47 protein-coding genes and 1 pseudogene (2 of these 48 cut by a window edge) are annotated in these 57,671 nt (G+C 57.6%); 28 read left to right on the forward strand and 20 right to left on the reverse strand.

All coding sequences use genetic code 11. The features are described from left to right. The 5 genes in view from ACIQYF_RS04510 to ACIQYF_RS04530 are tightly spaced (at most 32 nt apart) and all read right to left on the reverse strand, a layout consistent with a single transcriptional unit that may run on beyond the window. Positions 1–1,135: the 5' portion of a long-chain-acyl-CoA synthetase gene (locus tag ACIQYF_RS04510; protein WP_402857283.1), read on the reverse strand. It extends 728 nt beyond the left edge of the window; 1,135 of the gene's 1,863 nt are visible here — the first part of the coding sequence; the start codon lies at positions 1,133–1,135; its stop codon lies off the left edge, out of view. Then, on the reverse strand, positions 1,132–2,205 hold the full coding sequence (locus ACIQYF_RS04515) for an alkene reductase (RefSeq protein ID WP_402857285.1): 1,074 nt from the start codon (positions 2,203–2,205) through the stop codon (positions 1,132–1,134). The genes ACIQYF_RS04510 and ACIQYF_RS04515 overlap by 4 nt, the downstream gene beginning before the upstream one ends. 9 nt (positions 2,206–2,214) lie before the next feature. Continuing rightward, positions 2,215–2,844, reverse strand: coding sequence for a nuclear transport factor 2 family protein (locus ACIQYF_RS04520; protein ID WP_402857287.1), 630 nt, complete (start codon positions 2,842–2,844; stop codon positions 2,215–2,217). 10 nt (positions 2,845–2,854) lie between these two features. Next, a complete protein-coding gene (locus tag ACIQYF_RS04525) occupies positions 2,855–3,625 on the reverse strand; it encodes an SDR family NAD(P)-dependent oxidoreductase (protein ID WP_402857289.1) in 771 nt (256 codons plus the stop codon). A 32-nt stretch (positions 3,626–3,657) separates the two neighbouring features. Next, the gene (locus tag ACIQYF_RS04530) at positions 3,658–4,392 is read right to left on the reverse strand and encodes an SDR family NAD(P)-dependent oxidoreductase (protein ID WP_402857291.1); all 735 of its coding nucleotides are present in this window, start codon (positions 4,390–4,392) and stop codon (positions 3,658–3,660) included. A 317-nt stretch (positions 4,393–4,709) separates the two neighbouring features. On the opposite strand from ACIQYF_RS04530, the gene ACIQYF_RS04535 reads away from it, so the two are divergent. The 3 genes from ACIQYF_RS04535 to ACIQYF_RS04545 all read left to right on the forward strand — a co-directional run bounded on the left by ACIQYF_RS04535 (position 4,710) and on the right by ACIQYF_RS04545 (position 9,133). Beyond that, the gene (locus tag ACIQYF_RS04535) at positions 4,710–6,041 is read left to right on the forward strand and encodes a spinster family MFS transporter (RefSeq protein ID WP_402857293.1); all 1,332 of its coding nucleotides are present in this window, start codon (positions 4,710–4,712) and stop codon (positions 6,039–6,041) included. A gap of 17 nt (positions 6,042–6,058) precedes the next feature. Further along, positions 6,059–6,886: an alpha/beta fold hydrolase gene (locus tag ACIQYF_RS04540; RefSeq protein WP_402857295.1), complete on the forward strand. Its 828-nt coding sequence runs from the start codon at positions 6,059–6,061 to the stop codon at positions 6,884–6,886. A gap of 117 nt (positions 6,887–7,003) precedes the next feature. Further along, on the forward strand, positions 7,004–9,133 hold the full coding sequence (locus tag ACIQYF_RS04545) for an FAD-dependent oxidoreductase (protein ID WP_402857297.1): 2,130 nt from the start codon (positions 7,004–7,006) through the stop codon (positions 9,131–9,133). A 162-nt stretch (positions 9,134–9,295) separates the two neighbouring features. Here the strand turns inward: ACIQYF_RS04545 and ACIQYF_RS04550 are convergent, their stop codons facing one another. After that, positions 9,296–10,171 (reverse strand): LysR family transcriptional regulator, encoded by an 876-nt coding sequence (locus ACIQYF_RS04550; protein ID WP_402857299.1) that lies wholly within the window; start codon positions 10,169–10,171, stop codon positions 9,296–9,298. A gap of 200 nt (positions 10,172–10,371) precedes the next feature. On the opposite strand from ACIQYF_RS04550, the gene ACIQYF_RS04555 reads away from it, so the two are divergent. The 3 genes from ACIQYF_RS04555 (at position 10,372) to ACIQYF_RS04565 (ending at position 13,113) form a co-directional block, all read left to right on the forward strand. Next, on the forward strand, positions 10,372–11,145 hold the full coding sequence (locus ACIQYF_RS04555) for an SDR family NAD(P)-dependent oxidoreductase (protein WP_402857301.1): 774 nt from the start codon (positions 10,372–10,374) through the stop codon (positions 11,143–11,145). Positions 11,146–11,332: 187 nt separating this feature from the next. Beyond that, on the forward strand, positions 11,333–11,773 hold the full coding sequence (locus ACIQYF_RS04560) for a pseudoazurin (RefSeq protein WP_402857303.1): 441 nt from the start codon (positions 11,333–11,335) through the stop codon (positions 11,771–11,773). Beyond that, positions 11,770–13,113 carry an OprD family porin gene (locus ACIQYF_RS04565; protein WP_402857306.1) on the forward strand — a complete coding sequence of 448 codons (1,344 nt, stop codon included), beginning with the start codon at positions 11,770–11,772 and terminating at the stop codon, positions 13,111–13,113. Before ACIQYF_RS04560 ends, ACIQYF_RS04565 begins: the two co-directional genes overlap by 4 nt. On the opposite strand, the gene ACIQYF_RS04570 is transcribed toward ACIQYF_RS04565, so the two are convergent. Together ACIQYF_RS04570 and ACIQYF_RS04575 are read right to left on the reverse strand one after the other, a co-directional pair. Next, on the reverse strand, positions 13,114–13,584 hold the full coding sequence (locus ACIQYF_RS04570; RefSeq protein WP_402857308.1) for a copper chaperone PCu(A)C: 471 nt from the start codon (positions 13,582–13,584) through the stop codon (positions 13,114–13,116). A gap of 29 nt (positions 13,585–13,613) precedes the next feature. Continuing rightward, a complete protein-coding gene (locus tag ACIQYF_RS04575; protein ID WP_402857310.1) occupies positions 13,614–14,219 on the reverse strand; it encodes an SCO family protein in 606 nt (201 codons plus the stop codon). A gap of 507 nt (positions 14,220–14,726) precedes the next feature. Between ACIQYF_RS04575 and arnT the strand changes: the two genes are divergently transcribed. After that, on the forward strand, positions 14,727–16,418 hold the full coding sequence (arnT, locus tag ACIQYF_RS04580) for a lipid IV(A) 4-amino-4-deoxy-L-arabinosyltransferase (protein WP_402857312.1): 1,692 nt from the start codon (positions 14,727–14,729) through the stop codon (positions 16,416–16,418). After that, positions 16,415–17,947, forward strand: a complete 1,533-nt coding sequence (locus tag ACIQYF_RS04585; protein ID WP_402857314.1) for an ArnT family glycosyltransferase — start codon at positions 16,415–16,417, stop codon at positions 17,945–17,947. The genes arnT and ACIQYF_RS04585 overlap by 4 nt, the downstream gene beginning before the upstream one ends. A gap of 77 nt (positions 17,948–18,024) precedes the next feature. Here ACIQYF_RS04585 and pssA read toward each other — a convergent pair whose 3' ends face one another. The 3 genes from pssA to ACIQYF_RS04600 form a co-directional block, all read right to left on the reverse strand. After that, positions 18,025–19,368, reverse strand: a complete 1,344-nt coding sequence (gene pssA / locus ACIQYF_RS04590) for a CDP-diacylglycerol--serine O-phosphatidyltransferase (RefSeq protein ID WP_402857316.1) — start codon at positions 19,366–19,368, stop codon at positions 18,025–18,027. A 491-nt stretch (positions 19,369–19,859) separates the two neighbouring features. After that, positions 19,860–20,999 (reverse strand): glycerate kinase, encoded by a 1,140-nt coding sequence (locus ACIQYF_RS04595; RefSeq protein WP_402857318.1) that lies wholly within the window; start codon positions 20,997–20,999, stop codon positions 19,860–19,862. Between the two features lie 116 nt (positions 21,000–21,115). Beyond that, positions 21,116–22,213 carry a sugar diacid recognition domain-containing protein gene (locus tag ACIQYF_RS04600; RefSeq protein WP_402857320.1) on the reverse strand — a complete coding sequence of 366 codons (1,098 nt, stop codon included), beginning with the start codon at positions 22,211–22,213 and terminating at the stop codon, positions 21,116–21,118. Between the two features lie 158 nt (positions 22,214–22,371). Between ACIQYF_RS04600 and ACIQYF_RS04605 the strand changes: the two genes are divergently transcribed. The 3 genes from ACIQYF_RS04605 to rarD (ACIQYF_RS04615) all read left to right on the forward strand — a co-directional run bounded on the left by ACIQYF_RS04605 (position 22,372) and on the right by rarD (ACIQYF_RS04615) (position 25,844). Beyond that, positions 22,372–23,685, forward strand: a complete 1,314-nt coding sequence (locus ACIQYF_RS04605; protein ID WP_402857322.1) for an MFS transporter — start codon at positions 22,372–22,374, stop codon at positions 23,683–23,685. 164 nt (positions 23,686–23,849) lie between these two features. Continuing rightward, on the forward strand, positions 23,850–24,734 hold the full coding sequence (rarD, locus tag ACIQYF_RS04610; protein ID WP_402857324.1) for an EamA family transporter RarD: 885 nt from the start codon (positions 23,850–23,852) through the stop codon (positions 24,732–24,734). Positions 24,735–24,962: 228 nt separating this feature from the next. After that, on the forward strand, positions 24,963–25,844 hold the full coding sequence (gene rarD, locus ACIQYF_RS04615) for an EamA family transporter RarD (RefSeq protein WP_402857326.1): 882 nt from the start codon (positions 24,963–24,965) through the stop codon (positions 25,842–25,844). Between the two features lie 36 nt (positions 25,845–25,880). On the opposite strand, the gene ACIQYF_RS04620 is transcribed toward rarD (ACIQYF_RS04615), so the two are convergent. Together ACIQYF_RS04620 and ACIQYF_RS04625 are read right to left on the reverse strand one after the other, a co-directional pair. Beyond that, the gene (locus ACIQYF_RS04620; RefSeq protein ID WP_402857328.1) at positions 25,881–27,176 is read right to left on the reverse strand and encodes an ATP-binding protein; all 1,296 of its coding nucleotides are present in this window, start codon (positions 27,174–27,176) and stop codon (positions 25,881–25,883) included. A gap of 3 nt (positions 27,177–27,179) precedes the next feature. Continuing rightward, positions 27,180–27,881, reverse strand: a complete 702-nt coding sequence (locus ACIQYF_RS04625; protein ID WP_402857330.1) for a response regulator — start codon at positions 27,879–27,881, stop codon at positions 27,180–27,182. A 127-nt stretch (positions 27,882–28,008) separates the two neighbouring features. Here ACIQYF_RS04625 and ACIQYF_RS04630 point away from each other — a divergent pair, with 127 nt between their 5' ends. From ACIQYF_RS04630 to ACIQYF_RS04640, 3 genes are read left to right on the forward strand one after another with little or no spacing between them, the layout of a single operon-like run. Further along, the gene (locus tag ACIQYF_RS04630) at positions 28,009–29,214 is read left to right on the forward strand and encodes an efflux RND transporter periplasmic adaptor subunit (RefSeq protein ID WP_402857332.1); all 1,206 of its coding nucleotides are present in this window, start codon (positions 28,009–28,011) and stop codon (positions 29,212–29,214) included. Between the two features lie 2 nt (positions 29,215–29,216). After that, positions 29,217–32,318 carry a multidrug efflux RND transporter permease subunit gene (locus tag ACIQYF_RS04635; protein ID WP_402857334.1) on the forward strand — a complete coding sequence of 1,034 codons (3,102 nt, stop codon included), beginning with the start codon at positions 29,217–29,219 and terminating at the stop codon, positions 32,316–32,318. Between the two features lie 56 nt (positions 32,319–32,374). Beyond that, positions 32,375–33,013, forward strand: coding sequence for a DUF1345 domain-containing protein (locus tag ACIQYF_RS04640; RefSeq protein ID WP_402857336.1), 639 nt, complete (start codon positions 32,375–32,377; stop codon positions 33,011–33,013). A gap of 48 nt (positions 33,014–33,061) precedes the next feature. Here the strand turns inward: ACIQYF_RS04640 and hppD are convergent, their stop codons facing one another. Further along, positions 33,062–34,138 carry a 4-hydroxyphenylpyruvate dioxygenase gene (gene hppD, locus ACIQYF_RS04645; RefSeq protein WP_402857338.1) on the reverse strand — a complete coding sequence of 359 codons (1,077 nt, stop codon included), beginning with the start codon at positions 34,136–34,138 and terminating at the stop codon, positions 33,062–33,064. A gap of 334 nt (positions 34,139–34,472) precedes the next feature. Here hppD and ACIQYF_RS04650 point away from each other — a divergent pair, with 334 nt between their 5' ends. The 3 genes from ACIQYF_RS04650 (at position 34,473) to gloA (ending at position 37,566) form a co-directional block, all read left to right on the forward strand. Continuing rightward, the gene (locus tag ACIQYF_RS04650) at positions 34,473–36,023 is read left to right on the forward strand and encodes an EAL domain-containing protein (RefSeq protein WP_402857340.1); all 1,551 of its coding nucleotides are present in this window, start codon (positions 34,473–34,475) and stop codon (positions 36,021–36,023) included. Positions 36,024–36,241: 218 nt separating this feature from the next. Continuing rightward, entirely contained in the window at positions 36,242–36,601 is a 360-nt protein-coding gene (locus ACIQYF_RS04655; protein ID WP_402857342.1) for a histone-like nucleoid-structuring protein, MvaT/MvaU family, read from the forward strand. 443 nt (positions 36,602–37,044) lie between these two features. Further along, the gene (gloA, locus tag ACIQYF_RS04660; protein WP_402857344.1) at positions 37,045–37,566 is read left to right on the forward strand and encodes a lactoylglutathione lyase; all 522 of its coding nucleotides are present in this window, start codon (positions 37,045–37,047) and stop codon (positions 37,564–37,566) included. A gap of 55 nt (positions 37,567–37,621) precedes the next feature. On the opposite strand, the gene ahpF is transcribed toward gloA, so the two are convergent. The 3 genes from ahpF to ACIQYF_RS04675 form a co-directional block, all read right to left on the reverse strand. After that, entirely contained in the window at positions 37,622–39,184 is a 1,563-nt protein-coding gene (ahpF, locus tag ACIQYF_RS04665) for an alkyl hydroperoxide reductase subunit F (protein ID WP_402857346.1), read from the reverse strand. Positions 39,185–39,312: 128 nt separating this feature from the next. After that, positions 39,313–39,876, reverse strand: coding sequence for an alkyl hydroperoxide reductase subunit C (gene ahpC, locus ACIQYF_RS04670; protein ID WP_322241564.1), 564 nt, complete (start codon positions 39,874–39,876; stop codon positions 39,313–39,315). A gap of 172 nt (positions 39,877–40,048) precedes the next feature. Further along, positions 40,049–40,987, reverse strand: coding sequence for a site-specific integrase (locus ACIQYF_RS04675; RefSeq protein ID WP_402857349.1), 939 nt, complete (start codon positions 40,985–40,987; stop codon positions 40,049–40,051). A 178-nt stretch (positions 40,988–41,165) separates the two neighbouring features. On the opposite strand from ACIQYF_RS04675, the gene ACIQYF_RS04680 reads away from it, so the two are divergent. Then, on the forward strand, positions 41,166–42,167 hold the full coding sequence (locus ACIQYF_RS04680; RefSeq protein WP_402857351.1) for a DNA-binding protein: 1,002 nt from the start codon (positions 41,166–41,168) through the stop codon (positions 42,165–42,167). A gap of 195 nt (positions 42,168–42,362) precedes the next feature. Next, positions 42,363–43,652, forward strand: a complete 1,290-nt coding sequence (locus ACIQYF_RS04685; RefSeq protein ID WP_402857353.1) for a glycosyltransferase — start codon at positions 42,363–42,365, stop codon at positions 43,650–43,652. On the opposite strand, the gene ACIQYF_RS04690 is transcribed toward ACIQYF_RS04685, so the two are convergent. After that, on the reverse strand, positions 43,610–45,637 hold the full coding sequence (locus ACIQYF_RS04690) for an acyltransferase family protein (protein WP_402857355.1): 2,028 nt from the start codon (positions 45,635–45,637) through the stop codon (positions 43,610–43,612). The two genes, ACIQYF_RS04685 and ACIQYF_RS04690, sit on opposite strands and share 43 nt — an antisense overlap. A gap of 122 nt (positions 45,638–45,759) precedes the next feature. Beyond that, positions 45,760–46,512: a precorrin-6A synthase (deacetylating) gene (cobF, locus tag ACIQYF_RS04695; protein ID WP_402857357.1), complete on the reverse strand. Its 753-nt coding sequence runs from the start codon at positions 46,510–46,512 to the stop codon at positions 45,760–45,762. Positions 46,513–46,612: 100 nt separating this feature from the next. On the opposite strand from cobF, the gene ACIQYF_RS04700 reads away from it, so the two are divergent. The 8 genes from ACIQYF_RS04700 to ACIQYF_RS04735 all read left to right on the forward strand — a co-directional run bounded on the left by ACIQYF_RS04700 (position 46,613) and on the right by ACIQYF_RS04735 (position 55,949). Beyond that, positions 46,613–47,548, forward strand: a complete 936-nt coding sequence (locus ACIQYF_RS04700) for an AraC family transcriptional regulator (protein ID WP_402857359.1) — start codon at positions 46,613–46,615, stop codon at positions 47,546–47,548. 141 nt (positions 47,549–47,689) lie between these two features. Beyond that, on the forward strand, positions 47,690–49,000 hold the full coding sequence (locus ACIQYF_RS04705; protein WP_402857361.1) for an ABC transporter substrate-binding protein: 1,311 nt from the start codon (positions 47,690–47,692) through the stop codon (positions 48,998–49,000). A gap of 75 nt (positions 49,001–49,075) precedes the next feature. After that, positions 49,076–50,002, forward strand: a complete 927-nt coding sequence (locus ACIQYF_RS04710) for a carbohydrate ABC transporter permease (protein WP_402857363.1) — start codon at positions 49,076–49,078, stop codon at positions 50,000–50,002. Positions 50,003–50,009: 7 nt separating this feature from the next. Further along, on the forward strand, positions 50,010–50,843 hold the full coding sequence (locus ACIQYF_RS04715; protein ID WP_402857365.1) for a carbohydrate ABC transporter permease: 834 nt from the start codon (positions 50,010–50,012) through the stop codon (positions 50,841–50,843). A gap of 22 nt (positions 50,844–50,865) precedes the next feature. After that, positions 50,866–51,969 carry an ABC transporter ATP-binding protein gene (locus ACIQYF_RS04720; RefSeq protein WP_402857367.1) on the forward strand — a complete coding sequence of 368 codons (1,104 nt, stop codon included), beginning with the start codon at positions 50,866–50,868 and terminating at the stop codon, positions 51,967–51,969. 29 nt (positions 51,970–51,998) lie between these two features. Next, positions 51,999–53,501 carry a mannitol dehydrogenase family protein gene (locus ACIQYF_RS04725; RefSeq protein ID WP_402857369.1) on the forward strand — a complete coding sequence of 501 codons (1,503 nt, stop codon included), beginning with the start codon at positions 51,999–52,001 and terminating at the stop codon, positions 53,499–53,501. A 7-nt stretch (positions 53,502–53,508) separates the two neighbouring features. Further along, complete coding sequence (gene xylB / locus ACIQYF_RS04730) at positions 53,509–55,002, forward strand: xylulokinase (RefSeq protein WP_402857371.1); 1,494 nt, start codon at positions 53,509–53,511, stop codon at positions 55,000–55,002. A gap of 5 nt (positions 55,003–55,007) precedes the next feature. After that, on the forward strand, positions 55,008–55,949 hold the full coding sequence (locus ACIQYF_RS04735) for a carbohydrate kinase (RefSeq protein WP_402857373.1): 942 nt from the start codon (positions 55,008–55,010) through the stop codon (positions 55,947–55,949). Positions 55,950–56,039: 90 nt separating this feature from the next. Here ACIQYF_RS04735 and ACIQYF_RS04740 read toward each other — a convergent pair whose 3' ends face one another. Further along, positions 56,040–57,341, reverse strand: a complete 1,302-nt coding sequence (locus tag ACIQYF_RS04740) for an OprD family porin (protein WP_402857375.1) — start codon at positions 57,339–57,341, stop codon at positions 56,040–56,042. A 242-nt stretch (positions 57,342–57,583) separates the two neighbouring features. Here ACIQYF_RS04740 and ACIQYF_RS04745 point away from each other — a divergent pair. Beyond that, positions 57,584–57,671: pseudogene (locus tag ACIQYF_RS04745) on the forward strand (ATP-binding protein) (its annotated part continues 1,220 nt past the right edge of the window); the annotation flags it as partial.

A 57,671-nucleotide genomic window follows, 5' to 3' on the forward strand; every position in this document is an offset into this window, starting at 1 on the left:
GCACTCGGCCACACGAGCCGATGTAGTTGTCGACGTTGATCAGGTTGGCATTGGATTCCGTAGAGCCCCAGCCTTCAAATACTTGCACCGGGCCAAAGCGGTCCAGCCAGCGCTGCCAAGATTCCGCCGTCAGGCCCGCGCCGAGCATGTAGCGCAAGCTGTGTTCACGCTCACCGGCCACCACCGGCTGGTTGAGCAGGTAGCGGCAGATTTCGCCGATGTACTGAAACGCCGTGATGTTATGACGGCGGATGTCATTCCAGAACTCACGCACGCTGAACTTGCGGCGCACCACAATACTGGCACCGACGCGCAAAGCGGTGGACGTTACCGAAGTCGCCGCCGCACCGTGGTACAGCGGCAGGCAGCAATAAAACACGTCTTCGCAGGTGGCGCCCAAGGTGACTTCCATCACGTCACCCGATGACATCCAGCGCATGTGGCTGTAGCGCGCTGCTTTTGGCAGGCCAGTGGTGCCCGAGGTAAAAATCAGCAGCGTAGTGGTTTCTGCAGTAATCCCGGCCCGCACTTCCCGTGGGAAAGCCGTGTCCGGTACGCGGGCAATATGCGCTTCAAGAGTCTGATCGACGCTGGGCGGCAGCGTTGCGCAGAACGGGTTTTCCGGGTCTTCGATCAGCCACAGCGGTACATCGGGCAGCCCTTCAGTGGCTAGCAGATTGGCCAGGCACTCCTCACCCACCACAATCGCCTTGGCAGCGGTGCAGACCAGGGCATGCGTCAGCGGCTTGCCACTGACCTGCGTATTGATAAACGCCACCACGGCGCCGAGTTTGACCAGGCCGAACCAGCTAAAGAAAAACTGCGGACGGTTTTCCATGGCAATGGCGCACACGTCGCCGGGCCGCAGGCCTTTGTCGTAAAACACCTGGGCCATGCGATTGGCCTGGCGATCGACTTGGGCGTAACTGAACGACTGACCGCCATAAATCAAAAAGCTGCGCTCGGCATGCGCCACAGCCTGGGCTTCCAGGCGGTCTGCCAAGGTGTAAAGATCGCCAGGCTTGATCTGCGCACTGGCGGTCGAACGCAAGTTCAGCAGCGCCTGGGTATGCTCGCGCGGAACCGGTTGTTGCTTGCCGAGCGTATCAGTGCTGATTTGCGACATATCGTTCATGCGTTCACCGCCTCGCACAGCGGGTAATCGCTGTAGCCTTCAGGGCCTGGGGAATACAGGGTTTTACGGTCAAATCGGGCCAGCGGCAGGCCGTGGCGCAAGCGCTCGACCAGGTCAGGGTTGGCAATAAAGTGCCGCGCAAATGACACCGCATCGCCCTGCCCGGCTTGCAGCGCCGCTTCAGCACTGGCGCCGTCAAAGCCGTCATTCAAAATCAGCCCGCTGCTGCAATGGCGCTGCGCCAGGGCGAAGGCATCCAGTTCGGGCAAAGGCGAACGCATGATGTGCACGTACGCCAGGTTCAACGGTTCGGCAGCGCGGCACAACGCTTCGGCGGTTGCCAGTGGATCGGCGTCGCTGATGTCATTGAACGGGTTGCCCGGACACAGGCGCAGGCCAACCCGCCCGGCACCAATGGCTGAGGCCATTGCAGCCAGCACTTGTGCCGGGAAGCGCACGCGGTTTTCAACGCTACCACCGTAGGCGTCGTCGCGCAGGTTGCTGCCCGAGGCCATGAACTGCATCGGCAGATAGCCGCTGGTGCAGTGCAACTCAACCCCGTCAAAGCCTGCTTGGCGGGCGTTCAACGCAGCTTGTCGATACTCCTCAATCACCGAGGCAATGTCCTGTAACGACAGTGCTTGCGGCTCGTCGGTGTCGACCATGCCCGCAGTATCGGTATACAGCTGGGTGCGTGCCCGCAGCGCCGACGGCGCGACGGTCGCGGCGCCCGCAGGTTTGTTGTGCACGCTGGCCGCACGGCCTACATGCATCAGTTGCAGCACGATCAGCCCGCCCTCGGCGTGCACCGCATCGGTCACGGTTTTCCAGGCAGCAATTTGTTCGGCGTTGTAAATCGCCGGGGTGCGGCAATAGCCCAGACCGCTGGCCGAGGGCGCGGTGCCTTCGGCGACGATCAAGCCTGCCGAGGCTCGCTGGCGGTAGTACTCGACCATTTGCGGGGTGGGCACGCCGTGTTGATCAGCGCGGCTGCGGGTCATCGGTGCCATGACAATCCGATTGGCCAGTTGCAGATCACCCAGGCGCAGAGGTTCAAACAAAATGCTCATAGTGGCTCCTCAGCGCACGCGGATCTTGGGCGCACCGGCGCCACGGCGCAGGGTGGCCAGAAAGTGCTCAACCGGGGCGGCTGCCGCCACCTGCGGTAGCTGGTCCTTGTCCGGACGATTGGCCCAGAACTCGGTCCAGGACGGGAACAGGTCGTGGAAGGTGCCGGCATAGGGTTCGCGCCCTGGCCAACGCATCTTTTGGGTGCCGATCGGCGGTTTGTTGAGGTCACTGGCGTACCAGTAGCACGGCAAGCGGCGTCGGAAATACCAACGACCCTGCATGCGCTCGTAGTCATCCCAATAGAGCATTTGCATGGTCACCCACTCAGGGCCGGTCTCGTGCTCGTTCTTGGAATACACCACGCCAATTGCATGGTCAGGATCAGTGAACTCGATCAGGTGCTGGCCCAAGTGATGCGAGGTGCCATGGAACTGGTCACGCAGGGTGTCATCGACCCAAGCCTTGAGGTGCGCTCGCCCTGTTTTTTCGCGCCCGACACGAATGTCTTCGGCAAACAGATTGACGTGAGCATCAAGGTCGCGCATGTCCAGCGACAGTGAGTATTTGCCCGCCAACTGACGGATTTCTTCAATCGACTCAAGCCGGTCAAGACGGGCAAGCAAGGCGTTCTGTTCCATAAAGGGGTCCTTATTCCAAAACCGTGTACAGCTCGCTGCTGCGCCCGCCATCGACGGGCAAGCTGGCGCCGGTGATGTACGAGGCTTCATCGCTGGCCAGAAATAGAATGGCGTTGGCCACTTCCACCGGTTGGCCAACGCGTTTGAGCGGGATCAGTTTTTCCGTGTTTGTGCGGGTCTTGTCATCGGTCAACATGCCCGCCGTGGCCGGGGTCTCGACCACGCCCGGAATCACTACGTTGCAGCGAATGTTGTGGCTCGCACCTTCACTGGCCGCAGCCCGGCTGAAGTTGATGACTGCCGCCTTGGCCGCGGAATACCCGGCCATCCACGGCGTGCCGAACAACCCGCAGATAGAGGCGATATTGATGATCGAGCCGCCCTGAGCGCGCATCAGGCCCATGGCCGTGCGCGTGCCCCAGAAGGTGCCGTCCACTGTGGTCGTAAAGTTGGAATGCCAGTCGGCAGTTGAAGTGGTGTCAATCGCTCCCCAGCTGTAGGCCATGGCGTTATTGACCAAAATATCCAGCCGTCCATTGCGCTCTGCCGTCGCATTAATGGCCCCGACATAGGCCGCTTCGTTGCTGACATCAGCCACCGCGCATTCAGCGCGGCCACCGGCATCACGTATCTGCGCGGCGACCGCCTCTAGCGGCTCAATGCGGCGACCGCAGAGCACCACCAGCGCGCCCTCCTCGGCAAATCGCAGCGCTGTCGCCGCGCCGATACCTGAACCGGCGCCACTGATAAAGGCCACTTTTCCTTGTAAACGAGTACCCATGACTGCTTGCTCCCGTATCGAATGCCCAACGATTAGATAAATGCCATGCCGCCATTGACCGCGAGGTTTTGCCCGGTGATAAACGCCGCGTCATCACTGGCCAAAAAGGCGGCCACGCGTGCGATTTCATCGGTCTCAGCCATGCGACCTAGCGGGATAGCCTTGAGCATGCTTTGCATCCAGTCATCGGGGATGTCTGCCATCATCGGGGTGTTGGTCGGGCCGGGAACGATGGTGTTGACGCGAATGCTATTTGCCGCCAATTCGCGAGCCATGCTGCGGGTCAGCCCCATGACGCCAGCCTTGGCTGCGCAGTAGTGGCTTGGGCCTTCGCCGGTCAGGGCCGAAGTGCTGGAGATGTTGATAATCACGCCAGGCGTTGCAGCCTTGAGCATCAGCTTCACGGCTTCGCGGCTGCAATAAAACGGGCCGGTCAGGTTGACCCCGATCACCCGCTGCCAATTGGCATCCGGGGTCTCGGCAAAGGCGTCGATGGAGCCGATGCCTGCGTTGTTGATCAGAATGTCAAAGCGCCCGAAACGTGCTTGCACTGCAGCCATCGCAGTGGCGACCGAGTCACTGTCTGCCACGTTGCAAGTCACGGCCAGTGCTTTGTCGCCCAGGCCTTCAATCGTTTGCCGAGCCGCTTCCAGATTGATGTCTGCTGCCACCACCAACGCGCCTTGTTCGGCAAAGTGACGCACGATAGCGCGTCCCATGCCTTGGCCTGCACCCGTTACAAATGCCACTTTATTCAGCAACTTCATCGTTCTCTCCCGTCTGCCAGATTTCCGCCAGAGCGCAGCACAAGGCGGCTGACGGCGGTATATGGGAGCAATCATTGACCGCAGGAAAAAGCTGAACATCGTCCGATGAGACTAAGCGTTGCTCACCAGGCGGGTCAGGGCCTGTTCGATACAACAGTCACCGAAGGGTTGATCAAGGAAGGGCCTGGGTGGGCACCTATCGGGCTGCCATACGAGGGGGGTGGCGACAAACCAACGGCTGGTCTAAATGGACGATGCCGCTCTCCCTCAAGCTATGGACTATCACGCTCACTAGAACAAAACCGGGAGAACCCGTCGTGTCCATACCTGTGCGCCCTACCTGGCGAACCCATTACGCATTAGCCGTACTGGTCGCCATCTACGTCTTCAACTACATCGACCGGCTGCTGATGGCGATTCTGATTGAGCCGGTCAAGGCTGAGTTCGGGATTTCCGACACGGGCATAGGCTTGTTGTCGGGGGTGACCTTTGCCGTGTTTTATACGGTGTTTGGCTTCCCGCTGGGGCGCCTCTCCGACCGTATCGGGCGCAAGCCGGTGATTGCCTTGAGTTGCATCGCCTGGAGTGTGATGACCATGTTCTGCGGGCTTGCCGCCAGCTTTACGATGCTGGTGATCGCTCGTATCGGGGTGGCCATCGGCGAAGCGGGTGGCACGGCGCCGTCCATGGCGATGGTCTCTGACCTTTATCCGCCAGAACGCCGCTCCACCGCCTTGTCGGTGCTGATGTTGGGCTCAAGCCTGGGGGCGATTTTCGGCCTCGGGCTCGGCGGCTGGATCGGCCAGCATTACGGCTGGCGGTTCGCGTTTCTGGTCATTGGCGCACCGGGAATCCTCCTTGGCTTGTTGTTGATGTTCACCGTGCGTGTCGCCAGGCCCGCTGCGCTGGTTAAATCCAGTGACGTGGCGCAAGTGCATTGGGCGGTGACCGTGCGTGAACTGTTCCAGACCCCTTCATTTCTATGGCTTGTGCTCACCGGTGGTTCAGCTGCCATCGCCGGTTACGCTATCGGTACCTGGAGCCCGAGCTTTCTCATTCGCTCCCACGGCCTGAGCTTGCAAGATGCAGGTTTGCTGGCAGGTGTGGCAGGCGGGCTCGGTGCCACCTTCGGCACCCTCACCTGCGGCATTTTGTGTGACCGTCTGGCGCGTCGTGACAAAGGCTGGCAAATCGGTGTGCCCTTGCTCGGCACCTTGATCAGCATTCCGTTTGGTCTGGCTTACTTTCTGTGGCCAACCGGCATCGCGTTCAACGCTGGCAGCACCCCCGTGCCCACCGCCTTTTTGTTTTATGTGGGCTTCAGCTTCTTTGGCACCTGGTGGGCGACACCGTGCCTGGGCGCCATTTCGCATCTGTTCCCTGCCACTCGACTGGCACAGGCGACGGCGATTTTTGTGATGGCCATGACCTTGCTCGGCGTAGGTGTGGGCCCGCTGTTGATCGGCATGCTCAGTGATGGTTTCGCCCATCGCCTGGGCACCGAGGGCCTGCGCTATGCCTTGGCCTCCTGCATTTCGCTGCTGGTGCTGGCTTCGATATTCCTGGCCATGGCGCTGCCGCGCTACCGCAATCATCTGAACAACATAACCCCTGCCCCGGCCGCCGTGACGAAAGCGGTTACCGCCTGATTTTTGGAGATTAAGTGATGAGTGAACAAGACCTGCCACTGCCTATCGGCCATTTTGTGACACTGGATAACGGCCTGCGCCTGCACTTTTTGGATGAGGGCAGCGGCCCAGTGGTGCTGTGGCTGCACGGCAGCGGCCCGGGAGCCAGTGGCTACAGCAACTTTAAAGGTAACTACCCGCAATTTGTCGCCGCAGGCTTTCGCAATCTGGTGGTGGATTTACCGGGTTTCGGTCGCTCCGACAAACCTGAAGACGTGCAGTACGACCTCGATTTCTTTGTCAGCGCCATGTCCGGCTTTCTCAAGGCAGTCGGTGTCAAGCGCGCCACCCTGCTCGGTAACTCGCTGGGCGGTGCAATTGCCTTGGGTCTGGCGCTGGCCGAGCCTGAGCGGGTGGATAAGCTGATTTTGATGGCGCCTGGTGGCGTCGAAGAGCGTGAAACCTACTTCAAGATGATCGGCATTCAACGCATGGTTGAGTTGTTCAACGCAGGCCCGCTGGGCATTGAAGAAATGCGTCGGATCATGAGCCTGCAACTGTTCGACATCTCTCAGTTGGAAGACGGCCTGCTGGCCGAGCGCGTAGCCGTGGCCGTGCACCAGCCGCGCAATCTGTTCAGCACCATGATGGTGCCGAACATGACCGAGCGTCTTGAAGAAATCCAGGTGCCGATCCTCGGGTTCTGGGGCACCAACGATAACTTCAACCCAGCCAGCGGCGCGCTCAAGGTACTGGACCACGCGCCCAATGCGCGCTTCATCATGCTCAACCGCTGCGGTCACTGGGTACAGGTTGAGCACCGCGAGTTGTTCAACAAGGCGTGCCTGGAGTTTCTGAAAAGCTGACCTTCGCGTAGGCGCGGGTGCAGGTGTCGATCATTTTTAACCGTTAAAAGATCGCAGCCTGCACCCGCGGCCACACGTATTTCTACCTTCCTAATACCCGCTCGGGCTGAAATAACAATGACAAAATTCCCTCAGTTGCTGGCACCCGGACGCATCGGCTCAATCGCGTTGCGCAATCGGATCATCATGGCGCCCATGGGTTCCAACTTCGCAGAAGCCGATGGGCACTGCGGCGAACGCATCCAGGCCTATTACGAAGCCCGCGCCCGTGGCGGCGCCGGGCTGCTGATCATGGGGGTGTGTTCGGTGGCCTTTCCGGCCGGAACCGCAGAACCCTTTCAGGTCGGTGTGTCCAGTGATGACTTTCTCCCTGGCTTGAGTCGCCTTGCCGAACGCGTCCATCAGCACGGCGCGAAAATCGCCATGCAGTTGCAGCATGCGGGCAAGACCGCTGTACGCGACATGGCCGAAGGTCGGCAACTGTGGGTGCCCTCGGTGCCACCCGCACTGCAAAACGATATGATGGCCGCCCTGACCCCCGAAGAACTGTCCAACTTCATCAGTTCAATGAAACGCCGGGCCGAAGGCTCGCCGATCCGGGTGATGGACAGCGCCGACATTGCGCAAATGATCGACTGGTTCGCCTGCGCGGCTGACCGCGCCAAACGTGCAGGTTTCGATGGCGTGGAGTTGCATGCTGCACACGGCTACATCATTGCCGGGTTCCTGTCAGGGTATTACAACCAGCGCGACGACCAATACGGCGGCTCGCTGGAAAATCGCGCCCGACTGTTGCTGGAAATCATTGCAGCCGTTCGGGCCAAAGTGGGCCGTGAGTTCGGTGTATGGCTGCGCCTGGATGCCGAAGAACTTCATACCCCCGGCGGGATCAATCTGGAAGACGCCAAAACCGTTGCGCGCATGGCCGAAGCGGCCGGCGTGGACGCTGTCAGCGTATCCGCCACGGCGCGTATCACCAGTGGCGTGGTCTTTACCGAAGCACCGTTGGTGCACCAGCCCGATGGTTTTCTGGAGTGGACGGCAGCCCTCAAACGCAGCGTAAACATACCGGTGATTGCGGTTGGGCGCATCGAACCCGAGAGCGGTGAAGCCGCCTTGAAGCGTAGAGACTGCGACTTCATTGCCATGGCGCGCAAGCTGCTGGCCGACCCCGAGTTGCCAAATAAATTGCTCGCCAATCAGGAAAACACCATTCGTCCGTGCATTTACTGCTATGTGTGCGTGAGCCAGATCTTCGTTAACGAGCGGGTCAAGTGTGCGGTCAACCCCATGACCGGGCATGAGTTTGAATACGTCATCAGCCCGGCCGCTGCGCCCAAACACATCGCGGTGATCGGTGCCGGCCCTGCGGGCATGGAAGCCGCTCGCGTTGCCGACTTGCGCGGGCATCGTGTGACCTTGCTGGAGCGCAGCGACCGTTTGGGAGGTACGTTGTTCTTTGCCGGCCTGGCCTACGCCGCAAACGCTCGACTGCTGGAAAACCTGCGTGTGCAAGTGCAGCAGTCAGCCATCGACATCCGCTTGAATACCGAGGCCAGCCCGGCCCTGCTACGGGATCTGGGAGCCGATCAAGTGTTGGTCGCCGTCGGTGCGCAACGTGCGGCTCCGGCGATCCCCGGTGCCGACCAGGACCACGTGTGGAGTGGCGATGAACTGCGGCGCTTGATGACAGGTGACCGTGCTGACGAAATCGCCAAGCGCAAATTGTCTTTTACCCAACGCACTCTGATGAAAGCCGGGAGTCTTGCGGGCGTCACTGACAGCAGTGAAGCCTTGCAAAAGTTGTCACGGGTGTGGATGCCGCTGGGCAAACGCGTGACCATTATCGGTGGCGGTTTGGTGGGGCTGGAGCTGGCCGAGTTTCTGATCGCCCGCGGGCGTCAGGTCTGCGTGCTGGAAAGTGGCACACATTTGGGCCGCGAGCTGGCCATCGTCCGGCGTTGGCGCGTGCTGCATGAAATCCGCGTACACGGTGGCGAGTTGATTACCGGGGCAAGCGTGACAGCCATTGAGGGCAATCGCGTGCGCTATCAACGGGCTGACGGGACTCTGGGCGACAGCCTGGCGGACTCGGTGGTGTTGGCCATTGGCGCACAACCGGACACCACATTGCTGGATGAACTGACGGCGGCAGGCTTGCCAGCCAGCAGCATTGGTGACTGCCACAGCATCGGTTACATCGAAGGTGCAATTAGCGCCGGGCACAAGGCCGGACGCGAAGCCTGATCACAAGCCTCTCTAAACCCAAATGCGCGGCTGTATGATGTGCCGAGCATTTGGCTGCCTGACAGTATGTTGATCGTGCCGGCGGGGGCGTGACTGTGACCCCGCCGGAGCGAGCTTCTGATCTTTTGAACGATCACGAGCGTTTCCTCCTGCAAGGGCCGGTCAAAGCATTTCGTTGATCACGTTGAACACTGTCAGTTTGACTGCACTGTCCAGATCCACCCACGCCAGCCCGGTAGTGGCTCTGTACTCGCCCAACTCCAACGGTTTGGACACCACATTGGCAGGCAATGCCTGGCCTGCGTTGGCCGGTAATAAACCGATGCCCAGCCCGGCTGAAACCAGTGCCAGCATGGTGGTGAATTCTCCCAGTTCCGAGCCGATTTGCAGTTGCACACCGTGGCTGCGCAGCGATTGCATCAATTCGTCATAGAAACCGGGGGCATAGCGTCTGGCGAGGACAAACACCGGCACTTGGGCCAGCGCACTCACGGGCACGCTGTCACACAGCGCCAGCGGATGATCGCTGGGGAGCGCCAGCACAAAGGTCTCCTGCAACACTTCGCGGATCTGGAGGCCGGGGATCACCGCAGGTAAGCGCATAAGGCCAAAGTCGAGCTGACCATTTTTCAAGGCGGTGACCTGATCCGGCCCCGGAATGTCCTTGAGCTCCAACTCAATACGCGCAAAGCGCGCGTGCAGCGTGCGAATCAGTGTGGGCAGCAGCTGTGGCAGCACTGATGAGACAAAGCCCAAGCGCACCCGGCCTATTTCCCCTCGTCCGCAGGCTTTGGCGATATCGGCTGCATGGGCGGCTTGATGCAAGGTGGCACGCGCTTCTGGCAAGAAGACAGCGCCGACTTGCGTGAGCATCACTGAATGCCGATTGCGTTCGAACAGGCGCACGCCCAGCTCTTCTTCAAGCAGCTTGATTTGCATGCTCAAGGCCGGCTGCACAATGGACAGGCGTTGCGCGGCTCGACCGAAGTGCAGCTCTTCGGCCAGGGTCACAAACGATCTTAAGTGTTTGATTTCCAAAATATTGTCCTGCGCAATAAACACATAAAAGGCTGGTAATCAAAGTGCTTGATCACGAGATCATCAATGACGATTGGACGCTGCCGACTGCGTAGGATGAAGTCGCTGAAACCAGCCATCCCTCTGTAGGAGTGAGCCCGCTCGCTGCTACTGGAATGCAGGAAAGCCTAAATAATAAATGGCCGTTTGTGGAGCAAAGCATGTCATTCAATATCAGCAACTTTCAGCTTGATGGCCGACGGGCCTTGATTACCGGTTCAGGTCGAGGCATCGGGCTGGAGTTGGCCCGCGGTTTGGGCGCTGCCGGCGCTACTGTGGTGATCAATGATCGCAATATCGAAAAAGCCCGGGCCGTTGCCGGCCACTTGCGCGATGAGGGGATCAAGGCTGAGTTCGCAGCGTTTGATGTCACCGATCGTGAACAGCTGTTCGCGACAATCAACACCTTTGAGGCTGATACCGGGGCCATTGATATTCTGATCAACAACGCGGGTATTCAACGCCGGGCGCCGTTGGAGGACTTCGACGCCAACGACTGGCACGATCTGATGCGGGTCAATCTGGACGCAGTGTTCCATGTCTCCCAGGCGGTTGCCCGGCACATGATTGGCCGTGGTCGAGGCAAGATCATTAACATCTGCTCGGTCCAAAGCGAGCTGGCACGCCCCACTATCGCGCCGTATGCCGCGTCCAAGGGCGCCGTGAAGATGCTGACCAAGGGCATGTGCGCCGAGTGGGCACGCCATGGGATTCAGGCCAACGGCCTGGCACCGGGTTATTTTGCGACCGAGATGAACCGCGCATTGGTTGATAACCTGGCGTTTTCACAATGGCTGTGCGAGCGCACACCCGCCGGTCGCTGGGGCCGCGTCGAAGAGTTGTGCGGCGCTGCAGTCTTCCTCGCCTCCCCGGCTTCGGATTTCATCAATGGCCAAACACTGTTCGTGGATGGAGGCCTGACCAGCGTTGTTTGAAAAAGCACAAAACAACAATAACCGGGGGATCCAGGGTTGCTGAGTTGAAGGCGCGTCGCCGAGATATTTCATGGCTGAAATACTTAGGATTCGAACATTGGCCCCTTTGCGTGCATTGTTGTTTGCTTAACTCTGTCGGCACGCTCGCACCTGCAGACGCTTTTTTTGATTTTATGGATCGCCAGATATGCGTATTTCATCCCTGACCCTGTTGCTGAGCACCGCTCTGCTCGGCTCATCAGCGTGGGCCCAGATTTATGAAGTTAAAATGCTCACTCGAACGGCTACCGCTGGCATGGTGTTTGAGCCGGACTATCTGCACATTGCCCCGGGCGATACGGTCAAATTCGTGCCAACGCACAGCGGCCACAACGCGGCGTCGTTACCCGAACTGTTGCCAGAAGGCGCCCAAGCCTTTGCAGGCAAGATCGATCAGCCAATCGAACAGACTTTCTCCCTTCCTGGGCTGTACGGTATCCAGTGCACCCCGCACCTGGGGATGGGCATGGTGATGCTGATTCAGGTCGGCGACCCCACCGCCCAGGCTGCGCAGTTACCAACGACCCTGCCCAAGCGCGCACTGGATCGCATGAGCGCCGCCCTGCAAAAACAGCAGGCCGCACAATGACGCCTGTTCGCACGCGCTCGGCAATCCTGATGGCCCTCGCCAGCCCGATGGCCCTCGCCGACTCTGCCCAATCCCAGGCCAAGGGCTTTATCGAAGACAGCACTTGGGCCGTAATCAACCGCACCGTCTACGACCATCGTGAATACCGGCACGGCGCCAGTAACAGCGGTGCGCGTAATGCCTACAAGGCCAAGACCGAACGTAACGGTTATGCCGAGGAATGGGCCTACGGTTTGATGGGATCGTTGCAGTCCGGTTTCACACAGGGGGTGATCGGTGTGGGCGTCGATGCGCACGCCTACCTTGGGATCAAACTGGACAGCGGCGGCGGCCGCGCCGGAAAGGCGCGCTTGCTGGGGCTTGATAACGACGGCTACCCCAAGGACAACTATGGCCGAGGTGGCGCAGCCATCAAGCTGCGGCTGTCCAACACGGTGGTCTCTTATGGCGAGCAGCGGGTCAAGACCCCTGTGTTCAGCTCGTCCGACAGTCGCCTGCTGCCAGAGACCGCTACCGGGGTGTTTGTCACCAGCAACGAGCTCAGTGCTTTGAAAATGGTGGGCGGGCATTTCACCGAAAGCACCGACCGCAACGCCAGCAGCCACGACCAAGGCTTTGTGGTGAACTACTCGAACGGCCCCAAAGGCGATGCCTTCGACCTGGCCGGTGTGGTCTATGCCCCGAACAAGCAACTCAGTGCCAGCCTTTACACCTCACGCTACGAAGACACTTGGAACCAGCAGTATCTGGGCGCCCTGTTCAGCCAGCCGCTCGATGAAAATCGCTCGCTGACGTTCAACTTCAATCTGTACCGCACCACCGATGAAGGCCGGGCGCTGTCCGGCACGATCGACAACACCACCTGGAGCCTGATGAGCACCTACGCTCAAGGTCCACACAGTTTCAGCCTGGGGTATCAGAAGGTGCATGGCGATACGCCGTTTGACTACGTGACCCGTGGCGCCATTTTCATCACCAACGCGGTGCAATTATCTGACTTCAACGCGCCCAACGAGCAATCCTGGCAAGCCCGATACGATCTCGATATGTCGCCATGGAACCTGCCAGGGCTGATGCTCAGTGCCGCTTATGTGCGCGGCAGTCATATCAACGCCCGCCATGTGGATCCGCAAGGAGGTTACGCCTATCTGGGGTATGGCGAAGGCGGTAAACACTGGGAGCGCGATCTGGAGGCGCGCTATGTGGTGCAGAGCGGTGCAGGCAAGGGTACCAGCATGTCACTGCGTTACAACGTACATCGCGCTAATACCGCGCAGGCCGAACTGGACACGGACCAGATCCGCCTGGCGATTGAATACCCGTTGACCGGGCGATTTTAATCAGTGCGCGGCGCCGTGGTCATGCATGTCCATTTGCATGCTATTCAACGCACGGGCCGTGGCGTTGACTTCAATCGACTCTTTGACGCCTTTGGCATCTTTAACGATCAAGGTCAGCGGCACCTGGTCGCCGTCTTTCACCTGGGCCACCAGGTCAATCAGCATGATGTGATAACCCTCGGGTTCGATGTTCACGGTTTTGCCTGCAGGCAACGCCACAAACGGCACCGCTTGCATGCTCATCACGTCGTTTTTCATCGTCGACTCGTGAATTTGCACGGTCTTGGCTACCGCCGACTTGACGTCAACCAGCTTGCTGTCGGTGCTCGACGTGATGTGCATGAAGGCGCCGGTCGTAGGCTGGCCGGCAACGGTGGCGCGAACCCAGGCATCGTCGACTTTGGTTTGCGCAGAAACGGTCAGGCTCAGGCCCAGTAGCGACAGCAACAACAAGCGATTCACAGGTTTCATAACGCGCGCTCTTTTAAAAGAAACATTGATCAGCAGACCGACATCACTGTCAGCAGGTCTTCGGTGCACTGTTTGGCCGACAGCGAAGGCGACAGGCCCAGGCGCAGCACGCCACGGCTGTCAAACACAAAGCTGGTGGCGGTGTGCGACAAGGTGTACGACGATCCGGTCGGGATTTTTTCGTAAAACACCTTGAACTCCTTGGCCGTGGCAGCGGTTTCTTCCAGGGTGCCGGACAGCGCAATAAAGCTTGGGTCGAAGGCTTTGACGTACGCATCCAGCATCGCTGGCTTGTCACGTTCCGGGTCCAGGGTAATAAAGACCACCTGCAGGCTATCACCGTCCGGGCCCATCATCTTCTTGATTTGCGCAGCGCGGGCCAGCGCGGTCGGGCATACGGCCGGACACTGGGTAAAGCCAAAGAAGATCATCGGCATCATGCCGCGAAAGCTGCCGAGCATCATTTCGTTGCCCTGCGCATCCCGAAGCTTGAACTTGCGCCCCAGAATTTCGTTGCTCAGGTCTTTACCGTATTTGTACGACAAGCCACTGCCCGGATCACAACCGGCCAGCAGGCCGAGACTGAGCAAGCCAAGACCGGCAACCACATGGCGGCGAGTCAGTAATGCATTCATGTCAGGTTCCTTTAAGCGGCCCGGCTCTTGTAAGCCAAACCTTTGCCCTGCGCAGTATGCGACAGGTGTGCGCGCTGCTCGACTAATGGACCGACCATTATCCGTTTGCGCACGATTGCTGTGGGGTAAACGCGTTTCATGGGCGCTGAATCTACCACTGTCGCGATCACCTCGCACAGCCACTGCGCCCTGTTGTGGTGCGCCTTTACCCCCGACGCCAGTAAAACCGGGCGACACGGACAGCGTGCGACAAATCGACTCAGGGCGGGCTGCGAAAACCCGCAGCGTCAAGGTCGGCAATCTCAGTTAAAAGTCAATTAAAGTAAGGTTTCATGACGTTTCTCTCTTTGCTGTAAATAGAGAGTCCATCGCATTTGATCTACGGGCGGCGCGGGACTGCGGATCAGGCCTGCACTTTTTTCACATCAGCTTCACCTCGCCTCTACCCACCGCCCTTTACCGTGCCCACCATAAATCATGTCCAGTAAGGGCTCGCAGGTGGAAAGCATGGTGGCTGTTGCCTCTCAAAATACCCCGGACAATCGTCTTGAGCGCTGGGCAATACCCAGCCTGCTCCTGGCGTTTGTACTGTTTTATCTCGTCCCGTTAATGACCCACGGACTGTGGATCCCTGACGAAACCAGTTACGCCCAGATCAGTCAGGAAATGCTCCAGAGCGGCAACTGGGTAACGCCACACTTCATGGGGGTGCGGTATTTCGAAAAGCCGGTTGCAGGCTACTGGATGATTGCCATCGGGCAAGCCGTATTCGGTGACACTCTGTTCGGGGTACGGATAGCGTCGGCATTGAGCACCGGGCTGAGCGTGTGGCTGGCCTGGCTGATCGCCAGCCGACTGTGGAACGATCCGCGCACATCATTTGCCTGCGCCCTGCTCTATATGAGTTTTGGCCTGGTCGCCGGTGAAGCGGGATACGCCAACCTCGATCCGCAATTCACGCTTTGGGTCAACCTGAGCCTGGTCGCCCTGTGGTTCGCCTTTGACGCTAAAAATCGCCGTGCGCGGCTCTCGGCCTGGGTGGTCTTGGGCGCGGCTTGCGGCATGGGTTTTTTGACCAAGGGCTTCCTGGCCTGGCTTCTGCCTGTGTTGATCGGCCTGCCCTATGCCCTGTGGCAACGACGCGTTAAAGACCTGTTGCTTTACGGCCCACTGGCGTTGCTGGTGGCGACGGCCGTGTGCTTACCCTGGGCGCTGGCTATCGAGCATCAAGCACCTGACTTCTGGCAGTTTTTCTTCTGGAACGAACACATTCGCCGTTTTAGCGCGAGTGATGCGCAGCACACCCAGCCCTGGTGGTTTTACCTGCCGTTGCTGCTCGCTGCCAGCCTGCCGTGGGCGGCATTACTGCCCTCGACACTGGTGGATGCCTGGAAGCAAAAAAGCCAACCTGCCATCGGCTATCTGCTGCTGTGGCTATTGTTGCCACTGGGCATGTTCAGCCTGAGCAAGGGCAAGCTGCCAACCTATATCCTGCCGTGCCTGCTGCCTTTGGCCTTGTTGATGGGGCATGCATTGATTGCGTGGGTCAATCAGGGTCGCGGCCGGAACATCCGGATTAACGGGCTGTTGAATACGTTATTGTCCGTCGCAGGACTGGCAGGGTTGGTGTACCTGCAAGTCGCCCGCCCGGTCTACGCCAATACCGAGATGTTTAGCCTGTCTCTGGGCTTTATCGTGCTGATGGTCTGGCTGCTGACAAACGCCTTGCAAGCCATGCGACCGCTGACCTTGTGGGCCGCACCGGCACTGGGCATGGGGGTGCTGGTGGCTTTGCTGCCGGCCGCGATGCCCGCCACGGTGGTTAATAGCAAAATGCCCGATCAGTTTATTGCCGAACATTCCCAGGAACTGAGCCAGACCAGCTCCTTGCTGAGTAATGATCTGGGGGCCGCCTCGGCACTGTCCTGGCGATTGGGTCGCCCTGAAGTAACCCTTTACGACACCGTGGGCGAACTCAAATATGGCCTCGGCTACAGTGATTCAGCTAAGCGTAAGGTGGACGTCGATACTATCAACGGGTGGATGAAAGAAGCTCAGTCGCGCGGTTCTGTTGGCGTGGTGATGCGGGTTAACTCGGCCCAGGAAGTCCACGAAGTCGAGTTGTTACCTCTGGGTGGCAAGCGCTATGAGCGCGCAAACCTGGCTATTTTCATCTTCCCTAAGGCCAAGTCTGAATGATGACGCTCAAACATTGGGTTTCTGCACACCGCTCGCTGCTGATTTTACTGACCGTATCCGCCTTACTGCTGTTGCTGGGTCTGGGTTCACGGGAGCTCTGGGGGCCGGAAACCCGTTGGGCCAACATCGCCCTCCAGATGCTGCAAACCGGGGATTACCTGGACCCATACCTGATGGGGAGCGCCTATTACGACAAGCCCTTGCCGTCCTATTGGCTGATTACCGCGACGGCGGGCGTGCTCGGAGAGTTGAATCATTGGTCTTTGCGCCTGCCTTCGGTCATCGCGGCGTGGCTGAGCGTGTGGCTGATTTACCTGGTCGGCGAGCGGCTGTTCAGCAAAAGCACCGGTCTGATAGCCGGCTGGATGCTCGCCACAACCTTTTACTTCGTGTTTTGGGGGCGTGTGGCCACCGCCGACATACTGACCCTGTGCGGTCTGTTGGCAGCCGTCTGGTGGTATTTTCGGGGGCCGCAAGACACGCGCTTTAGCCGCTATTGCGTGTTCTTCCTGCTGCTGGCCTTGACCTCTTTATGCAAAGGGTTGATCGGCTTTGTGTTGCCGGGGCTGGTGCTGTTGCCCCATGTGCTCAGCGAGCAACGCTGGAAGCGCCATCTGAACGTCAGGTTGGTGTTGGCGCTGGCCATCGCCCTGCTGGTCTATATGATCCCGTTTGTGCTCTCGCACTTGTATGGCGCGCCCACTTACGGTGAAAGCGGATTGGGGCTGGTAGTGCGTGAAAACGTCGTGCGCTTCTTCCAGCCTTTCGACCATATGGGGCCGATCTACACCTACCTGATCTATCTACCGGTTTACACCCTGCCATGGGCGCCGCTGTGGATCATCGGGCTGTGGGTGGCCGTGCGCAACTGGCGGCATATCGAGCCCAATGCTCGCTGGCTGGTCTGGGGGTTGGCGCTGTTGTTTATGTTCTTCACCGCCAGTGGCAGCCGCCGCAGTTACTACGTGCTACCCCTCGTTCCTTTTGCCCAACTAGTGGCGGCCTGGTGGGTGACACGGCGCCTGCAACAGCGCAAAAAAAATATCGGCCCGGTCTGGAAGACGTGCTTCGCCGCGAGCACAGCCTTGCTGCTGTTGGTGCTTGGGGTGTTTTATCCGTGGTCCAACGGCGGCGGTGGCGTGATCCAGTTCGCTCAGGACGTCAAAGTCCAAGCCAGTGAGCAAGCGCCTTGGGATCAATGGCGCATGGTCATGATCGATGCTGATAACAAACTGCCCCTGTATGTTCAGAACCAGAGGCAATCGTTTTATTACGTCAGCCAGGATCAGGACTTCCCGCGTCATGGCAGCAGTGCAGAGTTGATGGCATGGCTGGATAAAACCAGCGGTCAACACTTCAACCCGCAACGCACGCTGATCTTCGCCCAGTACCGTAACGGCGATCCGTTGCCGCTGGGCTACCTGGGCGTGGATCATCGCGTCGTGACCAGCCAGGCCGACAACGGTGACCGCCTGCTGCACAGCCGTCAGGGGGCGAGCGTGGCGTATATTCCCGCCGAGTTGCACTAAACCTGTAGTCGCTGTCGAGGTGCGAGGCTGCGATCGGCGGCGAAGCCGTCGCACATCAGTTATCGCACTATCAGCATTTAGAGAATGCGGTACAACAACCGCTCGATCCGAACCCGGCTCACTCGACGCAAGAACTTGGCCACCGCTGGTGGGTAATCCGTCAGGGTGTCTAGGTTTTTGAAGTGGTCGATGCGCTGGGTGTGAGCGAAGATCGCGTCCAGCTCTTTGCCTCGCTGCTCCAGCAGTTCACGGCGCGGGTCGTCGATCAGCAGACCGTTTTCCAGATCCAGGCGGAACGCTCGGGGATTGAGGTTATTACCGGTGAGCAAGGTATAACGGTCGTCGACCCACATGCCTTTGAGATGGTAGGTATTGTCACCATCACGCCACAGGTGCAGGTTGAGCAAACCGCTGTCGATCATGCGTTGATGGCTTTTGGCAAAGCGGCGCAGGCTCAATTCATATAAATACGGCAGCGCCGCAATCACTCGAAACGGCTCGCTCGGCGGGATATAGAAGTCGTTAGCGGTCTTGTCACCGACCACGATATCAATCTTCACGCCACGCTCCAGTGCCCGGTTGATTTCACGGGTTACGGGTAATGGCAGGTTGAAGTACGGTGTACAAATGGTCAGCTGCTGCTGGCTGCTGGCGATCAGCTCGCAAATCACCCGGCTCAGCGGATTGTTTTTGCCCACGCCCAACAGCGGGCTAACCGATAAGCCAAAATGCCCGGTTGTCCCCAAGTAGGTGTCGTAACTGGCTTTTTTCAGGCGGCTGCGCAAGTCACCGATGGCACTGCGTAAACTGCGGGTTGACGGCAATGAAGGTAGATCCAGGCGATGCACCGCCTTGGTCTCGATCAGGTCTTGCTGGATAAAGCGCTGCATCGAGTCAGCCAGCGGCTTGTTATGCAGCACGTGATAACGGTCGAAGCGGTATTTGTCGAACTTGTGCAGGTACACGTTATTCAGGCTGGCGCCGCTGTAGATCACGCAATCGTCAACAATAAAACCCTTGAGATGCAGCACCCCGAACAGTTCGCGGGTTTGCACCGGCACGCCATAAATCGGCACTTCAGTGGCGTGGGCCTGGGTTTGCGCCTGATACCAGGCGGCATTGCCGGGTTGCTTGCCCGCCCCGATCAAGCCGCGCTGAGCACGCAGCCAATCGACCACGACGGCAATTTCAAGCTCGGGCCGGGCGGCTTTGGCGGCGTGCAAGGCGTCGAGAATTTCCTGACCGGCTTCGTCCTGTTGCAGGTACAAAGCCACCAGCGTGATGCGCTGTCGAGCGCCCGCAATGTGCTCCAGCAGGCAGCGTCGAAAGTCAGCGGCGCTGGGCAAGGTACTGAACGCATCGGCAGCCAGCGGGAAGCTACGCAGCTTGGGTAGCAAGGAACGTTTGAAGAGCAACGGCATAGGGCTCGCTATGGGTCGAATGCAAATGACCGCAAAGCTTACACGATTGGGCTTTGAAGCTGTAGTGACGGGAATCACCTGTCACATCCCGCCTCGGCCACTGGGGGGAGAAGTGCAGTTGAGCCCGGGCGCGCATTGATAATGCCCGGCTGATCAACCTCGTTCTTTGGGAATAATTAACTTTGGGGAAATTCCTATTTACTGAAGATAACCACCGCTCCAAGGTATATAGCGAGTGGCCACCGAAGGCAGCCAAACCCGTAACGGCGGGATGATTCAACACGCGACCGCACCCGTCGTGCTGCCAGGTACATGAAGGCAGGTGGCTATATCGGCACCGCGTGTGCAGGGTTTTCTCGATCCGCCAGAACTCTGCCAGAACTTGGGAGAGACGAATCGCACGATCCCGCTTGGCGCAGCGACGACGAGTTGAACAAGACGGTGCATGACCTTCTGACGCAGGTCAGTCAGGAAGCCGATATGCGCAACCGCTACGCGTTATGAGTCAGATTCAGCAGTCGTGCAATGTCGCGCGCTCGGTCGGTGAGCAGTTGCGCCGCCTGTGCGCAAGCGTCTTCGAGGCTCATCGGGCCGCTGGTCAAGGCAAAGGCGGCGTTGATCCCGTGCTCGTATAACGCCTGATAGCCCTCACCCAAGGTGCCTGCCAGCACCACCACCGGTACGCCTTGAGCCTGAGCGATACGCGCCACGCCAAACGGTGTTTTGCCGCGCAGGGTTTGCGCATCAAAGCGGCCTTCGCCGGTGATCACCAGGTCTGCGCCTTTGACGGCTTCAGCGAGGCCCACCAGCTCCGCAACCACTTCTACCCCTGCGCGAAACTGCGCCCCCAAAAACGCTTTGGCGGCAAACCCGAGCCCACCGGCAGCCCCCGAACCCGGCTCATCACGCACATCGTTGGGCAAGACTTTGGCGCAGTGATCGGCAAAATGGCCCAAGGCGCTATCGAGTAAGCGAACCTGCTCAGGCGAGGCGCCTTTTTGCGGGCCGAATATGGCCGACGCACCGTGCTCGCCACATAACGGATTGTTAACGTCGGCGGCTATTTCGAAACGCACTTCGCTCAAACGTGGATCAAGCCCCGCCCGATCAATGCGCGCAACCTTCGCCAGCGCCAGTCCACCCGGCGCCAGACTTTCGCCCTGCTCATCGAACAAACCCAGGCCCAAAGCCTGCAAAGCCCCGGCGCCCGCGTCGTTGGTGGCGCTACCGCCGATGGCCAGGATGATCCGCTGGGCTCCGGCATCAAGCGCCGCCTTGATCAACTCGCCCGTACCGAAGGTGCTGCTGATGCACGCGTCGCGCTCGCTGCGGGCAACCAGTTGCAAACCGCTGGCTTCAGCCATTTCAATAATTGCCGTGCGGCTCTCGGGCAGCCAGCCCCAGTTGGCCTCGACCGAAGCGCCCAACGGACCCTGCACTCGATTACGGTGCAACTGGCCATTACCCGCAGCAACAATCGCGTCTACCGTGCCTTCGCCGCCATCAGCCATGGGGCACGTGATCAGTTGCGCATCAGGCCATACATCGCCCAAACCGGCGGCAATGGCATCGGCGACCTTTTCGGCGCTCAGGCTGTCTTTGAACGAGTCAGGGGCAATCACGATTTTCATGGGGCGAATCTCCAGTTCTTATGCCCCTCATGCTGCCAGTAACCGGGGGTAAACACGCCAGTCTGGTGCACAAGCAAACACAGGGTTTGTTGTTCATTTTTACAAGACGCAGGGGTTCAGCTCTGGGGCAGCAGTTGCACACCCAGATACAACGCCAGCATGCCATTGAGGCTCAATGGATCAACGCCGCTTAACTCAGCGATGCGCTCCATGCGGTAGCGCAGACTGTTGCGGTGGATGCCCAGGGCATCGGCGCAGAGTTGGCTTTGGCCATCGTGCTCACACCAACTGCGCAGGGTGGTAATCAGTTGGCCATTGCTGTCTTTGGCCTGCACTTTGTGCAACGGCCCTAACAGCTCTTCGAGGGCGTCGTCGTTGCGATGGCGCCACAACATGACCGGCAGTCGATAACGATTGAGTGCCAGCAAACGCGTGTGCGGCACTACATCCCGGCCGTAAGCCAGCAAGTCTGCAACCCGTCGATAACAGCGGCGCAAGCCTTTTAGCGCCTGCGCTTGATCGCCTGCTGCCACGCGTACGACTTTCCAGCCCAGGCCCTCAAGCTTCTCAAGCAAGCGCAGGTCATCCAGCACCACCGTGGCCGGGCGGCACCACAACAACGAGCCCGTGGCCGGGGTCACGCACCAACTGTCCGGGTAGCGTGATTGCAACCAGGCGCTGAGCGCTTCAGCACTGTGGCCCTTGTCCAGCTCAAACAGGTACGGAATACGCGACAACTGCGGCTTGAGCCCCAACTGCTGGGCTTCGTCGATAAGGCGCGGTGAATCACCCGTGTCGCTGAGCAGCAAGGCCACCAGGTCGTCACAACGTTGACGCCGCCATTGTTGCTCCGCCTGCTGATGGCGCTGGCCCACCAGCATCTCGGCGGTCATGCGCACCAGTTCAGCATAGGTGCGCAGCAATTCGGGCTCGCCCGTCAGGCCCAGTACGCCGATCAGGCGCTGGTCGAGCAACAGTGGCAGGTTAATGCCCGGCTGTACGCCTTTGAGGTGCTTGGCGGTTTGCGCGTCAATTTCCACGACACGCCCATTGGCCAGCACCAGTTGTGCGCCTTCGTGTCGAGTATTGATACGCTCGGGCTCACCACTGCCTAGAATCAGGCCCTGGCTGTCCATGACGTTTACGTTGTACGGCAAAATGGCCATCGCGCGATCCACGATGTCCTGCGCCAAATCATGATCCAGTTCAAACATAGGGTGACAATCCTTGGAAACATTTGTTCATGGGCACAGGTGGCTCAGCGAAATGCTGTGCGGTGGCACAAAGACAGTGACGTTGAGGTGACCGAGACTCATGCAGCGATCAACGTTAACCTCGGATCGTGAAAAAACATAATAAAGTGAGACATAAGATGTTAAAGAGCGCCAACGCGTCGCTGACCGGCGACGACGATAAAAACGCCATCTACAAGCGAATTACCCTGCGCTTGATCCCCTTTATCTTCATTTGCTACCTGTTCAACTACCTCGACCGGGTTAACGTAGGATTTGCCAAGCTGCAAATGCTTGATGCGCTGAAGTTCAGCGAGACCGTATACGGCCTTGGCGCCGGTATTTTCTTTATTGGCTACGTGTTGTGTGGCGTGCCGAGCAACCTGGCGCTGACCCGTTTCGGCCCGCGCCGCTGGATTGCGGTGATGATGATCAGTTGGGGCTTGCTCTCGACCTGCCTGATGTTCGTCACCACACCGACCCAGTTCTATACCCTGCGGCTGTTGACCGGCGCTGCCGAAGCCGGTTTTTTTCCGGGCGTGGTGTTGTACCTCTCGCAGTGGTTCCCGACCTTCCGCCGTGGTCGGATCATGGCGTTGTTCATGTCAGCTATTCCGGTGTCCGGACTGATTGGCGGCCCTTTCTCTGGCTGGATTCTTAGTCATTTTGCGGCAGGCCAAGGTGGCCTTGCGGGCTGGCAGTGGATGTTCGTGCTGCAAGGGATTCCCACCGTGCTGCTCGGCGGCCTGGCGATTTTCCTGTTGAGTGACAGTTTCGCCAACGCCAAATGGCTGAGCGCGCATGACCGTGCCGCACTCGAAGCCGACCATCGCCTGGACGCCGCCAGCCGACCGTCTACCGCTAGCGACTCACTGCTGGCGGTGTTCAAAAACCCGGCTATCTGGGCGTTTGGCCTGATTTACTTCTGCATCCAGAGCGGCGTATACGCGATCAACTTTTGGCTCCCGTCGATCATCAAGAACCTGGGCTTCAGCGACACTCTGGTGATCGGCTGGATCAGCGCGATTCCGTACTTGCTGGCAGCGGTCTTCATGTTGCTGGTGGGCCGTTCTGCCGACTTGCACAAGGAGCGCCGCTGGCACTTGGTGGTGCCCATGTTGATGGGCGCCGCGGGCCTGATCATTGCGGTCAACTTTGCGACTCAACCGGCCATTGCGATTATGGGGCTGACCATCGCCACCATGGGCGCGTTGACCGGCCTGCCGATGTTCTGGCCGGTGCCGACCGCCATGCTCAGCGCGGGCGCGGCAGCCGGAGGTTTGGCGCTGATCAACTCCATGGGGCAAATGGCGGGTTTTCTGAGCCCGTACCTGGTGGGGTTTGTCAAAGACACCACCGGTTCCACCGATGTGGCCTTGTACCTGCTGGCCGCCGTGATTGTCGGTGGCAGCTTGTTGGCACTGCGCATGACACGGGGCATGAGTCACGCGTAAGGCCACACCCTCGCCTCGCGATCTTATGATCTTTCAAAAGATCGCGAGGCAAGCTCGCGCCTACAGCGCTATCCTCGAATCCACCTGCGATTTGCCCTACAACACCTTCAGGCCTCAAGCTACAGGCTCCTAAAAATCATAAAGTGCGTTTCAACGAGGCTGTTGTGTCTAAAGGTATTGTTTTATCGGTTCTGGCATCGAGCCTGTTCGGTGTCATGTATTACTACACATCCCTGCTCTGGCCCTTGAGCGGTGCCGAAATTTTCGGCTGGCGCATGCTGCTGACACTGCCGTGCATGACGCTGTTCATGTGCTTTTCTGGCGATTGGCGACGCGTTCCCGTCATCATCTCCCGGCTGCGTCAGCAGCCCCGAATGTGGGCTGTTCTCGTCGCATCCAGCGCCTTGGTTGGCGTGCAACTCTGGCTGTTCCTGTGGGCGCCGCTCAATGGGCACAGCCTGGACGTTTCACTGGGCTATTTCCTGCTGCCGCTGACGATGCTCCTGACTGCTCGGCTGGTGTTTGGCGAGCACTTGTCACACCTGCAAAAAATCGCCGCTGCGCTGGCCGCCATCGGGGTTGCCAATGAGGTGTACCGCGTAGGCGGGTTTTCGTGGACCACATTGCTGGTGGCCATCGGCTACCCGATGTATTTCGTGCTGCGCAAACGCGCGGGCACCGACAACCTCGGCGGCCTGTGGTTTGACATGCTGTTGTTGATCCCGGTGGCATGGTGGTTTGTGCAGAGCGGTGAGCACGGTTTCGACGTGGCCAGTCTGCGCCCGGCGCTGTACTTTCTGATCCCGGTACTGGGCGGCATCAGCGCACTGGCCTTGATCAGCTACATCATCGCCAGCCGTATGCTGCCTTTTAGCCTGTTCGGCCTGCTCAGCTATGTCGAACCGGTATTACTGGTGTTTGTCGCCCTGTTGCTGGGCGAAAGCATCAGCGCCGGTCAATGGCTCACGTACCTGCCGATATGGCTGGCCGTGATGGTGCTGATATTTGAAGGTTTCAAGCATCTGTTGCGTCAACGGCGGTCGGTTTAGCGCGTGGCTGCTGGCTGAAGGCTACCGTTAATCACTTTTTTCAGAAAACACGAACGCGCGTTTAAAACGTGTTTGGCCCAGTATTTGCTTGGGCTATTAAAGTTTCACAGTTTTTAACAAGAGTTTGCGCCAACTAATTGGTTTAAAAGAGATTTGCCAATGCTGCCCAACAACCTCAAGCTACGTGCCCACTCTAATGAGTAACGTTGTAGATCCATTGAGGTTGTTGTGTCTAAAGGCATTGTTTTATCGATTTTGGCTTCCTGCTTGTTCGGCGTCCTGTACTACTTTACTTCTCTTCTTCGGCCCCTTGATGGCCAGGAAATCTTTGGCTGGCGAATACTTATCTCGCTGCCGTTCATGACTCTCTTCATCTGCCTCTCCGGCGACTGGAAATGGGTTCCATTAATTTTCAATCGCTTACGAGATAAACCTCTACTGATTCCTTGCGTGTTGATTACCAGCTTCCTGGTAGGGCTACAGCTATGGATGTTTATGTGGGGGCCTCTGAATGGGCATGGGCTGGATGTCTCGCTGGGCTACTTCCTGTTGCCGCTGACGATGATCCTCACCGGGCGCATCGTCTACGGTGAGCACCTCTCGCACTTGCAGAAGATAGCCACGGTGCTGGCGGTGATTGGCGTGGCCAATGAGCTGTATCGCACGGGCGGTTTTTCGTGGACCACGCTGGTCGTGGCCATCGGTTACCCACTGTACTTCGTGCTGCGCAAAAAGATCGGCATCGATAACCTTGGCGGACTGTGGCTGGACATGCTGCTGATGGTTCCGGTCGCCCTGTGGTTCGTACTGGCAGGCCCGCACGTCGATCTTGGCGCACAGCGTGAAGCTTTGTACGCGTTGGTGCCTTTGATGGGGGTCATCAGTGCGGCTGCAGGCTTTGCCTACATCCTGGCCAGTCGATTACTGCCGTTCAGCCTGTTCGGTCTGCTCAGCTACGTTGAACCGGTGTTGCTGGTGGCCGTTGCATTGTTGCTGGGCGACAGCCTGGAAGACGGCCAGTGGCTGACCTACGGGCCGATCTGGCTGGCAGTGGGCGTGTTGGTCATCGAAGGTTTGAAACACGTGAGCCGGCAACGCCGCTCAATCTGAGGCGAGGCGCGTGCCCTCCCCCCGCGCCTCCTGGCTTCACGCTGGCAACCACAGTCTGAAGCGGGCGCCACCCAAGGGTGATTGCTCGACGCTTAACGTGCCGCCCTGGGCCTCCAGGGCGCGCCGACTGATCGCCAGCCCCAGCCCGAAGCCCCCGGTGGCCCGATCACGGCTGCGGTCCAGCCGATAGAACGGCTCAAAAATGCGCTCGCGCTCCTGCTCAGGGATGCCGATGCCGTCGTCATCCACCCACAATTCACAACCTTGCGCCCCCAGACTCACCCCTATCTGAATTCGTCGATCGCAATAGCGCATGGCGTTGCGCACCAGGTTTTGCAGCGCGCGAGCCGTGAGGCGCGGGTCCAGCGCAAAACGCTCTTCGGTGCCCTGCAACAGCACGTCCAGAACGATTTGCGGCGCTTCGAGCTCTTCGTCAAAACTGCCCAGAATGCTGTCGATAAACTCAGCCAGCGACACCTCGACCCGCTCAGGTACCCGCGCCGGATTTTGCAGGCGACTGAAAGACAACAATTCCAGAACCAATTCATCCAGTTCGCGTATGTGCCCGACCAGCAGGTGCAAACGCTCACGACTTACCTCGGGCAGGTCGTCACACAAGACCAGCGCCAGGCCAAAATCGAGCCGAGTCAATGGAGTACGCAACTCATGTGAGACCGCGTTGAGCAAATCACGCTGTTGGTTAAGCAGGTTTTCAATGTCCTGGGCCATGGAGTCAAAAGCGCTGGCCAGTCCATGGATGTTAGAGCGCGCCGAAATCTGTGTGCGCTCACTCAACTGGCCCTGACCAATACGTGCCGCCGTGCGTTTAAGCTGCTCAAGGTCGCGCCAGTGCGGGCGCAGCCACAGCAGCAACCCCCCCAGCAAGGCGGCTCCGATCAGTACGTTGATGCTCCAATACAGCACGTTCATGTCGAGCGGGTCGGGCGGCATCACCAGCTCAATGGCTTGTTGCTGGTCCAGTGGCGATACCACTCGCGTCCTCCAGCCCCACTCGCCAATGCGCAGAACGCCCTGCCCCTGATGCAACTGGTGCTGCTCTTTGGCAGTGAACTGAGGGTCGGTAATCGGCAACAGGTTGACGCGCAGCGGATCGAATTGCGCATCCAGTTGATGTGCAAGCGCTGGCCATTGCTCTGCAGGTAACGCATGAAATTGTTTGACCAGCAGGGTCTGCATGCCACGCGACATGTCGACGTTGTAGTTCATGAAGCGATCATGGAAAACCGTGACGATGAGCGTGGGCACCAGGTAAATGGCTGCCGCAAAGGTCACAATCGTAACCAGATACAGCCGTATGAGGATTTTGAACACGAATCAGCATTCCCATTCCGAGCGGCTGAACAAGTAACCCTTGCCCCACACGGTTTTGATCTTGCGTGCTTCACCGGCGTCATCGTCGAACTTGCGCCGCAACTTGGAAATAGCCACGTCCACCGAGCGGTCGGTGCCGTTGAACTCAATGCCTCGCAGGCGTTGCAAGATCTGGTCTCGGCTGAGCACTTCACCGGCATGCCGGGCTAATACCACCAAGAGGTTGTATTCGCCGCTTGAGAGCTCGATGATGTCACCGCGCCATGTCACAGTGCGCTCCGACAGGTCGATACATAGGTTGCCCATCAGAATCCGGTCGCTGGCCACCTGCGGCTCTGTCAGGCTGCTGCGCCGCAATAAAGTGCGTACGCGCGCCAACAGCACCCGGGGATCGCAAGGTTTTGTCACATAATCGTCGGCGCCCATTTCTAGCCCCAGCACCTGATCATGGCTATCGTCGCGCGCAGTCAACATCAGGATCGGCAGGCTCGCGGAGTCGGCACGCAACAAACGACAGACTTGCAAACCATCAAGGCCCGGCAGCATCAGGTCGAGAATCACCAGGTCTGCAGGATGGCTTCGCGCCAAGTCACGGACCTGGTCACCGCGTGCAATCACGCTGACTTGATAGCCGTTGCGTTCCAGATAGCTGGCAATCAGCTCCGAAAGTGCGGCGTCATCTTCGACCAGTAAAATAGTGGGCATAATAAATGCTTACAAACAGGGAAAGTCCGAAGGATATACAACCTCAAAGGGATAGGAGCAGAACCTTCACATTTTTTCACACACCACCTACACAGCTTCACAACGCCTTTTGCGTGCTGCGCTTAGCATGCCAAGGTCTTTTACAGACATATCCAGCATTTATAAGAAGGCACGAACGTTGAAAAAGCTCTTCGTCCCGCTATGTCTTTCGGCACTGGCTATAGCCCTGAGTGCCTGCGGCAAAAGCCCCGCCACTGAACAAAAGACACCTTTGGTTAAGGTCAGCACTGAAGTCATCGTCCCGCAAAGCCTGTCGATCACCAATGAACTGAGTGGCCGCGTGGTTGCTCCGCGTGTTGCTCAAGTCAGCGCCCGCGTCGCCGGAGTGGTTTTGAAACGCGCTTTTGAGGAAGGCAGCGAAGTCAAGCAAGGCGATGTGTTGTTTGTGATTGATCCCGCGCCCTTGAAGGCTGAGTTGGACAGTGCTCAGGCAGCACTGCGCAAATCCGAGGCACTGGCGCTGCAGGCAAAACTGCAAGATCAGCGCTACAGCGCTTTGGTTGACAGCAATGCCGTCAGCCGCCAGGACTACGACAACGCCCGCGCGCAAACCCAGCAGGCGCAAGCCGATGTGGCCGCCAACAAGGCTGCGGTACAGCGCGCCAGGCTGAACCTGGGTTACGCCACCGTGACCGCCCCGATTTCCGGGCGCATCGGTCGCGCACTGGTCACTGAAGGCGCACTGGTGGGTCAGGGCGAAGTCACCCCCTTGGCGCGCATTCAGCAGTTGGACCCGATTCAGGTTGACCTGATGCAATCGACCCGCGATCTCGACAACCTGCGTGATTCATTCCGCGCCGGCGAGTTGCAACAGGTGGGCAAGAATCAGGCGGCCGTCACCTTGATCCGCGACAACGGCAGCCCTTACCCGCTGCCCGGCAAACTGCTGTTCACGGATCTGAGTGTTGATCCGAGCACCGGGCAAATCATTCTGCGCAGCGAATTCGCCAACCCGGACCACGACCTGCTGCCTGGCAGCTTTGTCAGGGTGCGCCTGGAGCAAGCGGTCAACAAGCAAGGGATCAGCGTGCCGCAGCGCGCCATTTTGCGTGACAGCGCCGGTGTAGCCCAGGTGCTGCTGATCGATACCGAGAACCGGGTCAAGCAGCAACCTGTGCAATTGGGCGGTGTATTGAATGATCGCTGGATCGTCAACGACGGCCTCAAGGCTGGCGACCGCATTGTGATCGAAGGTCTGCAACATGCTCGTCCCGGCGAACAGGTGCAAATTGATGACCCCAAACTTCCTCTCGCACACGCCATGGATCAGTGAGCATGCCGCAGTTCTTTATTGATCGCCCGATCTTTGCTTGGGTAGTGGCGTTGTTCATTGTGCTGGCCGGGGCATTGGCAATCCCACAGTTGCCAGTGGCCAAATACCCGAACGTAGCGCCCCCGCAAGTTGAAGTGTATGCGGTGTATCCCGGCGCCTCGGCACAAACCCTGGATGAAAGCGTGGTCAGCCTGATCGAGCAAGAGCTCAACGGTACCGACGGCCTGCTGTATTTCGAGTCCCAGAGTAGCCTTGGCAGTGCCAGCATTACCGCGACCTTCAAACCTGGCACCGATCCGGAACTCGCGCAGGTCAACGTGCAAAACCGCCTTAAAGCAGTGGAGTCGCGTCTGCCGCAGGCGGTGATTCAGCAAGGCTTGCAGGTCGAGAAGATTTCATCGGGCTTTTTGATGCTGGTGACGCTCACCGCCGACGAGACCAGCGGGCTGGATGAAATTGCACTCAGCGATTATCTGGCGCGCAACGTCATGAACGAGGTCAAGCGCGTCGAAGGGGTGGGCAAGGCCCAGCAGTATGGTTCCGAGCGCGCGATGCGAATCTGGATTAACCCGCAAAAGCTGATTGCCTTCAACCTCACGCCTGCTGACGTCAGCCAGGCCATTGCCAGCCAAAACGCCCAGGTATCAGCCGGCAGCATCGGCGATTTGCCGGGTCGCTCGACGCAGGAGATTACCGCTACGGTACTGGTCAAAGGCCAACTGTCGAGCCCGCAAGAGTTCGGCGATATTGTGCTGCGGGCGAACCCAGACGGCTCTTCGGTACGCATCAGCGATGTGGCGCGGGTTGAAATCGGCAGCCAGGAATACCAGTACGGTACACGTCTGAACGGCAAGTCTTCCAGCGCCTTCAGTGTAAAACTGGCTCCCGAGGCAAACGCCTTGAGCACGGGCAATTTGATCCGGGCCAAGATGGACGAGCTAAGTCACTACTTCCCGATCGGCGTTGAATACAAGATTCCCTATGACACCACGCCTTTCGTCAAAGTCTCGATCACCAAGGTGATCTACACCCTGGTCGAAGCCATGGTGCTGGTGTTTGCAGTGATGTTCCTGTTCTTGCAGAACATCCGTTACACCCTGATTCCTACGCTGGTGGTGCCCGTGGCACTGATGGGCACGTTTGCCACCATGTTGGTCATGGGGTTCTCGATCAACGTATTGACCATGTTCGGCATGGTGCTGGCCATCGGTATTCTGGTGGACGATGCGATCGTGGTGGTTGAGAACGTCGAGCGGATCATGGTCAGCGAAGGGCTGTCTCCCCGCGAGGCCACTCGCAAGGCAATGACACAAATCAGCGGCGCCATTATCGGTATCACCCTGGTGCTGGTCGCCGTGTTCATCCCCATGGCGTTTATGCCGGGTTCGGTCGGGGTGATTTATCAGCAGTTCTCGGTGGCAATGGCCACCTCGATTCTGTTTTCGGCGTTTTTGGCCCTGTCGCTGACCCCGGCGCTGTGCGCGACCTTGCTCAAACCCATCGCCAAGGACGAACACCATGCCAAGAGCGGCTTTTTCGGATGGTTCAACCGCACGTTTGAGCGCATGTCCGAAGGCTACGAGCACTGGGTGGTGCACCTGATCAAGCGCAGCGGGCGTTATCTGCTGCTATACGGTGCGTTGGTGGTGGTGCTGGTGGTGTGTTTTGCACGCCTGCCCTCCTCGTTTCTGCCGGTTGAAGATCAGGGGTTTATCATTACTGACATCCAGTTGCCACCGGGTGCCAGTCAGAACCGCACCATTAAAGTGGCCCAACAGATCGAGGCGCACTACGCCACAGAGCCAGGCGTGGGCAATACCACGATGATTCTGGGCTTCAGCTTCTCGGGCAGCGGGCAAAACGCAGCGTTGGCTTTCACCACCTTCAAAGACTGGTCGACCCGGGGTGTCAAGGATTCCGCCTCGGCCATTGCTGATCGGGCCAATGGATTCTTCGGCGAACTCAAGGATGCGGTGGCGTTCGCTATCTTGCCACCTGCGGTCAGCGGTCTTGGCACTTCCAGCGGTTTTGAGTTGCGTCTGCAAGACCGTGGCGGCGTCGGTTATGACGTGCTGATGCAAGCTCGCACCGAGCTGTTGGCGCTGGCCGAGAAAAGCCAGGCACTGGCCAACGTGCGTGAAAGCGCCTTGGCAGAGAGTGCGCAGGTACAGCTTGAAGTCGACCGCAAACGGGCCAATGCACTGGGCATCTCGTTTGCTGATATTGGTAACGTACTGTCGACAGCCGTGGGCTCTGCCTATGTCAACGACTTCCCGAATCAGGGGCGCATGCAGCGGGTCGTGGTACAAGCAGAGGGGGACCAGCGCAGCCAGGTCGAAGACCTGCTCAAGATCAATGTGCGCAACAACCTGGGCAAAATGGTCCCGTTGTCGGCCTTTGTCCAGGCACGCTGGATTCAAGGGCCGTCCCAGTTGTCGCGTTACAACGGCTACCCGGCGGTGAGTATTTCTGGCGAAGCAGCAGCCGGTCACAGTACTGGCGAAGCGATGCTTGAAATGCAACGCCTGGTTGATCGACTGCCTGCCGGCATGGGCCTTGAGTGGACGGGTTTGTCGCTCCAGGAAAAACTCTCCGGAACGCTGGCTCCGATGTTACTCGGGCTGTCGCTCCTGGTGGTGTTCTTGTGTCTGGCGGCGCTGTATGAAAGCTGGTCGATCCCGACCGCTGTATTGCTGGTCGTGCCCTTGGGCATTCTCGGTGCAGTTTTAGCTGTCACCTTGCGCGGCATGCCCAATGACGTGTTCTTCAAAGTGGGCTTGATCACCATCATCGGCCTGTCGGCCAAGAACGCTATTCTGATCATCGAGTTCGCCAAGACCTTGTACGACGAAGGCCATGATCTGGTAGACGCGACCGTTCAGGCGGCGCGCTTGCGCTTGCGCCCGATTATTATGACCTCGCTGGCATTTATCCTGGGCGTGGTGCCGCTGGCGATTGCGACCGGTGCCAGTTCGGCCAGCCAGCAAGCCATTGGCACCGGCGTCATCGGCGGCATGATCGTTGCCACCCTGGCCGTGGTCTTTGTCCCGGTGTTTTTTGTAGTGGTCATGAAACTGACTCGCAGCAAGCCACGTCAAGGCTAACTGCTGCTGCGCGTGCTAAGGTTCGGCAACACTCAGTAACAGGGACAGTATTGTCGATGCCGCACCTTGCACGCACCCACCCCCGCTTGACCGCTGCCACCGTCATAGGGGTAGCGGTCGGCATTTTTGCTCCCGCCGCCACACTGACCACCAAGGTTCTATTGGGCTGGAACGCTGGCGTCTGGCTGTATTTACTGTTGACGCTGTGGTTGATGCTGCGCTCCAAGGTTGCCGACGTTAAGCGTACGGCAGAAGTTGAAGACGAAAATGCCAGCATGGTGTTGTTCACGGTGAGCATTGCTGCTATCGCCAGCCTGGCAGCCATCACCCTGGAACTCTCCGGCAACAGCAAGCTCAGCAATGCCGATCAACTGATTCACTACGCGTTCACCGGGATGACCGTGGTGGGCTCGTGGCTAATGATTGGGGTTATTTTCGGCCTGCACTATGCGCGACTGTTTTATAACAACGAAGGATCGGAGCCCGCATTGCGCTTCCCCGAAGGTGAACTGAACCCGGATTACTGGGACTTCATGTACTTCTCTTTCACCCTGAGCGTTGCGGTGCAGACATCGGACGTGAGCATCGCCACCCGTGAAATGCGCAAAGCCGTGCTTGGCCACTCACTGTTGGGGTTTTTGTTCAATACGGCGGTATTGGGGTTTTCGATCAACATCGCGGCAGGATTGTTTTGACGCCTATCTGCAGGAGCGAACTGCTCGCTCCTGCAGGGGGCGTGTTAGTTAGTCAGTTTCAAGCACACCGCGACGGATCTGGTCACGTTCGATGGATTCGAACAGGGCCTTGAAGTTACCTTCGCCAAAACCATCATCGCCCTTGCGCTGGATAAACTCGAAGAACACCGGCCCCATCAGGTTCTCAGAGAAGATTTGCAGCAGCAAACGCTTGTCACCTTCGACCGAAGAACCATCCAGCAAAATGCCACGCGACTGCAACGCTTCAACTGATTCACCATGGTTCGGCAAACGGCCTTCAAGCATTTCGTAGTACGTGTCGGGTGGAGCGGTCATGAAGCGCATGCCGATTTTTTTCAGCGCATCCCACGTCTTGATCAAATCATCCGTGAGGAAGGCAACGTGCTGAATGCCTTCGCCGTTGAACTTCATCAGGAACTCTTCGATCTGACCCGCGCCTTTAGACGACTCTTCGTTCAACGGGATGCGGATCATGCCATCGGGGGCGGTCATCGCTTTGGACGTGAGGCCGGTGTATTCACCCTTGATATCGAAGTAACGAATCTCACGGAAGTTGAACAGTTTTTCGTAGAAGTTGGCCCAGTAAGCCATGCGACCGCGATACACGTTGTGTGTCAGGTGGTCGATGATTTTCAGCCCGGCGCCGACAGGATTTCGCTCAACGCCTTCGATAAATACAAAGTCGATGTCGTAAATCGAGCTGCCCTCGCCGTAGCGGTCGATCAAGTACAGTGGTGCACCGCCGATGCCTTTGATGGCAGGCAGGTTCAACTCCATAGGGCCGGTGGGAATTTCGATGGGCTGAGCGCCCAGTTCGAGTGCGCGTGAGTAAGCTTTCTGCGCATTGCGCACGCGGAACGCCATGCCGCATACCGATGGCCCGTGCTCAGCGGCAAAATAAGAGGCCACGCTGTGCGGCTCGTTATTGAGGATCAGGTTGATCTGCCCCTGGCGATACAGGTGCACGTCCTTGGAACGATGGGTCGCCACCTTGGTGAAGCCCATGATTTCAAAGATCGGTTCGAGGGTATTAGGGACGGGGGCTGCGAATTCGATGAATTCAAAGCCCATCAGGCCCATTGGGTTTTCGTATAGATCAGCCATGTTGGCGCCTCATCAGAGTCATTTTTAGAATTAACAGGGGTTATTTGCTAAGAATGCTGAGGCACACAGGCGGCGCGCAAGAGATCCCGCGCACACTGCGCGCCAGGAAATCTCCGTAGATCAGTTGGAACCCGAATATCTTCATTTCGACCCATCTCTTACGCGGTAGGGACTTCTGCTGACAGAAGTCATTATTCTTGTATGCGTAAGCCGATTCTACATGGCGTAATCTGGTTTGTCCTACCCCCATGTGAAATAGCCTGAAAGCAGTGCTAGCCTTACGCGATTACGAGCTGATTTATGCTCAAGCCCTCTCTAATCCGCAGGATCCCTAATGCCCCTCACGCTGAAGTTGAATCGAAAATGGACCGATCGCTACGCGTTGATTGTACTCAGTGGATTACTTCCCATTGTATTGGGCGTGTTCATAATTCTTTGGCAGGCCCAGCGCTCATTGGAAATACTGGCCACCGAGACCGCTGCCGAAGCAGTTCGTCAGTTTGACTTAATGTTAGACAATGCCTCCCTTGCGGCCGATGTGGTGTTGCCACTCGCAGGCCAGGATTGCGCCCAGGTTGAATTGGCCTTGCGTGACCAGGTCACGCGGCGCCCCTTCGTACGCTCAGTGAATCTGGTCTGGGACAATCAGATTTACTGCACCTCTTTATTCGGCAGCTTTAAAGAAGAAGTCACCCCGGACAAGTATGCCGGTGGCGTGTTGTGGCTGCTGCCCGGAAACCCGGTGACTCCTGATGATCCCCTGCTGATTTACCGCAAACAAAAAGACCATAAAGGGGTGCTGGTCAGTCTTTATGGTTTTCACTTGGTCAACGTTTTGGGGTTAATCAACCAGAAAACCCAGCTATTGATTCAAGTGGGCAACCGCTGGATTGACCGGTACGGCCAAGTACGTGACACACCTTCACCTGCCTTTGCGGTGGCACAAGTTACCGTCCCCTCGACTCAATTTCCCTATCAAGTTGTGGCGGGATTCAAAGACGGGGTCATCGTGCAACATGTGCTTGACGAATACTCAGGATTCATCGGCTTACTTGTCTTTTTGGGCTTGATATCGGCGGCCACTGTTCAGCGCTTGCTGAAACGCTCATCAGCGCCGACCCACGAATTACAACGCGGCCTCGACGCCGCAGAGTTTATTCCGTACTTCCAGCCCGTCGTGCGCGGGGATACCAAACAATGGGTCGGTGCCGAAGTACTGATGCGCTGGCAACACCCCAAAGAAGGTCTGGTGCGTCCGGATTTGTTTATCCCGTTCGCCGAACATTCTGGCCTGATTGTTCCAATGACGCGCTCGCTGATGCGGCAATCCTCAGCCTTGCTGGCCCCTCACGTCAACAGCATGAGCCCGGGGTTTCATTTGGCTTTCAATATCACCGCTCGCCATTGCCAGGACCTTGAGTTAATTGAAGACTGCCGCCAGTTCCTCAACGCCTTTCCCAAGGGGCACATTAATCTTGTGCTGGAGCTAACCGAGCGCGAATTGATCATTCCTGACGAAACGACCCACACGCTGTTTGCGGCCCTCCACGAACTGGGGGTCATGATTGCCATTGATGACTTTGGTACAGGTCACTCAAGCCTCAGTTACTTGCATGATTTTAACGTCGACTATTTGAAAATCGACCAAAGTTTTGTTGCCATGATCGGCGCCGATGCATTACCCAGGCATATTCTGGACAGCATTATTGAGCTTAGCGCCAAGCTGGATTTGGGTGTTGTGGCTGAAGGTGTAGAAACAGAGGAGCAAAGCCAGTATCTGGTGTCAAAAGGGGTTGAGTTTTTACAAGGTTATCTCTTTGCACGCCCTCTGCCGGCAGACGACTTCATCAAGTCATTAGTGGCCAAGCATACAATGGCAGGTTAAAACACTCGGACCGTTGTTCGTATTGAGCAAACATCGGCTGGCACTGTGGGAATTAACAACTACAATTTTTTTGACCGATTGAAGAATGTTAACAGTGCATTTCGCAGCCTTTTAATGACGTCTGAACTGTTGGCTCACGGCCCTGTCAACTAGCTGCATACCATGCCTCATTAATTCACTTCGGCGCCTACGCCGAAGCTATGACTGGAGTAATGACTTTGTCTAGACTTGCCGAATACCGCGCCGCTGAAAAAGCGCTTCAAGAACAACTGGCGCAATTGGAAGCCATGAAAAATGATGCCGGGCTGAAAAAGGAAATCGAGTTCGAACAAAAACTCCAATCATTGATGAAGTCTTATGGTAAAGGCCTGCGTGAGATTGTGGCCATACTTGATCCAAACCCGTCTGCTGCAAAACATTCCGCAGCCCCAAAGCAGCGTAAGGCGCGGGTTTTAAAAGTGTATAAAAATCCGCACACCGGCGAGCTGATTGAAACTAAAGGCGGCAACCACCGTGGCCTTAAGGCCTGGAAAGAACAATACGGCGCTGCCACCGTCGAGTCTTGGCTGAGGACTTAATACGTTAGCGTTATAAAAATACGGTTCACTTAGACGCCCGCTGACAGGCAATCCTTTAAATGTTCAAACGATGCAACGATCGCGTGTCAGGACGCTTCTACCCAAGTACAACTATTAACGAAGTATAAATGCGCAAAGCCAAGTAGGAAAAATCCGTTGCAGACGACTGGCTTGTCTTTTGAGAGGAAAGGCCGAGCAAGATCAATATCTTTCACAGATTTTTCACATGATGCGCCACAGGATAGAGACTGCTAAAGGACTAGCGCCCCATGCCCGCTTCGGCGGGCTTCTTTTTACCTGCATTTTGTCACCTCGCCCCATTCTGATCATCAGGGGTGCCCTCAGACAAAGGTCTTTTGCTGCAAACGGGTTTGGCGCAAGCCGTCACATTCCGTATCATTCGCCCATCGACCCATTACCCATGCAGCACTTTCGGAGGGTTCATGAGCCTGCAAGATCTGAACAACATCCCTGGCGTTACGGCACAACCGGACAGCGCTACCCAAAAATTCGTCTTTAACCACACCATGCTGCGCGTGAAGAACATCGAAAAATCCCTCGATTTCTACACCCGCGTCCTGGGTTTCTCATTGGTTGAAAAACGTGACTTCCCTGAAGCCGAATTCAGCCTGTACTTCCTGGCCTTGGTCGACAAGGCGCAAATCCCGACAGACGATGCAGCACGCACGCAGTGGATGAAGTCGATTCCCGGCATCCTTGAGTTGACTCATAACCACGGTACCGAAAACGATCCGGAGTTTGCCTACCACAACGGCAACACTGACCCACGTGGCTTTGGCCATATCTGCATTTCCGTCCCTGACATTGTTGCCGCCTGCGAGCGCTTCGAAACGCTGGGCGTGGATTTCCAGAAGCGCCTGACTGACGGCCGCATGAAGTCGCTGGCATTCGTCAAAGACCCGGACGCTTATTGGGTAGAGATCATTCAGCCCACACCGCTGTAAAGTCGGACACAAAAAAAACCCATGATCGCTCATGGGTTTTTTTATGTCCTGACCATTATTCCGGCGCGGAAGACCGGATCAAGTGATCAAAGGCGCTGAGCGAGGCTTTGGCCCCCTCACCTACTGCAATCACAATCTGCTTGTAAGGCACAGTCGTTACATCGCCAGCCGCAAAGATCCCTGGGATGGACGTTTCACCGCGCGCATCGACAACAATTTCGCCGCGAGGTGAAAGCTCAATCGTACCTTTGAGCCAGTCGGTGTTGGGCAACAAGCCAATCTGTACGAAGATCCCTTCCAGTGCGATGTCATGCACGACTTTGGTTTCGCGATTTTCATAACGCAAGCCATTGACTTTCTGGCCGTCGCCTGTGACTTCGGTGGTCCGCGCGTTGGTAATCACAGTCACGTTAGGCAGGCTGTTGAGCTTGCGCTGCAAGACAGCATCAGCGCGCAGCTTGGTGTCGAACTCAAGCAGGGTCACGTGAGAAACGATACCGGCGAGGTCGATAGCGGCTTCAACACCCGAGTTACCACCACCGATAACGGCAACACGCTTGCCTTTGAACAGCGGGCCATCACAGTGCGGGCAGTACGCCACACCGCGGCTGCGGTATTCCTGCTCGCCGGGCACATTCATCTCACGCCAGCGGGCACCGGTTGCCAGAATCACAGTCTTGGCTTTCAGCGAAGCGCCACTGGCGAATTTGACTTCGTGCAGCTCGCCCGCCTTGCCTGGCAGCAGCGTGTCAGCACGCTGCAGGTTCATGATGTCAACGTCGTACTGCTTGACGTGCTCTTCCAGCGCGGTCGCCAGTTTAGGCCCTTCAGTTTCCTGAACCGAGATGAAGTTCTCGATGGCCATAGTGTCAAGGACCTGGCCACCAAATCGCTCAGCCGCCACACCGGTACGAATACCCTTGCGCGCTGCATAAATCGCAGCCGCCGCACCGGCAGGACCGCCACCAATGACCAGCACATCAAACGCTTCTTTGGCGTTGATTTTCTCGGCCTGACGCTCAATCGCGCTGGTGTCCAGCTTGCCAAGGATCTCTTCGAGGCCCATGCGGCCCTGACCAAAGTTAACCCCGTTCAGGTAAACGCTAGGAACCGCCATCACCTGGCGCTCGGTGACTTCGTCCTGGAACAACGCACCGTCAATCGCCACATGGCGAATGTTCGGGTTGAGGACCGCCATCAGGTTCAGCGCCTGCACCACGTCCGGGCAGTTCTGGCATGACAGCGAGAAGTAGGTCTCGAAGTTGAACTCACCTTTGAGTGAGCGGATTTGCTCAATCACTTCAGGACTGGCTTTCGATGGGTGACCGCCCACTTGCAGTAAGGCCAACACCAGCGATGTAAATTCGTGGCCCATCGGGATACCGGCAAAACGCAGGCTGATATCGCCGCCCGGGCGGTTCAATGAAAACGAAGGCTTGCGCGCATCGTTGCCGTTATCCAGCAAGGTAATGTGGCTGGACAGGCTGGTAATTTCTTTTAGCAGGTCATGCATTTCGCGGGATTTCGCACCGTCGTCGAGCGAAGCAACGATCTCGATCGGCTGTGTGACCCGCTCCAGGTATGACTTCAACTGAGCTTTTAGATTGGCGTCCAACATACGGGCGATCTCCTTAAACGATAAATTCTGTGTAAAAAAAACGCCCGAGCGAATGTCGCCCGGGCGTTTTGAGGGCGATGCAGCTTGCAACTCAGGTGCGGATCACCGCCCTTGGCTGGTTCACAGACTTAGATCTTGCCAACCAGGTCCAGCGATGGAGCCAGAGTGGCTTCGCCTTCTTTCCACTTGGCTGGGCACACTTCGCCTGGGTGAGCAGCAACGTACTGAGCAGCCTTGATTTTGCGCAGCAGCTCGGAAGCGTCACGGCCAACGCCGCCGTCGTTCAGTTCAACAATTTTGATCTGACCTTCTGGGTTGATCACGAAAGTACCGCGGTCAGCCAGACCTGCTTCTTCGATCAGCACGTCGAAGTTGCGGGAGATGGTCAGCGTCGGGTCGCCGATCATGGTGTACTGGATTTTGCCGATGGCTGGCGAAGTGTTGTGCCAGGCAGCGTGAGCAAAGTGGGTGTCTGTCGACACGCTGTAGATTTCCACGCCGAGTTTTTTGAACTCTTCGTAGTTGTCAGCCAGGTCTTCCAGCTCGGTTGGGCAAACGAAGGTGAAGTCAGCTGGGTAGAAGAACACGACAGACCACTTGCCTTTCAGGTCAGCGTCCGACACTTCCACGAAGTTGCCGTTTTTGTATGCAGTCGCTTTGAACGGTTTTACTTGGCTGTTGATGATAGGCATCGTTGACTCTCCGTCAGGGTTGAAAAGTTGATGGGGTGAATCCTAACAACTCATTTCGTAACTGGCTCATTGGCAAAGCTGATGCTCATGATTGGTTTTGGCTATCAGTCGACCCTCTATAGAGTCAAAAACTCAATATGGATCATGCGCCCGACTTTCAAGCTGATCTCGATCAGCTTCCAATGCGTTTTTCAGCGGTGATGCTCATCCCGGCAAACGGGGTGGATTCAACATAGCGCATGGCTGACTTGATGTCTTTCCAGCCGACGTAATTCATCAGCGACTTCAAGTCCCACCCACTTTGATGCGCCCATGTTGCAAAACCGCGACGAAGCGAGTGACTGGTGTATTGCTCGGCCGCAATTGCGGCGCGCTCCAGCGCCTGGCGCAGTAATGGAATCACGCTATTGGCGTGCAACCCCTCCTCCCCCAGATTGCCCCAGCGATCGATCCCCCTGAATACCGGACCACGCACCAAGGCCGACGCATTGAGCCATTCGATGTAGGCGCGCACTGGACATAGCCGAAGCAAGGCCGGGGTTTGAAAGGTTTTACCCAGATTGTCGCGATCACTTTTGCTGCGCGGTAGATAGAGGGTAATGCCAGAGCCTGCCACGGCCTGCACGTGCTCGATTTGCAAACGACACAACTCGTCACTGCGAAAGCCGCGCCAAAACCCCAGCAGGATCAGTGCCGCGTCGCGTCGTGCGCGCAGCAAGCCGGCTTGATCGGCGTTGGCCTGTGCGGCTTGTGCCTCGCCTTCGAGCCAGTCGATGACTTTTTCCAAGTGCTGCAACTGCAGCGGCTCTGCCTGTTTTTCTTGTGCCGGGTGCAGCGCGCGAATCCCTTTGAACACCTTACGCACCACAGGCGCCTTGGTCGGATCGGCAAAGCCCTGGCTGTTATGCCACTGAGCAATCGCTGACAGGCGCAGCTTGAGCGTGTTGATCGACAGTTGGCCCGCGTGCGCCACCAGATAGCGCGCCACGCTGTCGCTGGTAGCGGGCAAGAAGCCGCCCCAGGTCACCTCGAAGTGTTCGATGGCCGCCCGATAGCTGCGACGGGTGTTGTCGCGGGTCGCGGCATTTAAGTAGCGATCCAGCTCACTCATGCACGGTTCTCTTGATTGGCGTACTGAAACAGAACCTAAAAAACAGTTTTAGGGCTCTAGCACGGGATAATACCAGTATATCCCGCCTGTAAAATATCAAATAAGTGCAAAAATTAAGTGCTAATATAGTACGTAATTACATGATACATACCACAGTACATAATCGTAGGAGATAGCCATGGCTCGTGGCGGCGTAAACAAGGCGGTGGTGCAAATTGCACGCACGGCAATCCTGGCTCGCGGCGAACACCCCAGCATCGATGCAGTACGTATTGAAATGGGCAATACAGGCTCGAAAACCACGATCCACCGCTACCTGAAGGAGCTGGACGAGGTTGATTCGCGCCGTGGCGTGCCTCGGGAACAGATAGGCGATGAGCTGACCGAACTGGTCGCCCGCCTCGCTCAGCGCCTGCAAGAACAGGCACAAGAGCCAATTGATCGTGCTCAAGCGCACTACGAACAACTCAAGAACGAGTTGCAGAATCAACTGGCCGAAGCACAACAGGCGCAAGCACACCTCAAGCAGCAGCTAGACATTCAGGGCAACGCCTTGAGCCAGGAGACGGCCAATCTGGAATCCACCCGCTCCATGCTGCAAACCGAGCAGACCCGTAACGCGGCACTCAATCAGGCGTGCAGCGATTTTGAGCTGCGCCTGAATGACCGTGACGAGCAAATCCGCTCACTGGAAGAAAAACACCTGCACGCCCGTGACGCACTCGAGCACTACCGCAGTGCCGTCAAAGAGCAGCGCGAGCAGGATCAGCGTCGCCATGAAGGCCAGGTGCAACAGATACAGATGGAGTTGCGTCAGGCACAGCAAAGCGCCTTGGTGCGTCAGGATGAAATCACCCAGTTACACCGCGACAACGAACGCGTACTGAGCGAAAGCCGTGCAGTGAGCAAAGAATTGAACCAGGCCAACGATCAGCTATACAAACTCAGCAATCTCAACGAACGCCTGAGCGCGCAAATAAGCCAGCTGGACAGCGAGCGCACCTTGCTCCATGAGCGTTTGCGCGTTGCAACGCAAGAAACTGAGGCCCTGAAACACGCACAGGCACACATCCAGGAAGCCAATGCCGCACTGACCCTCAGAGCCGTGAAAGCCGAAACCGCACTGGAAAGCCTCAAGGCCATCCCGAGCGAGCCAGCGCACAAACCGCACGAGCTCTAACCCAAACCCGGCGATCACCGCACTCTCGTAGGCGCTGCCGCGACCGTGATCTTGTAAAGACCAAACGATCGCAGGCTGCGGCAGCACCAACGCCGGGAATTAAAAAAGGTGTAAATACATGGACACCCAAAGCGAGAGCTCAGTTGTGCTTTAATTGCCGCCTTTTTTCAGTCTTCAGGCTCCAAGGATCTGCTCATGTCGTCGTCCCGCCCTACCCACGTCCTGATCATTGGCTACGTGTGGCCCGAGCCACGCTCCTCGGCGGCGGGCGGACACATGATGCAAATTATCGAGAGTTTTCTACAGGAAGGCTGGCAGATCACCTTCAGCAGCCCGGCAGGCATTGGCGAACACAAGGCCGATCTGGCGGCGTTGGGCATCAACGAAGTCAGTATCGAGCTCAATAACAGCAGCTTTGATGCCTTTATCAGCGAACTGGCCCCTGACATCGTGCTGTTTGACCGTTTCATGATGGAGGAGCAGTTCGGCTGGCGTGTCGAGAAACAATGCCCGAACGCCTTGCGCGTGCTCGAAACCTCCGACCTGCAAAGCCTGCGTGACGCCCGCCAGCAACAGCTCAAGGCGCAACTCAAGCACACCCCCGAACAGGACGATTTCAGTCACCTGTTCGCGCCTTCGCCCGTCGAAACCTTTGAGCACATGGCCGATGCCGATCTGGCACAGCGAGAAATCGCTGCCATCTATCGCAGCGACCTTAACCTGATGATTTCCGACTACGAGATTGATCTGCTTGTGGAGCAGTTCCATGTCCCCAAGGCGTTGTTGCACTGGTGCCCGTTGATGGTCGACAACGTTCCAGTGGAGTTCGTGCCGTTTGAACAACGCCAACACTTCTTGAGCATCGGTAACTTTCGGCATGCGCCGAACTGGGATGCGGTGCTATGGATGAAAACCCATATATGGCCACTGATCCGTCAACAACTGCCCCAGGCGCAGTTGCACATCTATGGCGCCTATACCCCACCTAAAGCCACGGCACTGCACAACCCCAAGCAAGGCTTCCATGTGCTCAATTGGGCCGAAGATGCACTGGCGGTGATGAGCAGTGCGCGCATTTGCCTGGCGCCCCTGCGTTTCGGCGCGGGTATTAAAGGCAAGATTGCTGACGCGATGCTCTGCGGAACACCGAACGTGACCACCCCGATCGGCGCTGAGGGGATGCACGGCGACTTGCCGTGGGCCGGAGCCATTGAGCAGAGCGCCAGTGCCATTGCGGGGGCTGCTGTCGAGCTGTATCAAAACCCGCACGCGTGGCACCTTGCGCAACAACAGGGGCTGGCACTGCTCAACGCGCGCTACTTACAAGCCAGCCACGGCCCGGCGCTGGTGCAACGTATCAAAGACTGCCGTGCCGGACTTGAACAGCACCGCCGTAACAACTTCACCGGCGCCATGCTGCGTCATCATCAGCACAAAAGTACTCAATACATGTCGCAGTGGATCGAGGCGAAAAACCGCACGTAAGGCTTGCTCCAGATGCTCAGTAATAACTGAACAAAGGAAGACTCAAGAACACGATTACCGTGGCCACTTAGATGATGTGAGTCAAAAAACAGCGGCTGCCCATTGTTGTCATAAGCTGAACAGACCGAGCCCGGACACAGCAATGGGAACGGATCCCAGACCACCAGACCGGGATACTCACGCTGCAACTGCTCCAGTTGATGCATTTGCGGTGCACGCAAACGTTCAAGCAGATCGCGCTTTACCGTCAGGCCCGCCGCGCAAACCGGGTTCATGTCGTTAAACCAGTCCGAACAACGGCTTGCAGGCGCTTTGAACAGGGGCTTGGGTGCGTCAATCAGAACCGTGACCCCTGCCGCCTGCAGGCGCGTTAACACCTCTTCGGCTGAGTGTTGGGCGGCGCGGCTACGTTCCAAGGTCCGCTCAGAAAGGATCTCGTTTAACACCACTTCGGCCCCTCGCTCCCAGCCACGCCCCTGAAGCTGGGGCATTCTCAGCGATGCAAGAAACACAATGTCACCCGGTTTGGCGCGCGCCTCAATGTCCTTGAAATCGGTTACCCGGCGTGCCGCACATTTAGCGGGGTCAGCCGCCATCAAACTGACCACGCCGCAGCCGCCCTGCTCGTACTCGATCACCTTGATCCCCAACCTGAGCGACGCAAAGTTGAGAAGCGTGCGATAGGCCGCCGTGTGTGAGTCGCCAATCACAAACAACTGGCGCCCCAACAACCATGGGGACTCGATTTTGGTAAACGGCTCTTGGGGATAGTGTTTGTAGGCGTACCAGTTGTAAGTGTCGCGCGTCTGACTGAGCGACAGGCGCTCAGTATTCTGGCTGATCCAATACGCGCCCCATCCCGCCAGACAAATTGAACTGATGCTCAGCGCGACCGTGGCCCACGCTCGACACTGCCAAAACGATCTGCCTGCGCGCAATGGCGTTTCAACCCAGCGATAGGTGCTGGCTGCCAACCCCCAGACCACGACCGGGTATAACAACTGGACGATCAGCAGTTCTGTGCCGACGGTCCATCTTAACAACACCAGCACTGGCCAGTGCCACAGGTACAACGAGTAAGACAAGCGACCGATGTAGGTCAGCCAGGGAGCTTGCAAAATGCGCTGAAACCCTGAGCTATAGCCTTCAGCAGGTAACACCACTGCGGCGATCATCAGCACCGCCCCGCACACCGTGATAATCGCCCAAGGAAAAGGAAAGGCGTTGCGCCCGGCAAGCAGAAAACCTGACATCAACAATGCAAAGCCGCACCCCAGCAACCCGCCAGCCAGTGCTCTGGAACGCAGCAAACCGCATTGCGACCCCACAACCTGGAACAGCATGGCCCCGACGGCCAACTCCCAAAAGCGCCCAGGCAATAAGTAGAAGGCTGCCAGTTGATCGGTGTTTGTCTCAAAGGCGCTCACGGCCAGCGAGGCGATGGCCAACAACGGCAGCACAGCCCAGGCCATGGCGGTGCGCCTTCTGTAACGAAGCCAGATGAAGTAAAGCGCAGGGAAGATCAGATAAAACTGCTCCTCAACCCCCAGCGACCACGTCTGCAAATAAGGATTGAGATCATTAGCGGGCGCAAAGTAGGTGCCTGTGGTCCAGGCTAACGCCACATTGCTAACGCCAAAGAAGGCTGCCAGCCCCGTGCGACTCATCTGCTCACTCAGCCAGAACTGCGGCATGAACATGGCGGACACCAGAAAGCTGACCAGCAGAACCACCAGCAACGCCGGCAAAATACGTAAAAAGCGCCGACGATAAAAATCCATTAAAAAATCGGCAAAGCGCGCATCACCACGCTGGCTTAGCGACTGGCTAATCACATAACCGGAGATCACAAAGAACAGATCGACCCCGGTAAAGCCTCCGGGGAGAAAAGTCAGAAAGTCGACATGAAAAATGATGACGGCGAGAACAGCAATAGCACGCAGGCCATCTATCGCAGGGATGTAGACAAGTGAAGGCTCACGCATTGCCCGCTTCCTTTTTGCATTTAGTTTCAGACATCGAAACTAACGCCCTTGCGAGATAAGCGCGGTAATCATCATCCCTTTTGCGTGTAGGAATTGGATCTATTCACAGCCTTGCAGCACTTTTAATCGACTCGTTTACGTAGCAAATACGTATCCATGATCCAGCCTTTGCGCTGCCGAGCGGCCTCGCGGGTGTGTTTGATTTGCTCACACACCTGCGACAGCTTGCCCGCAATCAGGATTTCATCCGCTGTGCCTATGTAAGCGCCCCAGTAAATATCGACGTCTTCGTGCACAAACTGCTCAAACGCACAGTGCGCGTCGAGCATCACCACCACGTTGTCCAGGTCATCGGCGACAAGACGTCGCCCCGTGGTGATGCGAATGGGCTGCCCAATCCCGTTCAGCGGTACGCGATGCCGAGCTGCGAGCGCCTGTACACTGCTGACACCAGGGATCACTTCATAGTCAAAGTCTGAGCAACCTTTGGCGCGCACCCGATCCAGAATGCGCAAGGTGCTGTCATACAACCCGGGCTCGCCCCACAGCAAGAACGCCGCGCAATCGCCATCGGCCAGCTCTTGCTCTATCAACTGCGTGAATACCTCGGCACGCTGCTCATGCCAGTCCTCCACGCCCTGCGTGTAGGAAGGCGTTGAGCTATCACGCTGCGGGTCGCTTACGTGCACCACGCGGTAATTAGGCCCGGCGATGTATCGCTCACAGATTTCCAGGCGAAGGCGCACCAGATCTTCTGTCGCTTGGCCCTTGTCCAGCACAAAAAACACTGAGGCGCGGTTAAGCGCGTTGATCGCCTGCACTGTAATGTGCTCCGGGTCGCCCGCGCCGATGCCGATAAGTAACAGTGTTTTCATTGCGTCGCATCCTTTAGCGGACAGGAAATTTCCCTTCACTGGTAGGAAATTTGAAAAGGCAGCATGATCTGTCGCACAACAACACTCAAAGCCCGCGCCCATGCCTCGACTTGCCAGAGCAACAGACCCGTCTTATGAGCTGATGGACGACCATAACGGTTTGTCGATCATCTATCGCCAGCATGGCTTCCCTTGCCCGCTAGTGCGCTGGCATTTCCACAAGGAATACGAACTGCACCTCATTATGGCCAGCAGTGGCAAGGTATTTGTCGGCGACTATATCGGCAATTTTTACCCCGAAACACTGTTTCTGACCGGACCCAATTTGCCGCACAACTGGATCAGCCAGGTGGCCGAGGATGAAGTAGTGCCCTTGCGCGACATGCTGGTGAATTTCACCGATGAACTGCTTGAGGGCGCGAGTTCGGTGTTTGCCGAGCTGAAAAGCCTGACGCCGATGCTGGACCGAGCGCAGTACGGCATCGAGTTTCGTGGCAAAAAGACCATTCGCCAAGCCGTTGACCTGATGCAGGCGATTGCCGATTCAACAGGTATCACCCGCCTGGGGCACTTTTTGATTCTCCTGCAATTGCTGGCCGATTGTGACGACTATCAACTGCTGTCAGGTGTGACGGCGGGGCACCTCGCTGACGAACAGACCATCGATCGCACCAACCGCGCCGTGGACTATATTTTTAGCCACTACGCCCGTGAGCTGACGCTCGAAGAGGTCGCGGCGCACATGGGCATGAAACCCACCTATTTTTCTCGCGTGTTCAAGCAAGCCACCGGGCGCTGTTTCATCGAGTTTGTTAACCGCCTGCGCATCAGCAAATCCTGCGAGTTACTGGCCGACGGAGAGAAAGCTGTCACCGACGTGTGTTTCGAGTCGGGTTTCAGCAACATTTCCAACTTTAATCGGCGCTTCCAGCAACTAAAAGGCATGACCCCTTCGCACTATCGACGCCTTGCGGTGCAACGGTTAACCGAGCAAAACCTGCCGGCACAGGATGAACGTTTGCGCAGTGCAAAATAGTATCGGTTCAAGTGTTGCCAACGCTTTGTCACGGCGGTGATTGGGGGCTGTAATCAGCCCACGTGCTTACCCTGGGGTAAGCAGTGATAAAAACAATAACCGTCCTTCAAAAGCCGTCAGGCCGATGAAGAGGAGTGCTCGATGAATATTCCTGTCAAAGCGTTGTGTGTCGCAACTTGCATGACCCTCAGCGGCATCAGCCTGGGCGCGCAAACCCTGACCATCGCCACGGTCAACAACAGCGACATGATCCGCATGCAAAAGCTCGCGAAGACCTTCGAGAGCGAGCACCCCGACATCAAGCTCAACTGGGTGGTGCTGGAAGAAAACGTACTGCGCCAGCGTTTGACCACCGACATTGCGACTCAGGGCGGCCAGTTTGACGTGCTGACCATCGGAATGTACGAAGCTGCACTCTGGGGCGCCAAGGGGTGGCTCGAGCCCATGACCGACTTGCCGGCCACTTACGCTATTGAAGATGTGTTCCCATCTGTGCGCGACGGCTTGTCAGTCAAAGGCACGCTATACGCGCTGCCGTTTTACGCCGAAAGCTCAATGACCTATTACCGCACCGACCTGTTCAAAGATGCCGGGCTGACCATGCCTGAGCGTCCTACCTGGGAGCAGATCGCCGGGTTTGCCAAGCAACTGAACCAACCAGAAAAGGAGCAATACGGCATTTGCCTGCGGGGCAAAGCTGGCTGGGGCGAGAACATGGCGTTGATCAGTACTCTCGCCAATGCCTACGGCGCGCGCTGGTTTGATGAAAAATGGCAGCCAGAATTCACCGGCCCTGAGTGGAAAAACGCGCTGAACTTCTACGTCAACACCATGAAGGAATCCGGGCCGCCGGGCGCCACCAGTAATGGCTTCAACGAAAACCTGGCCCTGTTCAACAGCGGTAAATGCGCCATCTGGGTCGACGCCAGCGTGGCCGGCTCGTTTGTCACCGACAAGACGCAGAGCAAGGTCGCTGACCATGTCGGTTTTACTTTCGCCCCGCATCAAGTCACCGACAAAGGTAGCGCCTGGTTGTACTCCTGGGCACTGGCCATTCCCACCAGTTCCAAGGCCAAAGAGGCCGCCAAAACCTTCAGCACCTGGGCCACGTCTAAAGAATACGGCGCGCTCGTGGCTGAAAAAGACGGCATCGCCAACGTGCCACCCGGCACCCGCAACTCGACCTACACCGATGCCTACCTTCAGGCCGCGCCGTTTGCCAAGGTCACGCTGGAGTCGCTCAAAGCGGCTAACCCTAAAGACCCGACACTCAAGCCCGTGCCTTATGTGGGCATCCAGTTGGTGACCATTCCGGAGTTTCAGGCCATCGGCACTCAGGTTGGCAAGTTCTTCTCGGCCGCGCTGATTGGCCAGACCACGGTGGATCAAGCGCTGACGGCAGCCCAACAAACCACCGAGCGCGAAATGAAACGCGCGGGTTATCCAAAGTAAACGTTTGCGAATCCTGTCGTCGCCGCCTGCGGCAGCACTACAGGAAAATTGTCTGCCTAATTCGGTGTATTCACCATGACGACTACGACTGTTACGACAGCGATTGACGCCCCACCCCCGGTGCGTCAATCCCGGCTATTGAACCCCGGCTGGTTTCTGGTCTCGCCGTCAGTGGCGCTGTTGCTGCTGTGGATGATCGTGCCGCTGGCCATGACGCTGTACTTTTCGTTGATCCGCTACAACCTGCTATACCCCGGCGAAAACCAGTTCGTGGGATTGGAAAACTTCACCTACTTCCTCACCGACTCAGGCTTTATGCCTGGCATGACCAATACCTTGCTGCTGGTGGGCAGTGTATTGCTGATCAGCGTGGTGCTGGGGGTACTGATCAGCGCTCTACTGGAGGCCACGGATTTCATGGGCCGCGGCATCGTGCGGGTGCTGCTGATTTCGCCGTTTTTCATCATGCCGACTGTAGGGGCGCTGATCTGGAAAAACCTGATCTTTCACCCGGTATCCGGCGTGCTGGCTGCCGTCTGGAAGCTGTTCGGTGCCCAACCGGTTGACTGGTTGGCGCACTACCCGCTGCTGTCGATCATCATCATTGTGTCGTGGCAGTGGCTGCCCTTTGCCATCCTGATTCTGATGACGGCCATGCAGTCGCTGGACCAAGAGCAAAAAGAAGCCGCGCGCCTGGATGGTGCAGGGCCGATTGCGATTTTCTGGCACCTGACCTTGCCGCACCTGGCACGGCCGATTGCTGTGGTGGTGATGATTGAAACCATCTTTCTGCTATCGGTGTTCGCTGAAATCTTTACCACCACCAACGGCGGCCCTGGCTACGCGTCGACCAACCTGGCGTACCTGATCTACAACCAGGCACTGGTGCAATTCGATGTCGGCATGGCCTCGGCCGGTGGGTTGATCGCGGTGGTCATTGCCAATATTGCGGCCATCATTTTGGTGCGCATGCTCGGCAAAAACCTGACAGACAAGCCGTGAGGGCCCAGTGATGACACTTCAACAATCTCGCCGTCTGCAAAGCGTGTTGCTCGGTACGCTGGCCTGGGCCATCGCCATCCTGATCTTCTTCCCGATCTTCTGGATGGTACTGACCAGCTTCAAGACCGAACTCGACGCGTTTGCCTCGCCACCGCAGTTCATCTTTACCCCTACGCTTGAGAACTACCTGCACATTGAACAGCGCAGTGGGTACTTTCACTTTGCCTGGAACTCGGTGGTGATCTCGTTCACTGCCACCGTCCTGTGCATGCTGATTGCGATCCCGGCCGCGTACTCGATGGCGTTCTACGAGACCAAGCGCACCAAAGGCACGCTGCTGTGGATGCTCTCCACCAAAATGTTGCCACCGGTGGGCGTGCTGATGCCGATTTACCTGCTGGCCAAGACCTTCGGCCTGCTCGATACCCGCGCAGCGCTGATCATCATCTACACCCTGATCAACCTGCCGATTGTGGTCTGGATGATCTACACCTACTTCAAGGACATCCCCAAGGACATCCTCGAAGCCGCCCGGCTGGACGGCGCCACCCTGTGGCAAGAGATGGTTCGCGTGTTGCTGCCCATCAGCAAAGGCGGACTGGCCTCGACCCTGCTGCTGTCACTGATTTTGTGCTGGAACGAGGCTTTCTGGTCGCTGAACCTGACGTCCTCCAGCGCTGCGCCGCTGACGGCCCTGATCGCCTCTTACTCAAGCCCCGAAGGCTTGTTCTGGGCCAAATTATCGGCGGTGTCGACCTTGGCCTGTGCGCCCATCCTGATTTTTGGCTGGATCAGCCAGAAGCAACTGGTGCGCGGGTTGTCTTTCGGCGCGGTTAAATAAAAATAACGACTGGAGGCTCATCATGGCCCACCTGAAAATCAAGAATTTGCAAAAAGGCTTTGAAGGCCTCTCGATCATCAAGGGCATTGACCTTGAAGTGCATGACCGCGAGTTCGTGGTGTTTGTCGGCCCATCGGGGTGCGGTAAATCCACCTTGCTGCGCCTGATTGCCGGCCTCGAAGAAGTCAGCGATGGCACTATCGAACTGGATGGACGCGACATTACCGAAGTCAGCCCGGCCAAGCGCGACCTGGCAATGGTATTCCAGACCTATGCGTTGTATCCGCACATGACCGTGCGCAAAAACATGTCGTTTGCCCTTGATCTGGCGGGCGTCGCCAACGCTGAAGTTGAGAAAAAGGTTAACGAAGCCGCACGCATTCTCGAACTCGCACCGTTGCTGGAGCGCAAACCCAAGCACCTGTCTGGCGGTCAACGCCAACGCGTTGCGATTGGCCGGGCGATTGTGCGCAACCCGAAGATTTTCCTGTTCGACGAACCGCTGTCCAATCTTGATGCGGCGCTACGGGTGCAAATGCGCCTGGAACTGGCGCGCCTGCATCAAGAACTCAAAGCAACCATGATCTACGTGACCCACGACCAGGTCGAAGCCATGACCCTGGCCGACAAGGTGGTGGTGCTCAACGCCGGGAAAATTGAACAGGTCGGTTCGCCACTTGAGCTGTACCACCACCCGGCCAACCTGTTTGTGGCAGGGTTTCTTGGCACCCCGAAAATGGGCTTCCTGAAAGGCAAGATCAGCCGTATTGAAGCCCACAGCTGCGAAGTGGCGCTGGATGCCGGCACTCGCATTCAACTGCCACTCAGCGGTCCTTCGCTGAGCCTTGGCAGCGCCGTGACCCTGGGTATTCGCCCTGAGCACCTGAACCTTGCCAAGCCCGGCGATTGCACCCTGACTGTCACCGCTGACGTCGGTGAGCGCCTGGGCAGCGACACCTATTGCCACGTGATCACCGCGTGCGATGAACCCCTGACCATGCGTATCCGCGGTGACATGGCAAGCCAGTATGGCGAGCAGTTGCACCTGCACCTGGACAGTGAACATTGCCATTTATTCGATGCCCAAGGGTTGGCGATCAGCCGCCCATTGCGCGCTGCTGCCTGACGCTGACGACCTTTTTTGAGATCGCATCCATGAAACTGAATCGCCGTAACCTCGACAATCTGAACGACGCTGTGGCCAAGCCGAACTATCTTTCCAGCGTCACGCAGCACGGGATCGCCCACATTGGGGTCGGGGGGTTTCACCGCGCACACCAAGCGTTCTACACCGATGCGCTGATGAATCAGGGACGTGATCTTGACTGGAGCATTTGCGGCATCGGCTTACGTCCCGAAGACCGCAAAGTGCGTAACGACCTCGCCGGCCAGGACTACCTCTACACCTTGTTTGAACTGGGCGACAGTGATGATACGCAAAGCCGGATTATTGGCTCGATCAGCGATATGCTGCTGACCGAAGACAGCGTTCAAGCGGTGATCGACAAACTGGCCAGCCCCCAGATCCGCATCGTCTCGCTGACCATCACCGAGGGCGGTTACTGCATCGATGACAGCACAGGCGAATTCATGGTTTCGCTACCGCAGATTCAGCAGGACCTGGTCCACCCCGAAGCACCACGCACGGTGTTTGGCGTGTTGTGTGCCGCCCTCGCCCAGCGCCGAGCGAGCAACACCCCGCCCTTTACCGTGATGTCGTGCGATAACCTGCCGCACAACGGCCGCGTGGCCCGCAAAGCCTTGCTGGCCTTTGCCGCCCTGAGCAATCCCGACTTGCACGACTGGATCGCCGCCCAAGTGAGCTTCCCGAATGCGATGGTCGACCGCATCACCCCCATGACCAGCAACGCCCACCGCCAGCAACTGCACGATCAACTCGGCATCGACGATGCCTGGCCGGTGGTCTGCGAGCCGTTCATTCAATGGGTGCTCGAAGATAAGTTCAGCGGCGGCCGTCCAGCCTGGGAAACTGTGGGTGTGCAGCTTACCGATGACGTCACGCCCTATGAAGAGATGAAAATCAAACTGCTCAATGGCAGTCACCTGGCACTCACCTACCTGGGCTTTTTGAAAGGCTATCGCTTCGTCCACGACACCATGAACGACCCGCTGTTTGTGGCGTACATGCGCGCCTACATGGACAAGGACGTGACACCACAGCTGGCACCCGTGCCGGGGATTGATCTTGCAACCTACAAAAACACCTTGGTAGAGCGTTTCTCTAATCAAGCCATCGCCGACCAACTGGAGCGCGTGTGCTCCGATGGATCGTCGAAATTACCCAAGTTTACGGTGCCGACTATCAATCGGCTGATCGCCGATGGCGGTGAGTTGAAGCGGGCAGCGTTGGTGGTCGCCGCTTGGGCGCTTTACCTCAAGGGGGTGGATGAGACGGGGCAAACCTATGCGATTCCAGATCCGCGGGCGCAGTTTTGTCAGGCGCTGGTGGCCGATGATGCGTTGATCGTGCAGCGGTTGCTGGGGGTTGAAGCCATTTTTGGCACGGCGATTCCTCAGTCGGCAGCGTTCGTGGCCGCGCTGGAGTGGTGCCTGAACAGCTTGCGTGAGGTGGGGGTTAGCAAAACCCTGGAGCAACTGGTAGACCGTGATGGCCTTCACCGCGTTGGAATCCGATAGGACCGCCATGAACGATTCAACCTTGTACCTCGGCATTGATTGCGGCACCCAGGGTACGAAAGCCCTGATCCTCGACAGCCAGCGCGGCCAAGTGCTGGGGCTGGGGGCGGCGCCACACACCTTGATTCAAGGTGAACACGGGCGCCGCGAGCAAGACAGCGAACAATGGCTGCATGCATTACAAGCAGCCACTGGCCAAGCGCTGGCCAACGCCGGAGTCAGCGGTCAGCACATCAAAGGCATCGGCGTCAGCGGGCAACAACACGGGCTGGTGTTACTGGATAAGCACGGCAACGTCCTGCGCCCGGCCAAGCTCTGGTGTGACACCGAATCCACGGCCGAAAACCAGCAGTTACTGCATTGGCTGGGGGGCGATGCCGGTTCACTCGAACGTCTGGGACTGGTGATTGCGCCCGGCTATACCGTGTCCAAGTTGCTCTGGACGCGCCGTCACCATCCACAGGTGCTTGAGCAAGCCGCCCATCTGCTGCTGCCCCACGATTACCTGAATTTCTGGCTCACGGGGCGCAGTTGCAGTGAATACGGTGATGCCTCCGGTACCGGCTATTTCAACGTACGAACCCGCCAGTGGGACCTCGATATCCTGCACCACATCGACCCCAGCGGCGCACTTGAGCGTGCCCTGCCTGAGTTGATCGAGTCCAGCCAGCCAGTCGGCACGCTGCGTCCGGAAATTGCCCATTTGCTGGGGCTAAACCCGCATGCAGTGGTGTCCAGTGGCGGTGGCGACAATATGCTGGGGGCCATCGGCACCGGCAATATCACGCCGGGGATCATCACCATGAGCCTGGGTTCTTCGGGCACCGTGTACGCGTTCAACGAGCAACCGCAGGTCAGCCCGGACGCCTGCGTGGCCAGTTTCTGTTCCTCCAGCGGCGGCTGGTTACCGTTGATCTGCACCCTCAACCTGACCAATGTCACCGGGGCCATTCGTGAGCTGTTTGACCTCTCGCTTGAGGGGTTCACTACGCTGGCCAGCCAGGCCCCCATCGGGGCTGGCGGGGTCAGCATGTTGCCGTTTCTAAATGCAGAGCGAGTGCCTGCCCTGCCCCATGCCACCGGCAGTCTTCAGGGGCTGACCCTGACAAACCTGACCCAAGCCAATCTCTGCCGTGCTGCACTTGAAGGCACGACCTTTGGTTTGCGTTATGGTCTTGACCTGCTGCGGCGCAACGGCTTGCAGAGCCACACCATTCGTTTGGTGGGCGGTGGATCAAAAAGTCCTCTTTGGCGCCAAATGGTGGCCGATATCATGAATACCCCGGTGGTCTGCACCGAGCAAAGCGAAGCGGCTGCACTGGGGGCCGCCATTCAGGCGGCCTGGTGCGTCAGCGCAGGCACCGAGACGCTGGCAGAGCTGTGCCAACGCTGTGTGCGGCTCGACCTCGACAGTCAAACCAAGCCCGATGCGACCCATGTCGCGGCCTATGAACGTGTCTATCAGCGCTACCGTGATCAGGTAGCCGCCTTAACCGAGTAAGCCTTATGTATCTGGTATGTGGTGAAGCGTTATTTGATTTTTTCGCGCAAGCAGACAGCAACGAGCAGACGAATCAGGTGGATTTCAAGGCCATCGCCGGGGGCTCGCCCTTTAACGTGGCCGTGGGTTTACGCCGATTGGGCGTGGATGCCGGGCTGTTTGCCGGGCTTTCGACCGACTATTTGGGCAAACGCCTCAAGCACGTCCTGCTCAATGAAGGCGTCAGTGATCAGTATTGGCTGGAGATCGACGCGCCCACCACCCTGGCCATGGTCGCGCTGGATGCCAGCGGAGTTCCCACCTACAGCTTTCGCGGCGAAGGCTGCGCCGACCGGCAACTGCAGCCACAGCATCTACCCACCTTAGGGCCTGAAGTACGGGGGCTGCATATCGGCTCATTTTCACTGGTGGTGCAACCGATTGCCGACACGCTGCTGGCACTGGTGCAGCGCGAAAGTGGGCAGCGCCTGATCAGCCTCGACCCCAATGTGCGCTTAAATCCGCAGCCGGATATAGACGTATGGCGCCAGCGGATCAATCAACTGATTCCTTATGCCGACCTGATTAAAGTCAGCGATGAAGACCTTGAGTTGCTGTATCCGGGGCAAGACCCGCTACAGATCGCTCAATCCTGGCTAGGGCAGCGTTGCCAATTGCTGTTTTTGACCCGTGGCAGTCAGGGCGCCAGTGTGTTCAGTCGCCAACACGGGCATTGGTCGGTGCCGGCACAGTCGATAACCGTAGCCGACACGGTGGGCGCGGGTGATACCTTTCAGGCAGCCGTGATTGCCTGGCTGACCGAGCATGGGCTGGATTCAATCGATGGATTGCAACAGCTGAACAATACGCAGATCGCCGCCCTGCTCGACTTCGCCTGCCGGGCGGCGGCGCTGACCTGCAGCAAAACCGGACCGGACCTGCCCTATCGGCATCAGTTGGTACTTTGAGCGTAGGGGGGCGAGCTTGCTTTGCGGTCTTTTAAAGGGGCAAAAGATCGTCAGACAAGCTCGCGCCTACGGGGTCGCGGGGTTGCGGGGTTACCAGATCGACAGGTTGTAGCCGACGATCAAGCGTGTTTCATCAACGTCGCGGGCAAATTTTGAGTAATTGGTGCGATAGGTCGCATTACGAAAGCGCACGCTGAGGTCTTTGAAAGTGCCACTCTGCACCACATATTTCAGCTCGCTGTCGCGCTCCCACTCTTTGCCCTCTTCGCTGCGACCCACCACTTTGATGTTGTCGCCATTTACGTAGCGAGTCATGAATGACAAGCCATTAATACCCATGGCCTTGAAGTCGTAGTCGTAACGCAGTTGCCAGGAGCGCTCTTGCGCATTGGCGAAGTCGTTGACCTGCACGTAGTTGACCAGGTACGGGTTACTGCCATCCAGATACGGCATCGACGTTTCACCGTTCAGACGTTGCCAGCCTGCCCCCCACTTATGCCCGCCCAGCGAGTACGTGAGCAGTGCGCCCACGGCACGATTATCGATGGTCGACGCTTTGGCCGAACCCGCATCATCACTTTTGAGCAACCTTACATCTGCCGCCAACACGCCGGGGCCGACGGGCTGTTTAGCCAACAGGCCGATAAATTGCTGGCGGTAAATATCTTCCAGTTCGGCGTAGTGGTACTGCGCTGTCAGGCGCTCATTGACCTTGTAATCCAGACCATACATCGAGAAATGGTCGGCGGTAATATTGCACGCGTACCGCTTGTTTTTGCAGTTCAGGCGTAAGTCCTGAGAGTCGGTGGAGTCGCGCGCGGTGTAACGGTCAAGACGCGAGGCCATGAACTTCAGGTCTTTGATTTCCTGGGACTCAAGCATCGCACCGCTGAATATGTTCGGCAGCAAACGTCCGTCGTTGTACTTCAGCAAAGGCAGGTCGGGCAGCAACGTGCCGTACTTGAGTACGGTCTGCGATACGCGCATTTTGGCGGTCAGGCCACCTTTTGCGTACTGATCTTTGGAACGACGCGGGTCGCTGCCGGTCGAAGGCAACAAGCCACTGTTGCTGCTCGATGGGCTGGAGTCCAACTTGATTCCCAGCATGCCCAGCGCATCGAGGCCAAATCCCACAGTGCCTTCGGTGTAGCCTGATTGCAGGTTGAGGATAAAGCCTTGTGCGGTCTCGTCACGCTTGGACGCACCTTGCGGACTTGAGCTGCTGCCATCACGAAAGTCGCGGTTGAAGTACACCGTGCGGGCCTCAAGCGAGGCGCTGCTGTCTTCAATAAATCCGCCCGAGTGTGCTTGGGCTGCAAAACCTGCGCATACCGCCAGCGCACTCAGACGCGCCACGCGGCGAGGCTCTGACGATGAAAAAGGATGAACCATGTACACGCTCCAGCAGCGAATCATTCGCACAACAAAGACAAGGGAAGGCGCACCTGCGGTGAAAAACCGAAGCGAGTCCATTCAATTCAAAAAAGGGCCGCAATTGTACGAAAGGCTATGCCTCACACTCATTCGACCTTAGTCGCACCCTCAAGAATAGGCTTTTCAGTAACATTGATAGCCTTTGGCCGGTATCCGGCATTAAATACACCTCTTTGCAGATTCACTCTCGGGACTTATCCATGAGCGCCGTTTTTACCGTACGCCAACTCGAGGCGTTGGCACAAAGCCCCTTGGGGGATGTTGCCGACTGGCCACACAGTTTGCGCA

This window comes from Pseudomonas sp. NPDC096917 (genome assembly GCF_044762555.1).
In the GTDB taxonomy this organism is placed as follows: domain Bacteria; phylum Pseudomonadota; class Gammaproteobacteria; order Pseudomonadales; family Pseudomonadaceae; genus Aquipseudomonas.

Excerpts from the sequence above, each read along its gene's own strand:
- cobF (WP_402857357.1), bottom strand. The coding sequence starts at position 46,512 with ATGAAAACACTGTTACTTATCGGCATCGGCGCGGGCGACCCGGAGCAC.
- ACIQYF_RS04710 (WP_402857363.1), top strand. The coding sequence starts at position 49,076 with ATGACGACTACGACTGTTACGACAGCGATTGACGCCCCACCCCCGGTG.
- ACIQYF_RS04575 (WP_402857310.1), bottom strand. The coding sequence starts at position 14,219 with ATGAATGCATTACTGACTCGCCGCCATGTGGTTGCCGGTCTTGGCTTG.
- ACIQYF_RS04680 (WP_402857351.1), top strand. The coding sequence starts at position 41,166 with ATGGCTCGTGGCGGCGTAAACAAGGCGGTGGTGCAAATTGCACGCACG.
- ACIQYF_RS04675 (WP_402857349.1), bottom strand. The coding sequence starts at position 40,987 with ATGAGTGAGCTGGATCGCTACTTAAATGCCGCGACCCGCGACAACACC.
- ACIQYF_RS04520 (WP_402857287.1), bottom strand. The coding sequence starts at position 2,844 with ATGGAACAGAACGCCTTGCTTGCCCGTCTTGACCGGCTTGAGTCGATT.
- hppD (WP_402857338.1), bottom strand. The coding sequence starts at position 34,138 with ATGGCTGATCTATACGAAAACCCAATGGGCCTGATGGGCTTTGAATTC.
- ACIQYF_RS04700 (WP_402857359.1), top strand. The coding sequence starts at position 46,613 with ATGCCTCGACTTGCCAGAGCAACAGACCCGTCTTATGAGCTGATGGAC.
- ACIQYF_RS04685 (WP_402857353.1), top strand. The coding sequence starts at position 42,363 with ATGTCGTCGTCCCGCCCTACCCACGTCCTGATCATTGGCTACGTGTGG.
- ACIQYF_RS04565 (WP_402857306.1), top strand. The coding sequence starts at position 11,770 with ATGACGCCTGTTCGCACGCGCTCGGCAATCCTGATGGCCCTCGCCAGC.
- ACIQYF_RS04630 (WP_402857332.1), top strand. The coding sequence starts at position 28,009 with ATGCCAAGGTCTTTTACAGACATATCCAGCATTTATAAGAAGGCACGA.
- ACIQYF_RS04525 (WP_402857289.1), bottom strand. The coding sequence starts at position 3,625 with ATGGGTACTCGTTTACAAGGAAAAGTGGCCTTTATCAGTGGCGCCGGT.
- ACIQYF_RS04735 (WP_402857373.1), top strand. The coding sequence starts at position 55,008 with ATGTATCTGGTATGTGGTGAAGCGTTATTTGATTTTTTCGCGCAAGCA.
- ACIQYF_RS04690 (WP_402857355.1), bottom strand. The coding sequence starts at position 45,637 with ATGCGTGAGCCTTCACTTGTCTACATCCCTGCGATAGATGGCCTGCGT.
- ACIQYF_RS04640 (WP_402857336.1), top strand. The coding sequence starts at position 32,375 with ATGCCGCACCTTGCACGCACCCACCCCCGCTTGACCGCTGCCACCGTC.
- ACIQYF_RS04570 (WP_402857308.1), bottom strand. The coding sequence starts at position 13,584 with ATGAAACCTGTGAATCGCTTGTTGTTGCTGTCGCTACTGGGCCTGAGC.
- ACIQYF_RS04725 (WP_402857369.1), top strand. The coding sequence starts at position 51,999 with ATGAAACTGAATCGCCGTAACCTCGACAATCTGAACGACGCTGTGGCC.
- ACIQYF_RS04545 (WP_402857297.1), top strand. The coding sequence starts at position 7,004 with ATGACAAAATTCCCTCAGTTGCTGGCACCCGGACGCATCGGCTCAATC.
- pssA (WP_402857316.1), bottom strand. The coding sequence starts at position 19,368 with ATGCCGTTGCTCTTCAAACGTTCCTTGCTACCCAAGCTGCGTAGCTTC.
- ACIQYF_RS04555 (WP_402857301.1), top strand. The coding sequence starts at position 10,372 with ATGTCATTCAATATCAGCAACTTTCAGCTTGATGGCCGACGGGCCTTG.
- ACIQYF_RS04635 (WP_402857334.1), top strand. The coding sequence starts at position 29,217 with ATGCCGCAGTTCTTTATTGATCGCCCGATCTTTGCTTGGGTAGTGGCG.
- ACIQYF_RS04595 (WP_402857318.1), bottom strand. The coding sequence starts at position 20,999 with ATGAAAATCGTGATTGCCCCTGACTCGTTCAAAGACAGCCTGAGCGCC.
- ACIQYF_RS04605 (WP_402857322.1), top strand. The coding sequence starts at position 22,372 with ATGTTAAAGAGCGCCAACGCGTCGCTGACCGGCGACGACGATAAAAAC.
- ACIQYF_RS04540 (WP_402857295.1), top strand. The coding sequence starts at position 6,059 with ATGAGTGAACAAGACCTGCCACTGCCTATCGGCCATTTTGTGACACTG.
- ACIQYF_RS04625 (WP_402857330.1), bottom strand. The coding sequence starts at position 27,881 with ATGCCCACTATTTTACTGGTCGAAGATGACGCCGCACTTTCGGAGCTG.
- ACIQYF_RS04705 (WP_402857361.1), top strand. The coding sequence starts at position 47,690 with ATGAATATTCCTGTCAAAGCGTTGTGTGTCGCAACTTGCATGACCCTC.
- arnT (WP_402857312.1), top strand. The coding sequence starts at position 14,727 with ATGGTGGCTGTTGCCTCTCAAAATACCCCGGACAATCGTCTTGAGCGC.
- gloA (WP_402857344.1), top strand. The coding sequence starts at position 37,045 with ATGAGCCTGCAAGATCTGAACAACATCCCTGGCGTTACGGCACAACCG.
- ACIQYF_RS04515 (WP_402857285.1), bottom strand. The coding sequence starts at position 2,205 with ATGAGCATTTTGTTTGAACCTCTGCGCCTGGGTGATCTGCAACTGGCC.
- ACIQYF_RS04585 (WP_402857314.1), top strand. The coding sequence starts at position 16,415 with ATGATGACGCTCAAACATTGGGTTTCTGCACACCGCTCGCTGCTGATT.
- ACIQYF_RS04650 (WP_402857340.1), top strand. The coding sequence starts at position 34,473 with ATGCCCCTCACGCTGAAGTTGAATCGAAAATGGACCGATCGCTACGCG.
- ahpF (WP_402857346.1), bottom strand. The coding sequence starts at position 39,184 with ATGTTGGACGCCAATCTAAAAGCTCAGTTGAAGTCATACCTGGAGCGG.
- ACIQYF_RS04530 (WP_402857291.1), bottom strand. The coding sequence starts at position 4,392 with ATGAAGTTGCTGAATAAAGTGGCATTTGTAACGGGTGCAGGCCAAGGC.
- ACIQYF_RS04740 (WP_402857375.1), bottom strand. The coding sequence starts at position 57,341 with ATGGTTCATCCTTTTTCATCGTCAGAGCCTCGCCGCGTGGCGCGTCTG.
- ahpC (WP_322241564.1), bottom strand. The coding sequence starts at position 39,876 with ATGCCTATCATCAACAGCCAAGTAAAACCGTTCAAAGCGACTGCATAC.
- xylB (WP_402857371.1), top strand. The coding sequence starts at position 53,509 with ATGAACGATTCAACCTTGTACCTCGGCATTGATTGCGGCACCCAGGGT.
- ACIQYF_RS04600 (WP_402857320.1), bottom strand. The coding sequence starts at position 22,213 with ATGTTTGAACTGGATCATGATTTGGCGCAGGACATCGTGGATCGCGCG.
- ACIQYF_RS04560 (WP_402857303.1), top strand. The coding sequence starts at position 11,333 with ATGCGTATTTCATCCCTGACCCTGTTGCTGAGCACCGCTCTGCTCGGC.
- ACIQYF_RS04720 (WP_402857367.1), top strand. The coding sequence starts at position 50,866 with ATGGCCCACCTGAAAATCAAGAATTTGCAAAAAGGCTTTGAAGGCCTC.